The 57,671-nt window shown below is 73.8% G+C and carries 34 protein-coding genes and 2 pseudogenes (1 of these 36 running past the window's edge); 24 read left to right on the forward strand and 12 right to left on the reverse strand.

Features of this window, described 5'->3' with window-relative positions:
• From ACZ3KJ_RS33520 to ACZ3KJ_RS33565, 10 genes are all read left to right on the forward strand, one after another.
• Nucleotides 1–798, forward strand: a 798-nt coding sequence (locus ACZ3KJ_RS33520; protein WP_467532575.1) for a tryptophan 7-halogenase, incomplete at its 5' end; no start/stop codon positions are given.
• Between the two features lie 326 nt (nucleotides 799–1,124).
• A complete protein-coding gene (locus ACZ3KJ_RS33525; RefSeq protein ID WP_467532658.1) occupies nucleotides 1,125–2,303 on the forward strand; it encodes an isochorismate synthase in 1,179 nt (392 codons plus the stop codon).
• Nucleotides 2,304–2,583: 280 nt separating this feature from the next.
• Nucleotides 2,584–2,823 (forward strand): phosphopantetheine-binding protein, encoded by a 240-nt coding sequence (locus ACZ3KJ_RS33530; RefSeq protein WP_467532579.1) that lies wholly within the window; start codon nucleotides 2,584–2,586, stop codon nucleotides 2,821–2,823.
• Complete coding sequence (locus tag ACZ3KJ_RS33535; protein WP_467532581.1) at nucleotides 2,820–3,689, forward strand: siderophore-interacting protein; 870 nt, start codon at nucleotides 2,820–2,822, stop codon at nucleotides 3,687–3,689. The genes ACZ3KJ_RS33530 and ACZ3KJ_RS33535 overlap by 4 nt, the downstream gene beginning before the upstream one ends.
• A gap of 168 nt (nucleotides 3,690–3,857) precedes the next feature.
• Nucleotides 3,858–4,862, forward strand: a complete 1,005-nt coding sequence (locus ACZ3KJ_RS33540) for an ABC transporter substrate-binding protein (RefSeq protein WP_467532583.1) — start codon at nucleotides 3,858–3,860, stop codon at nucleotides 4,860–4,862.
• Nucleotides 4,863–4,879: 17 nt separating this feature from the next.
• On the forward strand, nucleotides 4,880–5,902 hold the full coding sequence (locus ACZ3KJ_RS33545; protein ID WP_467532660.1) for a FecCD family ABC transporter permease: 1,023 nt from the start codon (nucleotides 4,880–4,882) through the stop codon (nucleotides 5,900–5,902).
• A 110-nt stretch (nucleotides 5,903–6,012) separates the two neighbouring features.
• On the forward strand, nucleotides 6,013–6,942 hold the full coding sequence (locus tag ACZ3KJ_RS33550; protein WP_467532662.1) for a FecCD family ABC transporter permease: 930 nt from the start codon (nucleotides 6,013–6,015) through the stop codon (nucleotides 6,940–6,942).
• Nucleotides 6,939–7,724: an ABC transporter ATP-binding protein gene (locus ACZ3KJ_RS33555; protein WP_467532585.1), complete on the forward strand. Its 786-nt coding sequence runs from the start codon at nucleotides 6,939–6,941 to the stop codon at nucleotides 7,722–7,724. The genes ACZ3KJ_RS33550 and ACZ3KJ_RS33555 overlap by 4 nt, the downstream gene beginning before the upstream one ends.
• A 1-nt stretch (nucleotide 7,725) precedes the next feature.
• Nucleotides 7,726–18,036: an amino acid adenylation domain-containing protein gene (locus ACZ3KJ_RS33560; protein ID WP_467532586.1), complete on the forward strand. Its 10,311-nt coding sequence runs from the start codon at nucleotides 7,726–7,728 to the stop codon at nucleotides 18,034–18,036.
• Nucleotides 18,033–19,442, forward strand: a complete 1,410-nt coding sequence (locus tag ACZ3KJ_RS33565; protein WP_467532588.1) for a DHA2 family efflux MFS transporter permease subunit — start codon at nucleotides 18,033–18,035, stop codon at nucleotides 19,440–19,442. The genes ACZ3KJ_RS33560 and ACZ3KJ_RS33565 overlap by 4 nt, the downstream gene beginning before the upstream one ends.
• Nucleotides 19,443–19,467: 25 nt before the next feature.
• Here the strand turns inward: ACZ3KJ_RS33565 and ACZ3KJ_RS33570 are convergent, their stop codons facing one another.
• From ACZ3KJ_RS33570 to ACZ3KJ_RS33615, 10 genes and pseudogenes are all read right to left on the reverse strand, one after another.
• Nucleotides 19,468–20,142, reverse strand: coding sequence for a TetR/AcrR family transcriptional regulator (locus tag ACZ3KJ_RS33570; RefSeq protein ID WP_467532590.1), 675 nt, complete (start codon nucleotides 20,140–20,142; stop codon nucleotides 19,468–19,470).
• 76 nt (nucleotides 20,143–20,218) lie between these two features.
• The gene (locus tag ACZ3KJ_RS33575; RefSeq protein ID WP_467532592.1) at nucleotides 20,219–20,548 is read right to left on the reverse strand and encodes an alpha-amylase; all 330 of its coding nucleotides are present in this window, start codon (nucleotides 20,546–20,548) and stop codon (nucleotides 20,219–20,221) included.
• Nucleotides 20,549–21,005: 457 nt separating this feature from the next.
• Nucleotides 21,006–24,077, reverse strand: a pseudogene (locus tag ACZ3KJ_RS33580) (alpha-amylase family glycosyl hydrolase); the annotation flags it as partial.
• A gap of 192 nt (nucleotides 24,078–24,269) precedes the next feature.
• A pseudogene (locus tag ACZ3KJ_RS33585) lies at nucleotides 24,270–27,374 on the reverse strand (alpha-amylase family glycosyl hydrolase); the annotation flags it as partial.
• Nucleotides 27,375–27,523: 149 nt separating this feature from the next.
• The gene (locus ACZ3KJ_RS33590; RefSeq protein ID WP_467532594.1) at nucleotides 27,524–29,224 is read right to left on the reverse strand and encodes a carbohydrate-binding module family 20 domain-containing protein; all 1,701 of its coding nucleotides are present in this window, start codon (nucleotides 29,222–29,224) and stop codon (nucleotides 27,524–27,526) included.
• 422 nt (nucleotides 29,225–29,646) lie between these two features.
• A complete protein-coding gene (locus ACZ3KJ_RS33595) occupies nucleotides 29,647–30,696 on the reverse strand; it encodes a LacI family DNA-binding transcriptional regulator (protein ID WP_467532595.1) in 1,050 nt (349 codons plus the stop codon).
• The gene (locus ACZ3KJ_RS33600; protein WP_467532596.1) at nucleotides 30,693–32,378 is read right to left on the reverse strand and encodes a glycoside hydrolase family 13 protein; all 1,686 of its coding nucleotides are present in this window, start codon (nucleotides 32,376–32,378) and stop codon (nucleotides 30,693–30,695) included. Before ACZ3KJ_RS33600 ends, ACZ3KJ_RS33595 begins: the two co-directional genes overlap by 4 nt.
• A gap of 25 nt (nucleotides 32,379–32,403) precedes the next feature.
• Nucleotides 32,404–33,303 carry a sugar ABC transporter permease gene (locus ACZ3KJ_RS33605; protein WP_467532664.1) on the reverse strand — a complete coding sequence of 300 codons (900 nt, stop codon included), beginning with the start codon at nucleotides 33,301–33,303 and terminating at the stop codon, nucleotides 32,404–32,406.
• A complete protein-coding gene (locus ACZ3KJ_RS33610; protein WP_467532598.1) occupies nucleotides 33,297–34,307 on the reverse strand; it encodes a carbohydrate ABC transporter permease in 1,011 nt (336 codons plus the stop codon). The genes ACZ3KJ_RS33605 and ACZ3KJ_RS33610 overlap by 7 nt, the downstream gene beginning before the upstream one ends.
• A 23-nt stretch (nucleotides 34,308–34,330) precedes the next feature.
• Nucleotides 34,331–35,605, reverse strand: a complete 1,275-nt coding sequence (locus ACZ3KJ_RS33615; protein ID WP_467532600.1) for an extracellular solute-binding protein — start codon at nucleotides 35,603–35,605, stop codon at nucleotides 34,331–34,333.
• 420 nt (nucleotides 35,606–36,025) lie between these two features.
• Between ACZ3KJ_RS33615 and ACZ3KJ_RS33620 the strand changes: the two genes are divergently transcribed.
• Complete coding sequence (locus tag ACZ3KJ_RS33620) at nucleotides 36,026–37,114, forward strand: LacI family DNA-binding transcriptional regulator (RefSeq protein WP_467532601.1); 1,089 nt, start codon at nucleotides 36,026–36,028, stop codon at nucleotides 37,112–37,114.
• 328 nt (nucleotides 37,115–37,442) lie between these two features.
• Here ACZ3KJ_RS33620 and rfbB read toward each other — a convergent pair whose 3' ends face one another.
• Together rfbB and ACZ3KJ_RS33630 are read right to left on the reverse strand one after the other, a co-directional pair.
• On the reverse strand, nucleotides 37,443–38,420 hold the full coding sequence (rfbB, locus tag ACZ3KJ_RS33625) for a dTDP-glucose 4,6-dehydratase (protein WP_467532603.1): 978 nt from the start codon (nucleotides 38,418–38,420) through the stop codon (nucleotides 37,443–37,445).
• Nucleotides 38,417–39,481 (reverse strand): glucose-1-phosphate thymidylyltransferase, encoded by a 1,065-nt coding sequence (locus ACZ3KJ_RS33630; protein WP_467532604.1) that lies wholly within the window; start codon nucleotides 39,479–39,481, stop codon nucleotides 38,417–38,419. The genes rfbB and ACZ3KJ_RS33630 overlap by 4 nt, the downstream gene beginning before the upstream one ends.
• A gap of 265 nt (nucleotides 39,482–39,746) precedes the next feature.
• Between ACZ3KJ_RS33630 and ACZ3KJ_RS33635 the strand changes: the two genes are divergently transcribed.
• The 13 genes in view from ACZ3KJ_RS33635 to ACZ3KJ_RS33695 are tightly spaced (at most 11 nt apart) and all read left to right on the forward strand, a layout consistent with a single transcriptional unit that may run on beyond the window.
• Entirely contained in the window at nucleotides 39,747–41,039 is a 1,293-nt protein-coding gene (locus ACZ3KJ_RS33635) for an aspartate aminotransferase family protein (RefSeq protein WP_467532605.1), read from the forward strand.
• Nucleotides 41,036–42,103 (forward strand): ABC transporter ATP-binding protein, encoded by a 1,068-nt coding sequence (locus tag ACZ3KJ_RS33640; protein ID WP_467532607.1) that lies wholly within the window; start codon nucleotides 41,036–41,038, stop codon nucleotides 42,101–42,103. Before ACZ3KJ_RS33635 ends, ACZ3KJ_RS33640 begins: the two co-directional genes overlap by 4 nt.
• On the forward strand, nucleotides 42,100–42,909 hold the full coding sequence (locus ACZ3KJ_RS33645; RefSeq protein ID WP_467532609.1) for an ABC transporter permease: 810 nt from the start codon (nucleotides 42,100–42,102) through the stop codon (nucleotides 42,907–42,909). The genes ACZ3KJ_RS33640 and ACZ3KJ_RS33645 overlap by 4 nt, the downstream gene beginning before the upstream one ends.
• Nucleotides 42,906–43,784: an ABC transporter permease gene (locus ACZ3KJ_RS33650; protein WP_467532611.1), complete on the forward strand. Its 879-nt coding sequence runs from the start codon at nucleotides 42,906–42,908 to the stop codon at nucleotides 43,782–43,784. Before ACZ3KJ_RS33645 ends, ACZ3KJ_RS33650 begins: the two co-directional genes overlap by 4 nt.
• Before the next feature lie 7 nt (nucleotides 43,785–43,791).
• Complete coding sequence (locus ACZ3KJ_RS33655; RefSeq protein WP_467532612.1) at nucleotides 43,792–45,339, forward strand: hypothetical protein; 1,548 nt, start codon at nucleotides 43,792–43,794, stop codon at nucleotides 45,337–45,339.
• A gap of 2 nt (nucleotides 45,340–45,341) precedes the next feature.
• A complete protein-coding gene (locus ACZ3KJ_RS33660; protein ID WP_467532614.1) occupies nucleotides 45,342–47,441 on the forward strand; it encodes a glycogen/starch synthase in 2,100 nt (699 codons plus the stop codon).
• Nucleotides 47,434–48,603, forward strand: coding sequence for a sugar phosphate nucleotidyltransferase (locus ACZ3KJ_RS33665; RefSeq protein WP_467532616.1), 1,170 nt, complete (start codon nucleotides 47,434–47,436; stop codon nucleotides 48,601–48,603). The genes ACZ3KJ_RS33660 and ACZ3KJ_RS33665 overlap by 8 nt, the downstream gene beginning before the upstream one ends.
• On the forward strand, nucleotides 48,600–49,520 hold the full coding sequence (locus ACZ3KJ_RS33670; protein ID WP_467532618.1) for a carbohydrate kinase family protein: 921 nt from the start codon (nucleotides 48,600–48,602) through the stop codon (nucleotides 49,518–49,520). The genes ACZ3KJ_RS33665 and ACZ3KJ_RS33670 overlap by 4 nt, the downstream gene beginning before the upstream one ends.
• 11 nt (nucleotides 49,521–49,531) lie before the next feature.
• Nucleotides 49,532–53,026 (forward strand): Cof-type HAD-IIB family hydrolase, encoded by a 3,495-nt coding sequence (locus tag ACZ3KJ_RS33675; RefSeq protein WP_467532620.1) that lies wholly within the window; start codon nucleotides 49,532–49,534, stop codon nucleotides 53,024–53,026.
• A complete protein-coding gene (malQ, locus tag ACZ3KJ_RS33680; protein WP_467532621.1) occupies nucleotides 53,023–55,101 on the forward strand; it encodes a 4-alpha-glucanotransferase in 2,079 nt (692 codons plus the stop codon). The genes ACZ3KJ_RS33675 and malQ overlap by 4 nt, the downstream gene beginning before the upstream one ends.
• Nucleotides 55,102–55,109: 8 nt before the next feature.
• Nucleotides 55,110–56,285, forward strand: coding sequence for a sedoheptulose 7-phosphate cyclase (locus tag ACZ3KJ_RS33685; RefSeq protein ID WP_467532622.1), 1,176 nt, complete (start codon nucleotides 55,110–55,112; stop codon nucleotides 56,283–56,285).
• Nucleotides 56,282–56,716 (forward strand): cupin domain-containing protein, encoded by a 435-nt coding sequence (locus ACZ3KJ_RS33690; RefSeq protein ID WP_467532624.1) that lies wholly within the window; start codon nucleotides 56,282–56,284, stop codon nucleotides 56,714–56,716. The genes ACZ3KJ_RS33685 and ACZ3KJ_RS33690 overlap by 4 nt, the downstream gene beginning before the upstream one ends.
• Nucleotides 56,697–57,671, forward strand: the 5' portion of a protein-coding gene (locus ACZ3KJ_RS33695) for an ROK family protein (protein WP_467532626.1). It continues 102 nt past the right edge of the window; the window shows 975 of its 1,077 coding nt (coding positions 1–975); the start codon lies at nucleotides 56,697–56,699; its stop codon lies off the right edge, out of view. Before ACZ3KJ_RS33690 ends, ACZ3KJ_RS33695 begins: the two co-directional genes overlap by 20 nt.

A 57,671-nucleotide genomic window follows, 5' to 3' on the forward strand; every position in this document is an offset into this window, starting at 1 on the left:
TCGCGTGACCCCGAGGCCGCCATGGACCGGTTCATCGAGCGCGCCCCCATGATCAAGGACTATCTGGCGGACGCCCGGCGGGTCACCGAGGGGCCGTACGGCGAACTCCGCGTCCGCAAGGACTACTCGTACGCCATGGAGCGTTTCTGGCAGCCCGGCATGGTGCTGGTCGGCGACGCGGCCTGCTTCGTCGACCCCGTCTTCTCCACCGGCGTCCACCTCGCCACCTACGGCGGCCTCCTCGCCGCCCGCTCCCTCAACAGCGCGCTCGCCGGCCACCTCGACGAGGAGCGCGCCTTCGGGGAGTTCGAGCGCCGCTACCGCCGCGAGTACGGCGTCTTCTACGAGTTCCTCCTCGCCTTCTACGACATGCAGCACAACGAGGACTCCTACTTCTGGCAGGCCCGCAAGGTCTCCCGGGCCGAGGCCACCGACCTGCGCGCCTTCGTCGAACTGGTCGGCGGCGTCTCCGCGGTCAACTCCGGCGAGTCGGCGCTCCTGGACACGGAGGTGCTCAGGGAGCGCTTCGACGCCTCCTCGAAGGACCTCGCGGACGCGGTCGACCGGACCGGGCCCGCGCAGTCCGAGAGCGGCGAGCGGATGAGCGAACTGTTCGGCACGCAGGTGGTGACGGACGTGATGCAGGGCATGAACGAGATCCAGGCCCGCGCCTCCCTCGGCGGCGCGACGAGCCTGGAGCGCCCCCTGTTCCCCGACGGGCTGGTCACCTCCCCCGACGGCCTCGGCTGGGCGGTCCCGCCGGGCGCCGCCACCGGAAAGTCCGGGTCCGAGAACTGATGCACCATCAACTACACGTGCCACAAGAGAAGTTGTTCCCTCTTGCCGCCGGACAGCCACTTAGTTAGGTTAGCCTTACTTCGCTCGACCGAGAGGAGACCCATGCCTGCCGGGAACAAGGGTGCGGCGAGCGAAGCCGACGCCGCCGGTCGGTCACCCGTACGACGTCCGCCGGAGCGCGTCACCGGTGCCTCCCGCCTCTCCGACGCCTCGCCGTCCACGGTCCCCGACCACGGTCGGCACCTCACGACACAGGTCCTCTCGATCTGCGGCACGCCCCCGCGCGCCTGAGAAAGGGATTCGCCGACGTGTCCACATCCGCGCTCATGCGCCCCAGCCCCGTGCACCTGGCCGCCGACCTGCTGGCGGCCTATCTGACCGGCTCGTTCTACTTCTCCTCGGCGCGCGGCACGATGCTCGCCGACGGTGTGCGCGCCCGGATCCGCTCCGGGAGCGGCACACGGGCCCTGGCCGCGGCCGAGGCGCTGCACGCGGCCGCCGCGACGGGGCTTCCCGATCCCGTGGTCGTCGGGGCCGTCGGGTTCCGCCCGGAGGCGGAGGCCGGCCTGGTGGTGCCCGCCGTCGTGCGGCGCGCGGGCGCCCCCGCGGACCTGCGCGTCCCCGGCGTGGAGCCCGGCACGGGATGGCGGATCTCACCGCGCCCCGCACCCGCGGGCTACACCGATGCCGTCCGCCGGGCACTGGAGCTGATCGAGGCCGGTGACCTGCGCAAGGTCGTGCTGGCCCGCTGTCTGGAACTGACCTCCGCGTCCCCGGTCTGGGTGCCCTCGCTGCTGGCCCGGCTGGTGCGCGCGGACCCCGCCTCCTACGCCTTCGCCGTCGACGTCACCGCGCCGGGCGACCCCGCCCCGCGGACCCTGGTCGGCGCCAGTCCCGAGCTGCTGGTGTCCCGGCGCGGCGCGACCGTGATCGCCAACCCGCTGGCCGGGTCGGCCCCCCGGTCCGGCGACGACACCGTCGACCACGACCGGATCGCGCGCCTCCGCGCCTCGGCCAAGGACCTCGGCGAACACGCCCACACCGCCGCACGGGTGGCCGAGGTGCTCGGCGGCTTCTGCGTCGACCTGGAGGTACCGGACCGGCCCGAGGTGATCGGTACGCCGACGATGTGGCATCTGTCCACCCGGATCACCGGACGGCTGCGCGACCCGTCGGACCCGGCCTCCTCGGCCCTCGGCCTGGCCGAGGCACTGCACCCGACTCCCGCGGTCTGCGGCGTCCCCACGGCCGGGGCACTCACGGCCATCGCGGCCCTGGAGCCCCAGGACCGCGGCTACTACGCGGGGATGGCCGGCTGGACCGGCCTGGACGGCGACGGCGAGTGGGCCGTGACGATCCGCAGCGCCGAGGTGTGCGACCGGACGGTACGCCTGTTCGCCGGCGCCGGGATCGTCGCCGGTTCGGAGCCCCGGGCCGAACTGGACGAGACCTCCGCGAAGTTCCGCACCCTGTTGCGCGCCCTCGGTCTGGAGGACGTGGCGTGACCCCGTACCGCGCACCGGCGCCGCCGGCCACCCCGTACGCCGACCGCGTCGCCGCGGGCCCGGTGGAGTCCGGCCGTACGCCCGGCGGCCGGCCCGGGCCGCTCACCGGGAGGGGACGCCGGCCCTCCGATGCGACTCCGGCGGCCGGCCCGGCCGCCGGCCTCTCCCGTGCACGCCACGACCGGGCGCGCCGGTACGCCGCCCGCCACAGGGGCGTCACGACCACCGCATCCGACGCGCCGGCCGCACGGCAGGCGCCGACACCCACAGGAGCCGGCCGATGAACCAGTCCCTGTCCCCCGACCGCATCCGCGCGGACGTCGCGGAACTGCTCGGCTGCGAGCCGGCCGAGATAGAACCCGACGAGAACCTGCGCGACCTCGGCCTGGACTCGGTGCGGCTCATGACCCTGGTCGAGCGCTGGCGGGCCGGCGGAGCGGACACGCTGGAACTGCCCGACCTGGCCGAGCGGCCCGAACTGGCGCACTGGACGGCGCTGCTGACGGGTGAGAACCCGTGACGCGGACCGGCCACCGGCATCTGGACCGGATCGCGGAGGTCCGGGCGGGCCACCGCCCGGAGAAGGTGCGCTACCCGATCCGCGTCCGCGAGACGCGGGTCGTGCGCACCGCCGCGGTGGGCACCGGCCTGCTGCGGGTGACCCTGGGCGGGCCGGGCACCGAGGGGTTCGAGGCGCACTCGCCGATCGACCACGTCAGGCTGCTCTTCCCCGACCCGGACGGCTCGTTGCGCCTTCCGGAACCCGACGGCGACCTGCTGCGCTGGCCGCGCCCGGCACCCACGTCACGGGAGTACACCGTGCGCCGCTACGACCCGGTGGCGGGCGAGATCGACCTCGACATCGCGCCGCACGAGGGCGGACTGGCGTCGGACTGGGCGCGGGACGTCCGGCCGGGCACCGTGATCCATGTCGCGGGACCGCCCGGCGGGCTGATCGTCCCGCACGCCTACGACCGCTATCTGTTCGCCGGCGACATCACGGCGCTGCCCGCGATCGCGCGCTGGCTGGAGGAACTGCCCCGGAGCGCGAAGGGCTGGGCGTTCGTCGAGGTCGCCGACGCCGGCGAGGAGATCGCGCTGTCCGCGCCCGAAGGCGTCGAGGTCGTCTGGCTGCACCGCGGCGACCGTCCGGCGGGCACCGGCGGCGCGCTGGCGCGGGCCGTGACCGCCACGGCCGTGCCCGAGGGCGAGCGGCTGTACGTGTGGATCGCGGGCGAGGCGGGGCAGATCAAGCCGCTGCGGCGATGGATCCGCGAGGAGTTGCGGCTGGAGAAGGCCGACCACGAGATCACCGGCTACTGGAAGCGCGGCGTCGCCGACTTCGACGACGAGGACGAGCACCCCCATGAGCACCCCCACGAGTGACCACCCCCACGAGCACGCACACGAGTGACCACCCCCACGAGCACGCCCACGAGCACGAACACGAGTGAGCCCCCCACGCACACGAGCACCGCACCAGCACTGACGAACCGTCAAAAAGCTTGTCCCGTACGGCGAGTTCGTTCCGCACGTTCTCAGGAGGAGTTGCGCATGTTCGCACGCAGATCAGCGGGCCTGGTCGGTGCCCTGACCCTGGCACTGGCCCTCACCGCGTGCGGGTCGTCGTCGGACAGCGGTACGGCGGACACGTCCGGGAAGGGGAACGGGACCCGTGTGTTCACCGCGGACAACGGCAAGGTCACCATCCCCGCCGACCCGCAGCGCGTGGTGGCCACCGGCTACGCCGTGCCGACCCTGATCGAGGCCGGCGCCCCGCTCGTCGGGATCTCCTCGTGGCAGCGCGGGGAGGCCCTGATGAGCGACGAGGACCTGGCCACCTACAAGAAGCTGACCAAGGTCGCGGGCGAGCAGGCCGCCGAGACCAACTACGAGGCCATCGCCGAGGCCGAACCGGACCTCATCGTCCTCGGTGTGCCGACCCCGGTGCTCGGCGACATCGACATGGAGCGGCTGAAGTCCATCGCGCCGGTCGTGGCGGTCGGCCCGACCGTGCCGTCGCAGTGGCGCGAGGTGTCCCGCAAGCACGCCGACGCCGCCGGCGTGCTCGACGACTACGACAAGGTCAAGGCCGAGTACGAGGCCAAGGCGGCGGAGCTGAAGAAGAAGTACCAGGCGGTGCTGCCGCAGCTGAAGCTGGGGCACGTCGGCGCGTACGGCGACACCTCCAAGGGCACCTTCCAGCGCGAGTTCGGCGGCTCGTGGGGCACCAGCGTCGCCCAGGACATCGGCGCCGTGTACTACGGCGCGGTCAAGAAGGCCGGCCCCGGCTCCCAGTCGGTCAGCGAATACCCGTCCATCGAGGAGCTCTCGGACTCGCTCGGCGAGGCCGACGCCATCACCTACTCGGTCGACCCCGACGGCGGCGTCCCGGAGTCGGTGCAGTACGTCCTCGACTCGAAGCTGTGGAAGAACCTGCCCGCGGTCAAGAAGGGCATGGTCTTCCCGATCGCCTACACCGAGGCCGCGACCTACGGTGACGCCCTGAAGACCCTCGACGCGATCGACACGTCGTTCGCGCCTCTCCTGGACCGGTGACCGCTCCTCCTGGACCGGTGACCGCCGCGGTCCGCACCTCCGGAGGGGCGGGAACCGGGCGGGACCTGCCACGCGCCGGCCTGCTCCTCGGCGGGCTGGTGCTGCTGGCCGTCATCGCCGTGCTGAGCATCGGCATCGGCGCCCACCGGGTTCCGCCCACCGAGGTGGTGCGGGCCCTGCTCGACTACCGGGGGACGAACGACCACGTGATCGTACGGGACGTGCGGGCGCCGCGCGCGCTGCTGGCCATGGCGGTGGGCGCCGCGCTCGCGGTGGCGGGCGCGCTGATCCAGACGCTGGCCCGCAACCCGCTGGCCGAGCCCGGCATCCTCGGGGTCACCGCGGGGGCGGGGTTCGCCGTCACCGTCGGCTCGGCGCTCGGCCTGGCCGGCGGGCAGACGGGCCAGCTGGTCTGTGCCGTCGCCGGCTCGGTCCTCGCCGCGCTGCTGGTGACGGCGGTCGGGCGGCACTCGCCGCTGCGCCTGGTCCTCACCGGGGTGGCCCTGACCGCGGTGCTCAGCGGCATCGCGCTGGGCCTCAGGCTGATGCTCCCGGACGTCTTCGACGCGTACCGGTTCTGGTCGGTCGGGACGCTGGCCGGCCGCGAACAGGCACCGCTGGCGCTGCCGTCGGCCGCGATCGGGGTGTCCCTGCTCGGCGCGCTGCTGCTGAGCAGGCCGCTCAACGCGCTGGCGCTGGGCGAGAACGTGGCGCAGACCCTGGGCGCGGTCGTGGCCCGGACCCGGGCCGCGACCCTGGTGCTGATCACCGTGCTCAGCGGGGCCGCCACGGCGGTGGCCGGGCCGATCCTGTTCGTCGGGCTGATCGTGCCGCACCTGGTCCGCAGGCCGGCGGCCGGATCCGTGCCCTGGCTGATGCTCTACTCGATGGTGCTGGGCCCGGTCCTGCTGCTGGTCGCCGACATCGGATCACGCGTCCTGCTGCCCACCGGTGAGGTGCCGGTGGCCATCGTGACCGCGTTCCTCGGCGGCCCGATGCTGATCTGGGCCGTCCGCCGCCACGGGGCGGGGGCACTGTGACCGCGGCCGGGGTGCGGGCGGCGGCGGCCGGGCCGCGGGCGGCACGGGTCGCGGAGGTGCTGCGGGCGGCCCGCCGCACGGTGCTGGTCTGCGCGGTGCTGGTCGCCCTGATGCTGGGGCTGGGCCTGCTCGGGCTGTGCTACGGCGCGTCCTGGGCCTCCCCCGGTGAGGTGCTGGCCGTGCTCACCGGGTCGGAGCACTCCGTGGTGATCCTCGCATGGCGGCTGCCGCGGGTGGCGGCCGGACTGGTCTTCGGCGCCGCGCTCGGAGTGGCCGGAGCGCTCTTCCAGAACCTGACGCGCAACCCGCTCGGCAGCCCGGACGTGATCGGTCTCGACGCGGGCGCCTACACCGGGGCCCTGATCGCCATCACCGTGCTGTCGGGCACGCCCGCGCAGCTGGCCGGGGCCTCGGTGGCCGGCGGGCTGCTCGTCTCGGCCGTGGTCTACCTGCTCTCGTCCGACCGGGGCTTCTCGGGGCTGCGGCTGGTGGTGATCGGCATCGCGGTCAACGCGATGGTGACCGCGCTCAACTCGTGGATCGTGCTCCGCGCCGACCTGGAGGTCGCCATCGCCGCGGTGGGCTGGAGCGCCGGCTCCCTCAACGGCGTGGACTGGGCGGACCTGTGGCTTCCGTTCTGGGTGATCGGCGTGCTGCTGGCGCTGACGGCCGTGCGGAGCCGCGCCGTGCACCAGACGGCGCTCGGTGACGCGCTCGCGGTGACCACCGGGGTCGCGCTGGGCCGGCTGCGCCTGCTGATGGTGCTGGTCGGCGTCGGCTGCACGGCGACGGTGACCGCGGTGGCCGGGCCGATCGCGTTCATCGCGCTGGCCGCCCCGCAGATCGGCCGCAGGCTCGCGGGCGCGGCCGGGATCCCGCTGTTTCCGGCCGCGCTGACCGGGGCCGTCCTGCTCCAGGGCGCCGACCTGCTCGCCCAGGCGCTGCTGGCGCCGGTCGCGCTGCCGGTCGGCGTGGTGAGCACCGCGATCGGCGGCTGCTATCTGATCTGGCTGCTGACCAAGGAGGTGGGGCGGGCGTGACCGCACGTCTGACCGCGCGGGAGCTCACCCTGCGCTACGGCGACCGCGTGGTGTCCACCCGGCTGAGCCTGGACGTCCCCGACGGCGCGTTCACCGCCGTCGTGGGCCCCAACGCGTGCGGGAAGTCCACCCTGCTGCGCGCGTTCGTCCGGCTGCTGCGCCCCGACGCCGGGCACGTGGAGCTCGACGGGCGCGAGGTCGGCGGCTACCCGTCCAAGGCGCTGGCCCGGCAGCTCGGCTTCCTGCCGCAGGACCCGCTGTCCCCCGACGACATCAAGGTCCGGCAGCTGGTGGCCCGGGGCCGTTTCCCGCACCAGTCGCTGCTGGCGCTGTGGTCGGCCGGCGACGAGGAGGCCGTCGACGAGGCGATGGCCGCCGCGGGCGTCACCGACCTGGCGGGCAGGCCGGTCCAGGAGCTGTCCGGCGGGCAGCGGCAGCGGGTGTGGATCGCCATGGTGCTGGCCCAGCGGACGCCGTACCTGCTGCTCGACGAGCCGACGTCCTTCCTGGACATCACCCACCAGTACCAACTGCTCGCCCTGCTGGCCCGGTTGCGCGACCGGGGCCGCACCGTCATCGCCGTCCTGCACGACATCAACCAGGCCTGCCGCTTCGCCGACCACCTGGTCGCCATGCGGGGCGGCCGGGTGGTCGCCGAGGGCAACCCCGCGGACATCGTGGACGCGACGCTGATCAAGGACGTGTTCGACCTGCCGAGCGTCGTCGTCCCCGACCCGGTGACCGGTACCCCGATGGTCGTCCCCACGCTGCAAGGAGAGTGAGTTGAGCACCTCACGCGTCCCCTCGGACCGCCTGCTCCCGCTGACCGGCGCCCAGTGGGGGATCTGGAACGCGCAACGCCTGGAGCCGGACTCGCCCTATTACGTGGTCGGCGACGTGGTGGAGATATCGGGCGACGAGCCGATCGACACCGGGGCGCTGGCCGAGGCCGTCCGGGCGGTCCACGAGGAGGCCGAGAGCCTGCGGCTGCGGGTGTACGACACCCCGTCGGGGCCGCGCCAGGCGGTCGGCGAGGCGCCGGTCGGGCCGCCCCGGGTGGTCGACCTCGGCGGGGAGGCCGACCCCGCGGCCGCGGCGGCCGCGCTCGTCGAGGCCGAGCGGGTGCGGGCGGCCGCGACGTGCCGGGGGATGGTGGACCGGCCGCTGTACTCACCGGTCGTCATCCGGCTGTCGGACCACGAGGTCTGGTACACCCAGATGGGCCACCACCTGGTCATCGACGGCTACAGCGGCGCGATGCTGGCCCGCCGCACCGCCGCCCGCTACACGGCCCTGGTCCGCGGCACCGAGCCGCCGCGGCCCGCCTTCGGCACGATCGCCGGTCTCGTCGCCGCCGACCGGGCCTACCGGGACAGCGACCGGGCCGCCGAGGACCGCGCGTACTGGGTGGACCGGTTCACCCCGTTGCCCGACCTCGGCGACACCCGGACCAGCGCCGGGCCGCCCGGCCCCGCCCTGACCGCCCGTGCCGTGCTCACGCCCGGGGAGACGGCCCGGCTGCGCGCCTTCGCCGACCGGGAGGGTGTCACCTGGGGCGAGGCGCTGATCGCCTGCTACGCCGCGTTCCTCCACCGCGTGCTGGGGCGCACCGACGTGGTCTTCGCGCTGCCGCTGATGTGCCGCACCGAGTCGGTGGAGCTGCGCACCCCGGCCATGGCGGTCAACGTGCTGCCGCTGCGGGTGACCGTGCGCGGCGGGGACGGCCTGGCGGAGCTGACCCGGCGGGTCGCCGGCGTCCTGCGGGAGATGCGGGCGCACCAGCGCTACCGGGGCGAGGACCTGCCCCGCGACCTGGGCGTGCCCGGCGCGGGCGCGCTGCTGCACGGGCGCGGCATCAACCTCAAGGCGTTCGACCTGGCGATGGACTTCGCCGGGGCGAGGGGGACGATGCGCAACATCGCCGGCGGTCCGCCCGAGGACATGGGCCTGACCGTGCTGCCGACCCCCGACGGCGGGCTGCACCTCGGCTTCGAGGTCGACGCCCGCGGCAACGACCAGGCCGCGGTCGACGGCAAGCTGACCGGGCTGCGGGCGCTGCTGACCGGGCTGCTCGACGGTCTGCCCGTGGGCCGCGTTCCCCTGGCCGGCGACCGACCGCCGGCGCAGTGGACGCCCGAGGCCCTGCCGGGGGTGCCGCTCGCCGTGCCGGACGCGTTCGACGCCATGGTCGCCGCCCACCCGGGGCGCACGGCCCTGGTCTGCGGGCGGGACCGGCTGTCCACGGACGAGCTGGCGGACCGGGTGCACCGGCTGGCGCGGGCGCTGCGGGCCCGCGGGATCGGGCCCGACGACGTCGTGGCGCTGGCGCTGCCCCGCTCGGCCGGCCTGGTGACGGCCCTGCTGGCGGTGCTGGACGCGGGCGCCGCCTTCCTGCCCCTGGACACCACGCATCCGCCCGAGCGGCTGCGCGCTCTCGTCGACGACGTCCGCCCCGCGCTGGTGATCACGGCCGGCGCGTTCGACGGACGGGGCTGGGACGCCCCGCCCACCGGGACGGACGGCCTCCCCGGCACGGTCGATGAGCGGGAACCGACAGCACCGGCCGACGAGCAGCACAAGCCCGTCGGTGCGAGCGACCGACCGACGCGGGACACGCCGCCCACCGGGACGGACGGACCCTCCGGCACCGTCGACGGACGGGAACCGACCGCTTCGGCCCGCGAGGACAAGCCCGCAGGCACAACCGACCGGCCGGCACGGAACGCGCCGCCCACCGGGACGGACGAACAACCGCCCGGCGCGGTCGACGGACGGGAACCGACAGCACCGGCCGACGAGCAGCACAAGCCCGTCGGCACAGCCGGCCGGCTGGCGTGGGACGCGCTGCTCCGTGAGGCCGAAGGGCTGTCCGGCGCGCCGCTCGGGGCCGGTGAACTGGCCGCGCCCCGGCACCCCGACCACCTGGCCTACGTGATCCACACCTCCGGGTCGACCGGGCGCCCCAAGGGCGTGCTCGGCCGGGCCGGCGGTCTCGCGGCGCTGCTGCACCACCACCGCGCCGCGGTGGTCGCCCCGGCCGAGCGGGCCGCGGGCAGGCGGCTGCGCACCGCCCACACGTATTCCTTCGCGTTCGACTCCGCGTTCGACCATCTGGTGTGGCTGCTGTGCGGGCACGAACTCCACGTCTACGACGCCGAGACCGCCCGCGACGCCGACGCCCTGCTCGCCGCGTACGCCCGCGACGGCATCGACGTCGTCGACACCACCCCGTCGATGGCGGCGCCGCTGGTCGACGGCGGTCTGCTGGACCTGCGGCCGACGCTGCTCGTCCTCGGCGGCGAGGCCGTCCCGCCCGCGCTGTGGCGGCGGATCGCCGCGTCCGGGGTCACCGCCCGCAACCTGTACGGGCCGACCGAGGCGACCGTGGACAGCACCACGGCGCCGGTCACCGGTGACGAGCCGGCGATCGGCCACCCCCTCGCGGGCACCCGGGCCTACGTCCTCGACGGCGCCCTGCATCCGGTGCCGCGGGGCACGGTGGGCGAGCTCTACCTGGCGGGCCCGCAGCTGGCCCGCGGCTACCTGGGCAGGCCCGGCGCGAGCGCCGAGCGGTTCGTCGCCGACCCGTTCGGACCGCCCGGCACCCGGATGTACCGCACGGGCGATCTGGCCCGGTGGGTTCCCGGACGCGGCCTGGAGTACGCCGGCCGCGCCGACGACCAGGTCAAGATCCGCGGTCACCGGGTGGAGACCGGCGAGGTCGAGGCCGCGCTGGCCGCGGTGCCCGGGGTCACGGCGGCCGCCGCGGCCGTGCGGTCGTCCCGGCTGGTCGGGTACGTCGTGTCCGCCTCGGTCACCGGGGACGCGGTCCGCGCCCACCTGGCCGAGCGGCTGCCCGAGCACCTGGTGCCCGCGGCGGTGGTGGTGCTCGGCGCACTGCCGCTGACGCCCAACGGCAAGCTCGACCGCGCCGCGCTGCCAGCGCCCGCGGCGACCGCCGGCGGCCGGGAGCCGGGCACGGAGCGGGAGCGGCTGCTGTGCGCGGCGGTCGCCGAGGTGTTCGAGGTGGAGCGGGTCGGGGTGGACGACGACTTCTTCGCCCTCGGCGGGGACAGCATCACCGCGATCACCGTCAGCAGCAGGCTGCGCGCCAAGGGCCTCGAACTGCGGCCCCGGGATCTGCTGGAGCGCCGCAGCTTCGCCTCGCTGGCCGCCTCCGCCGGGCAGGTGGCGGACGCCGACGGGCCGGCCGACGACCCGACCGGGCCGGTGCCCGCGCCGCCGATCGTGCGCGGCCTGCTCGACGCGCACCCGGACGTCGACGTCGTCGCGGGCTACGCGCAGTGGACGGCCCTGCGGGTCGACGGCCTCGCCCACGACGACCTGGTGCGGGGTGTGCGGGCGGTGCTCGACCGGCACGACGCGCTGCGGCTGCGCGTCGGGGAGGAAGGCCTGGAGATCCTGCCCGAGGGCACGGTCGCGGCCGTCGTGGGCGAGGTGCGCGGGGAGGACCCCGAGGCGGTGGCCCGGCGGCTGGCGGGCGAGCTGGACCCGCGGTCGGGCGACCTGCTGCGGGCCGCCCTGGTCCGCACCGGAGACGGCGGGCCGGACCGACTGGTACTGGTGGTGCACCACCTCGCCGTGGACGGCGTGTCCTGGCGGATCCTGCTGCCCGACCTGCACACCGCCTGCACGGGCGGCGCCCTGCCGCGGACCGGGGCGTCCTGGCGGCGGCACGCCACGCTCCTCGCCGAGCAGGGGAGGTCCGGCGCGCGCCGGGACGAACTCGGCCACTGGCTCGCCGCGCTCGGCTCCGCGACCCGCCTGGGCGCCCGGCCGCTGGACCCGTCCCTGGACACGGTGTCCACCGCCCGCCGGTCGCTGACCGTGGCCTCGCCGGACGTCACCGAGGCCGTGCTGACCACGCTGCCCGCCGCCTACCGCGCCGGCGTCGACGAGGTGCTGCTGGCCGCGCTCGTGCTGACGCTGCGGGAGGGGGGCGCGGGCGGTGACGCGGTGACCGTCACGCTGGAGGGGCACGGCCGCGAACACCTCGATCTGTCCCGCACGGTCGGCTGGTTCACCAGCGAGTACCCGGTGCGCGTGCCGGCCGCCGGCGACGTGGGGGACGTCCTGCGCGCGGCCAAGGAGGCCAAGCGCGGCGTCCCCGGCGCCGGCATCGGCTACGGCGTGCTGCGCTGCCTGGACCCGGAGTCCGGTGCCGCACTGGCCGCCGTACCGCCGCCGGACGTGCTGCTGAACTACCTGGGCCGGTTCGCGCCGCTGTCGGGGACGGGGTGGCGGCTGCCGGAGCGGGACGCCTTCTCGGTGATCGAGCCCGGCGCCAAGGCGCTGGAGCAGGTGCTGGCCCTCAACTGCTTCGTCCACGAGGAGGGCGCGCCCCGGCTCGCCGTGGAGTGGACGGCCGCGACCGGGGTGCTCGGCCCCGACGCGCTGGCCGCCCTCCAGAAGTCCTGGGCGGCGGCCCTGGACGCGCTGGCCGAGCACGCGCTGCGCGCCCCCGGCGGGCTCACTCCGTCGGACCTTCCGCTGGTCGCCCTCGGCCAGGACGCCATCGACGCCCTGGAGCGGTCCGGCCGCATCGAGGACGTGTGGCCCGCCACGCCGCTCCAGGTCGGGCTGTCCTTCCACACCCTGGTCCGCGACGACCGGGACGCCGACGTCTACGTCGTCCAGGCCGTGACGACGCTGGAGGGCGATCTGGACCCCGGGCGGATGGCGGAGGCCGCGCGTGAGCTGCTGCGCCGCCACCCCTCGCTGCGGGTGTACCTGGCCCCGGCGGGGGACGAGGTGGTGCAGGTGGTGCCCGCCGAGGTGACGCTGGAGTGGCGGCGCGACGACCGGTTCGCCGAGGCCGTCCGCGCCGAACTCCGGCGCCCGTTCGACCCGTCCGGGCCGCCGCTGATCCGCTTCCTGCTGTCCCGTACCGGCCCGGCCGAGCACAAGCTGGTGATCACCAATCACCACGCGCTGCTCGACGGCTGGTCGATGCCGCTGGTCGGCCGGGCCCTGCTGGGCCTCTACGCCGAGCTGGGCGGCGGCCCGCCCGTGCCGGCCGCCACGGACGTGTCGGAGTACTTCCGGTGGCTGGCCGGCCGGGACCGGCAGGCGTCCCTGGCCGCGTGGCGCCGGGCGCTGGACGGCGTCGACGGTGCCACGCGGCTGGCGCCGGCGAGCGTCGGGACCGGTGTCGAGCGGCCCGGCCGGGTGGCGGTCGAACTGGGCCGGGAGTTCAGCGACCGGCTGCGCGCGTTCGCCCGCGAGCGGGGCGTCACCCTGACCACCGTGCTCCAGACCGCCTGGGGCCTGCTGCTGGGCCGGCTCACCGGGCGGCACGACGTGGTGTTCGGCTGCCCGGTGTCGGGCCGGCCCGCCGAGGTCGACGGCGTGGAGTCGATGATCGGCCAGCTCGGCACGACGATCCCGGTGCGCGTGCGGCACACCCAGGGCCAGACGGCCGTCGAGCTGTTGGCCCGGGTGCAGGCCGAGAGCGTCGCCCTGGCCGACCACCACTACGTCGGCCTGCCGGAGATCCAGCGGGCGGCGGGCGTCGGCGAGCTGTTCGACACCCTGCTGGTGATGGAGAACTTCCCGCTCTCCAGCCGGAACCGCGCTCCGGTCGGCCCCGGGCTCGACCTGGCCGGGGTCGACATCACCGACGCCACGCACTACGCGCTGACCGTGATCGTGATCCCCGGGGACTCGATCACGATCGGACTCGGCTACCAGCCGCGCGCCTTCACCGAGGCGGCCGTGCGCGACCACGGACGGTGGCTGCGGCACCTGCTGCGGGAGATCGTCGACGACCCGGAGCGGCCCGTGCTCGCGCTGCCGCTGCTCGACGGGGCCGAGCGGGAACGGATGCTGCGCACCGGCACCGAGGCCGTCCCCGCCAAGGAACGCGGGCCCTTGCTGGAGGAGTTCGCCGCCTGGGTGCGCCGCAAGCCCGACGCCGAGGCCCTCGTCTGCCGCGACCGCAGCCTCACCTACGCCGAACTGGACCGGGAGGCCAACCGCCTCGCCCACGCGCTGGTCCGGCGCGGGGTGCGGCCGCAGGACCCGGTCGCGGTGCTGCTCGGACGCGACATCGAGATGACGGTGGTGCTGTTCGGCGTGGCCAAGGCGGGCGCGGTGTACGTGCCGCTGGACCCGAGCCACCCCCGCGACCGGCTGGCGTACCTGCTCGACGACATCGCCCCGGCCGCCGCCGTGACGACCGGCGCCGAGCTGCCCGCCGCGCGGGAGATCCCGGTGCTGCGGCTGGACGACCCGGCCACGCTCGCCGGTCTGCCCGGAACCGACCCGGCCGAGGCCCGCGCCGCGCTCACCGAGGACGCCCTCGCCTACGTCATCTACACCTCCGGCACCACCGGACGGCCCAAGGGCGTCGGGGTGACCCACCGCGGCGTGCCCGACCTGATCGCCCTTCAGGAGGAGGTCGTGGGGGTCACCGAGCACGACCGCTACCTGCACTTCGCGTCGACCGGCTTCGACGTGGCGTTCTGGCAGACGATGGTGCCGCTGCTGTCCGGGGGCACCTCCGTGATCGCGCCCGAGGAGGTGCGGGTCCCCGGCGACGAACTGCTCGACTACATCGTCCGGCACCGGGTGACCGGGGTGAACCTGCTGCCGTCGTTCCTGGCGGCGATGCCCGACGACCGCACCGTCGATCCCGAGGTGTTCTTCGTGGTCGGCGCCGAACGCCTCGACCCGGAGCTGGCGCGGCGCTGGGGCGAGGGGCGGCGGGCGCTGTTCAACGCCTACGGTCCGACCGAGGTCACCATCAACTCCGTGACCTGGCGGTACGACCCGGACGACCCCGGCCCGCTGCCGATCGGCCGCCCCGACCCGAACGTCCGCGCCTACGTCCTGGACGGCGGCCTCCAGCCGGCCGGCACCGGGGTGACGGGCGAGCTGTACCTCGCCGGGCCGAGCCTGGCCCGCGGCTACGTCGGCCGTCCCGGCCTGACCGCCGCCGCGTTCGTCGCCGACCCCTTCGGTCCACCCGGCGAGCGGATGTACCGCACGGGCGACCTGGTGCGGTGGCGGCCGGACGGGCAGCTGGTGTTCCTCGGCCGCGCCGACCACCAGGTCAAGATCCGCGGCTTCCGCGTCGAGCTGGGCGAGATCGAGTCGGCCCTGACCCGCCATCCCGACGTGCGGGCGTGCGCGGTGGTCCTGCGGGAGGGCAGGCTCGTCGGCTACGTCATCCCGTCCGACGGCGCCGAGCCGGACACCGCGCGGCTGCGCGCCCACCTGGGCGCGCAACTGCCCGAGCACATGGTGCCGACCGCGCTGGTGGTGATCGACCGGCTGCCGCTGAGCCCCAGCGGGAAGCTCGACCCCGCCGCGCTGCCCGCCCCGGAGACCGCGACGGCCCGTCGGCGCGAACCGGCGACCCCGGCCGAGGCGGTGCTGCTCGGTGTGTTCCGGGACATCCTCGGCAGCGACGACATCGGCCCCGACGACGACTTCTTCACCATCGGCGGGGACAGCATCGTCTCCCTGCAAGTGGTGTCGCGAGCCCGTCGCCAGGGGCTCGGGCTGACCGCGCGGGACGTGTTCGAGGGGGAGACGGTAGCCGGGATCGCGGCCCGCGCCCGCGCCCTCGACGACACGGACGCCCCCGCGGTGGGGGACGCGCCGCTGACCCCGCTGATGCGGGACGTGCTGCGCCGGGCGGGCACCGCCGCGGACGGGTTCTGCCAGTGGGTGGAGGTGTGCGTGCCGCCCGGCGGCGACGAGGCCGGCTGGCGGGCCGTGCTCGACACCGTCCTGGCCCGCCATGACGTGCTGCGGGCCCACCTGGCCGGCGACGTGCTGCGCATCCCGCCGGCCGGCGCGGTGACCGGCGCCGACGTACTGACCCGCGTACCGGCCCCGCGCGACCCGCGCGCCCTCGTCGACGCGTGGACCGCCGAGGCGCGCGACGCGATGGACCCGCGCACCGGTCCGCTGCTGCGCGCGCTCTGGGTGGACGCCGGGCCCGACAGGCCGGGCCGGCTCGTCCTGCTCGCCCACCACCTCGTCGTCGACGGCGTGTCCTGGCGCGTCCTGCTGGACGACGTGCGGCACGCCCACGAGGGCGGCACACCGGCGCGCCACGGGCAGTCGTTCCTCGGCTGGGCGCGGTCGCTGCGCGACGCCGACCGGCGGGACGAGCTGCCGCACTGGCGGCGGATGACCCCCACACCGGCGCTGGCGGCCCGGCCGCTCGACCCCGCCCGGGACACCGCGGCCACCTCGGCGCACCACGAGATCCACCTCGACGCCGACACCACCCGCGCCCTGGTGACGACCCTGCCCGCCGCCCTGCGCACCACGCCGGACGCGGTGCTGCTCACGGCGCTCGCCCGGGCGGTCCGGGCCTGGCGCGGGACACCGCGGCTGCTGGTCGCGCTGGAGAGCCACGGCCGCCCGCCGCGGGTGGACCTGTCGCAGACCGTCGGCTGGTTCACCGCCGTCCACCCCCTGCTGCTCGACGCCGACGACGACCCGAAGGCGGTCGGGGAGCGGCTGCGCGCCCAGGGCGACGGCCTGGGCCACGGCATCCTCACCACGGCCGGTCTGCTGGACCCCGTGACGCCGGAGGTCGCCTGGAACTACCTCGGCCGCTTCCCCGGCGCCCCGGACGGCGACGTCCTCTGGCAGGCGCCGCCGGACGCGGATCCGCTCGGCTCCGGCGGCTCGGACGCGCTGCCCCTGCCGTACGCCCTGACGGTCGACGCCCTGGTGCGCGACGACCGGCTCGGGCTGCGGCTGACCTGGCCGGCCGCGCTGTTCCCGGCCGACGGGATCGAGGAGCTGGCCGGGCACCTGCGGACCGCGCTGCTGCGCACCGCCGCCGCGCCGGAGATCAGGCGGCTCGCCGGCGGCCGGCCGGCCGCGGAGGTGCAGCCGCTGACCCCGTTGCAGGAGGTGATGCTGCGGCACTCGCGCACCGAGCGTCCCGACCCGTACACCGTGCAGTCGGTGTTCTCCCTCGCCGGGCCGCTCGACCTCGACGCGCTGCGCGCCGCCGGCGCGGACCTGCTGGCCCGCCACCCGAACCTGGGCGCGGTGTTCCCCGCGGATCTCGCGGTGATCCCGGAGTCCCCCCGGCCGGACTTCCGGGTGTCCGACGGGCCGGCCGAGGAGGTGCTCGCCGCCGACCTGGCCGAGCCGTTCGACCTGGCCACCGGCCCGCTGGTCCGCCTGACCGTGATCCGCCACCACGCCGACCGTGCCGACCTGGTCCTGACCAGCCATCATGTGCTGTCCGACGGCTGGTCGGCGCCGCGCGTCCTCGCCGAGCTGTTCGCGCTGTACACGGCGCGGGTCCGGGACCGGGCACCGGAGCTGCCCGCCCCCGTGCCGTTCGCCGACTACCTGCGCTGGCGCGCCGATCACGAGCCCGACCTCACCGTCTGGGCGGCCGAGCTGGAGGGGCTGCCCGAGGGCGACCACCTGGTCGGCGGCGCGGACGTGGGCCCCGCGTGGCAGGAGCCCGCGGTCATCACGTTCGACGCGCCGCTGGTGGCCCGGCTCACCCGCCTCGCCGCCCGGCGCGGCCTGACCCGGAACACGCTGGTGCAGGGCGCGTGGGCGGTACTGCTCGCGAGGCGCTCCGGCCGGGCGGACGTGTGCTTCGGCGCCATGGTCGCCTGCCGTCCCCCGGAGCTGGCGGGCGTCGAGGAGATCATCGGGCTGCTGGCCAACACGGTGCCCGTGCGGGCCCGGCTGACGGGCACGCTCGCCGACACCCTCACCGCGCTCCAGGCCGGTCAGCGGGCCCTGGTCGAGCACCACCACGTGGCGCTGTCCGACCTGGAACGGCTGACCGGGCGGCGCCGGCTGTTCGACAGCCTCGTGGTGTTCGAGAACTATCCGGTCGACCCGGACCGGCTGCGCGAACCGGCCCCCGGTCTCAGGGTCGTCGGGACCCGCTTCCGCGAGGCCACCCACCATCCGGTGACGCTGACGGTCGTGCCGGACGGCGACGCCTGGACCGGGGTGCTCGCCCACCGGGCCGGGGTGGCTGCCGACGGGCTCGCCGAGGAGCTGCTCGACCTGCTGCGGACCCTGGGCGACCGCCTCGACGACGACGTCCTCACCCTCCTGGAGCGCCGATGAGCAAGGACACCGCGCCGCCCGCACCGGCCGAGCGGGTCGACGGACGGCTGCTGCGCACCGCGTTCGTCCTGGTGCTCGGCACGTTCATGGCCACCGTGGACGCCACGATCGTCAGTGTCGGCATCGACACCCTGGCGGGCGAGTTCGGCGCCTCCGTCGCCGGGATCCAGTGGGTCAGCACCGCCTATCTGCTGGCCGTCGTCACGGCCGTGCCCGCCTCGGGCTGGCTGGCCGACCGGTTCGGGGGGCGGCGGGTCTGGCTGGCCGCCGTGGGCGTGTTCCTGCTCGGTTCGGCGCTGTGCGCGCTGGCCTGGTCGGCGTCGAGCCTGATCGTCTTCCGGGTGGTCCAGGGCCTCGGCGGCGGGCTGCTGCCGCCGACCGGGCAGGCGCTGCTGGCCCGTATCGCCGGCCCGGCCCGCACCGGACGGGTGCTCAGCGTCGTCGCCGTCGTCCCCCTGCTGTCGCCGGTGCTCGGCCCGCTGGCCGGCGGGTCCCTCCTCGCCGTGGCGTCCTGGCAGTGGCTGTTCCTGGTCAACCTGCCGATCGGGGTGGCCGCGGTGCTGCTCGCCCGCCGCCATGTGCCGGTGGTGCCGGCGGCGCCGGGGCGGACGGCGTTCGACGTGCGGGGGGCCGCGCTGCTCTCCCCCGGCCTGGCCGTCCTGGTGTTCGGCCTGACCGAGGTCGCCGACGGCCGCGCCGTCACCGCCACGGTGGGTGTGTCGGCGGGCCTGGCGATGCTGGCCGGGTTCACCGTGCACGGGCTGCGGACGCGCGGCGTTCCGCTGATCGACCCCCGGCTCTTCGCCCGGCCGCCCTTCGGCGCCGCCGCCCTCGCCCTGCTCGTCCTGGGCGCGTCGGTGTTCGGCACGATGTTCCTCCTGCCGCTGTACTTCCAGACCGGCCGCGGTCTGTCGGCGTGGCAGGCGGGGCTGCTGCTGGCCCCGCAGGGGCTGGGCGCGGCGGCGGGCTCGGTGCTGGTCAACCGGACCGTCGACGCGGTCGCCCCGCGGACGCTGGTGGTCACCGGTATCGCGCTGGTCCTGGCCGGCACGGTCCCGTTCACCCAGCTCCACCACGGGGTGCCGGACGGCGCGACGGCCTCGGCGCTGGCGGTGCGCGGGTTCGGGATGGCCATGATCAGCGCCCCCGTGATGAACATCGTCTACAGCCGTATCGAGCCCGGACGCATCCCTCGCGCGTCCGCGGCGCTCAGTCTGCTCGGTACGGTCGGCGGCTCGGTCGGCACGGCGGGCCTCGCCGTGGTGCTCCAGGACCGGCTGGCCGCCCGGCACCAGGACGTCCCGGAGGCCTTCGCCGACACCTTCTGGTGGGTGGTCGGTCTGGGGCTGCTGGCCGCCGCCGGGGCCACGCGCCTGCCACGGACCCGTGCCGGCAAGCGGGCGTGACGCGGCCGGCGGCCGCCCCGGCCGTTCAGTCCGAGTTCGTGACCGGTGCGGTCCGCAGGAAGGACAGGGCCATGCCGCCGAGGTCCTCGATGAGGGTGGGCAGATCGCTGCCCTGGGCCGCCGCGGGCGCCACGTCGAGCGCCAGGGCTCGGGCGAGGGCGGCGTAGACGGTGGTGAAGATGGAGCCCACCGCGCGGACGGGATCGGGGTGCCGGATCTCGTCCCGCCGGCTGAGCAGCAGTTCCGTGAATCGGTCGCGCAGGTCCCTGTACCCGGACTTGCCCATGTCGGCGACCGCCGGGTCCACGGCGCCGCGCTGGAGGAACGCGCCGAGGACCCTCCCCTGGCGTTCCAGCAGGCCGGCGAACTCGGCGATCAGCGCCGGGAGCAGTTCGGCCAGCGTCAGCCCCGCCCAGCGCTCCGCGTCGGTGAGGGTGCGGTGCTCGGCCAGCATCCGCTCCTGGAACCTGCCCTGCGCGGCCCGCAGCAGGTCGTCCTTGCCGTCCACGCGGGTGTAGATGGAGCCGACGGACACCTTGGAGCGGCGGCTGACCTCGGTCAGCGCGAAGCCCGCGTAGCCCTTCTCCGCCAGCAGTCGCAGCGTCGTGTCGAGCACCAGATCGAACGAACGCTGGCTGCGCTCCTGTTTCGGAGCGCGGACGCCGGCTGCGGCTGCCGCGGGACGCTGTGAAGGGGACACGACCAGATCCTACGCCGGGAGGGCGGGGCGGCGGCCCGGCAGGTGCCGCCCCGCCCGGGACCGTCGTCGGTGACGGTCAGCCGTCCTCGGTGGTGGCGCACAGGACGGCGCCGAGCACGTGGGCGCCGTCGGTGCCGTAGCCGGGGAAGGTGATGAAGTCGCCCGGGTTCGCGACGCGGCACGGCACCTCCCGGCCGTCGCTGTAGGAGATGGTCAGGGTGTAGGTGCTGGAGCAGGTGTTGCTGACGAACGTGTAGCGCCAGTCCGCGCTGACCTCCAGGCAGGATGGGGCGCTGTCGTACGTCTCCGCCGCCGTGGGCGACACCGCGTGTGCTGCCGAGCCTCCCGTCAGCACCGACAGCGCCGCCGCCGCGACCACGATCGTTGAACGCGTAACCCGTCGCACGGGGTCCCTTCCCTTCAACTCGTGAAACCGACGACTCGACTCTAGGGGCGTTCACGAGTGACCCGGTCCGCTTCGAGCCACCTTTCGCAAGTTTCAGCAACTTCTTTCAACTACTTCTGCACACAGCACTCATGGGTATCCGCAGGTGCCGTGGTCGGTGGCGCCGCTCCGGTGCGCGGGCGGGCGCGGGGCGCGGGGACGCCCCGCGGAGGGTGCCGCGCCGGTGCGGTGCATCACGGCAGGGCAGGGCCCGGTTGCCGGCTCCGGAGCGCCCCGCCTGTGCGGACCGCCCGGATCGGCCGGAAGAAGCCGTCGCCCGCCGGGCGGGCGAGGCCGGACGGGCGCTCCGCGGGCGGCCGGGAGAACGGGCGGCGCCGGTCCCGTCCGGCGACTGCTCGACGGACGGGACCGGCGCCCCGGTTCAGGCCCTCTCAGGGGAGCCGCTTCAGAGCCGCACCTCCACGCCGGTCGCCGCGAGCAGTGCGCCGTTGGCGGCCCGCTGGGTGGCGACGACCTGGCCGCGCAGCGCCTCCGCCACCCGGTCGCGGTCGCGCGGGTCGACGGTGAAGGCCGGCAGGCCGCTCAGTTCGGGGTGGGCGGCCTTCTCCTCCGCGGTCAGCTCCGTCGGGCTCAGGCGCAGCCACCGGCCCTCGTGGGAGAGGGCCCCGTCCTCGATGGCGAGCGTGCCCTCGCCGTCGTAGACGAGCTGCTGGGTCGTCGCGCCGGTGGCCTTCACGTCCCACACCAGCGTGTCCGCGCCGATCCAGTGCGCCTGGGACGTGCCGAGGTCCAGGTCGGGAGCGGCGCCCACGGTGGGCAGCAGATAGCCGGTGTCGCCGCTGACGAGCCAGGCCTCCTTGCCGTAGGTGGCGAAGTCCAGGGAGCGGTCGCTCGCGATGTCCTTCTCGTCGCCCTTGTGGATGATGTAGCTCAGCGAGGTCGCGTTGTCCGCCAGGGGCACTTCGAAGGTCACGCCGAAGGCGTCCTCGGCGACCGGGAGCAGCGGTTTGGTCCAGTCGGTGGGGGTGGCGGCGCCGGTCCAGGCGTGCAGGCCCCAGCCGTCGTAGTCGCCGTCGGACCGGTGGTAGTGGATGACGGCCGTCTTCGCGTCCTGCGGCGGATAGGCGCCGTCGGGCGCGGTCTCCGCCTGGCCGTCCTGGCCCTGTTCGATCCAGACGGCGCCGGTGTCCGCCGGCGCGACGGTGCGCTCGGGGCCGTCGGCCACGCCGTCCTTCTCCACCGTGTACGTCATCTGCGTGGCGTCCTCGGCGAGCTTGACCCAGGCGAAGGCGCCGTAGGCGTCGCGGCCGACGAAGTCCGCCGTGGCCGTACCGGACTTCAGCTGCCAGCCGTCGTAGTCCCCGTCCGTCCTGCGGTAGTGGACCACGGCGTAGTCGCGGTCGACCGCGCTCGGGCGGGCCGGCTCGGGCGGTCGTCCGGCGCTGGTGGTGGCGAGGTCGCTCGCGGTGCGGCCGCGGCTGTCGACGACGACGGCCTTGTACCGCAGGGCCGTTCCCGCCGCGACGGTGTCGGGCAGGTGCTGGGTGATCCGGTAAGGGGCGTGGTCGGCCGAGCCGAGGGTCTGCCAGGCGCCGTCACCGACCTGCGCGGCGAACACCACCCGGTTCAGACCGCCGCCCGACACCTCGGCGGAGATCTCCACATCGCCCGTGGCACCCGCCGCCGGAGCCGTCAGCTCGACCTTCGGCGCCGTCTTGGGGGCGGCAAGCCGCTGCCCGGCCTTCAGCACCACCGCCGAGAGGCCCGGCACCGTCACGGTGATCCGCCGGCCGGCGTCGCTCCGCACCTTCGCCGACGTCCCGTAGACGCCCGTGAACGTCGTCCGCGCCGAGCCGGTCTCCAGCTCCACCGTCCGCGCCTCGGCCGAGTTGTTCACCGCCACGACGTACTCGATCCGCTCGTCCATGTCGGTCCGCGAGAAGGCGTACACGCCCTGCCCGCTGTCCGCGTACCGCTCCGTCTGCACACCGTCCCGCAGCGCCGGATGCTTCTTCGTCAACGCCGACAGCGCGGCGATGGAACGGTAGAGCGGGTGCTGCTGGTCGTACGCGTCCGAGGCGTGTGTGCGGTCCGTGCCGATCTGGTCGTCGTCCAGGTAGTCGGCGACCTGCGAGGCGAAGAGCGTCTGGCGTGCTCCCTTGTCGCCGCCGGGGCCGGTGAAGCCCTGCTCGTCACCGGCGTAGATCACCGGGTTGCCGCGGGACAGGAACAGCAGCTCGTGCGCGAACGTGGACCGCTTCAGCAGCTCCGCGTCGCTCGCGTCCGGGTTGTCCTGGGCGATGAAGGAGCCGATGCGGCCCATGTCGTGGTTGCCGAGGAAGGTCACCTGTTCATAGGCGTTGGCCTTGTCGGTGGTGTAGCGGTAGTCCTGCGCGAAGACGTCGGAGAGGGTGCCGGCCGGCTTGTCCTGCGAGGCGTAGCCGCGGATGGCGTTCTGGAGCGGGAAGTCGAGCGTGGCGTCGAGGCGGCCCTGGGTGACGTAGGGCGCGGTGACGGCCGGGTCGGAGGAGAGCGTCTCCCCGAAGACGAAGAAGTCCTCGCGGCCCCTCTTCGCGGCGTACGCGTCGACGGCCGTGGCCCACTGGGTCCAGAACTCCATGTTCACGTTACGGACCGTGTCGACGCGGAAGCCGTCCACGTCGAAGTCCTTCACCCACTTCTGGTAGATCCGCTCCATGCCCTCGACCACCTCGGGACGCTCGGTCCACAGGTCGTCCAGGCCGGTGTGGTCGCCGTACAGGCCGCTCTCGCCGACGAAGGTGGAGTCGCCCCGGTTGTGGTACATCGTGGGGTCGTTCAGCCACGCCGGGACCTTCGTCCCCTCCTCGCCCGCCAGGGTGACGGGCGTGTAGGGGAAGCCGTCCGCGTCGACCTCGCGCACCTCCTCGGTGTCGTCGAAGGGGCGCCCCTCGGTGTCGAGGTAGGGGTAGGCGCCCTTGGAGCGGTAGCCGAACTCCTGCTCCGCGTAGGTGACGGTGTCGGCGGTGTGGTTGGTGATGACGTCGAAGAAGACCTTCATCCCCTTGGCGTGCGCCGTGTCGATGAGGCGTGCCAGGTCGGCGTTGGTGCCGAAGTGCGGGTCGACCTGGGTGAAGTCGGTGATCCAGTAGCCGTGGTAGCCGGCGGATTCGCCGCCGCCCTGCACCGGCTTGTTCTTGAAGATGGGCGCCAGCCAGATCGCGGTGGTACCGAGCCCCTTGATGTAGTCCAGCCGGTCGATCACCCCCTTCAGGTCGCCGCCCTGGTAGAAGCCCTTGTCGGTGGGGTCGTAGCCGGTCTGCGTGCGGTCGCCGGTCAGACCGCCCTCGTCGTTGGCGCTCGACCCGTTGGCGAAACGGTCCGGCAGGAGGAAGTAGGCCTGTTCCCGGGTGAGGTCGTGCCGGGCCGGCTCGGCGGCCAGCCGGGCGTCCGACGGCGGGGCCTGCGGCCGGGAGCCCGCCGAGGCCGGCGGGGCGGCGTGCAGCGAACCGGCGAGCACCGCGGCGGCGACGGCCGCGGCGGTCGCCACGGCGGTGCGGCGGGCGGTGCGCCGCGCCGGGGTGCCGGGACCGTCCGCGCCACCGCGGGTGTCGCGGTGCTCCGGCTGCGGACCCGGGACGGCTCTTCGGCGCGTCGGGTCCTTCGGTGCTCCGGCGTCGTGCCGGTGCGTCGGGTCTCTGTCTGAACCAGTCACCGTGCTGGGTCCTTCCGGTCAGTTGTCGGCGATGCGGACGGCGGTGGCGCCGAGCAGGGCGCCGCTGTCCGCGCGCTGGGTGGCGATCAGTGCGCCGGCGTCGAGCGCCTGGGCGACCCGGTCGCGGTCGCGCGGGTCCACGTGGAACACGGAGGCGTCGGCGAACTGCGGATACGTCTCCTGCTGCTCCCGTGTCAGCTCGCCCGGTACCAGGCGCAGCCACCGGCCCTCGTCGGAGAGGGCGCCGTCGACGAGCGTGAGGCCGCCCTCGGGCGCGTAGACGAGCTGCTGGCTCGCGACACCCGTGCCCTCGCCCTCCCATACGACGGTGTCGTCGCCGATCCAGGTGGCGGCCGACCGGCCGAGGTCGAGGCCGAAGGCCCCGCCGATGGAGGGCGCCAGGTAGACGGGGTCACCGGCGACGCGCCACACCTCGCGCCCGTACAGGGAGAAGTCGAGGGCCTCGTCGGTGGCGATGTCCTTCTCCTCCTTCTTGTGGAGGATGTAGCTGAGCGAGGCGGCGCCGTCCTTCAGCGGGACCTCGAAGACGAGGCCGAAGGCGTCCCGGCGCACCGGCTGGATGGGGTCGTTCCACTCCGGCGGATCCGCCGAGCCGGTCCAGGTGTGCAACCCCCAGCCGTCGTAGTCGCCGTCGGGCCGGTGGTAGTGGAGGACGGCCTTCGTGGCGTCCTGGGGCGGGGCGGCGTCCTGGGGCCGGTCGGTGCGGACCGTGTCGCTGCCCTGCCGGGTCCACACCTCGGCGGCCACGGAGAAGTCGACGGTCATCTCGGTTCCGTCGGCGGTGCCGTCCTTCTCCACGGTGAAGCGGACGGGTCCGGTGCCGGGCGGGATCCAGGCGAAGGCGCCGTAGGCGTCGCGTCCGGCGAAGTCCGCCGTCGTGCCGTCGGCGGTCCTCAGCCGCAGCCCGTCGTAGTCGCCGTCGGCCCGCTGGTGATGGACGACACCGTAGGTGCGCTGCACGGTCGGTTTCCCGGGGACGGGGGCCTGTCCGGCACTGGTGGTGGCGAGGTCGCTCGCGGTGCGGCCGCGGCTGTCGACGACGACGGCCTTGTACCGCAGGGCCGTTCCCGCCGTCACCGTGTCGGGCAGGTGCTGGGTGATCCGGTAGGGCGCGTGGTCGGCCGAGCCGAGGGTCTGCCAGGCGCCGTCACCGACCTGCGCGGCGAACACCACCCGGTTCAGCCCGCCGCCCGACACCTCGGCGGAGATCTCCACATCGCCCGTGGCACCCGCCGCCGGAGCCGTCAGCGTCACCTCGGGCGCCACCGCCGGTGCCTTCAGACGGCGGTCGGCCTCGAGCACCACGGCCGACAGGCCCGGCACCGCCACCGTGATCCGCCGGCCGGCGTCGCTCCGCACCTTCGCCGACGTCCCGTAGATACCCGCGAACGTCGTCCGCGCCGAGCCGGTCTCCAGCTCCACCGTCCGCGCCTCGGCCGAGTTGTTCACCGCCACGACGTACTCGATCCGCTCCTCCGCGCCGGTCCGCGAGAAGGCGTACACGCCCTGCCCGCTGTCCGCGTACCGCTCCGTCTGCACACCGTCCCGCAGCGCCGGATGCTTCTTCGTCAGCTGCGAGAGCGCGGCGATGGAACGGTAGAGCGGGTGACTCCGGTCGTAGGCGTCCGAGGCGTGTGTGCGGTCCGTGCCGATCTGGTCGTCGTCCAGGTAGTTGGCGACCTGTGAGGCGAACAGTGTCTGGCGGCCGTCGACGTCTCCGCCGGCGCCGGTGAAGCCCTGCTCGTCGCCCGCGTAGATCACCGGGTTGCCCCGGGACAGGAACAGCAGCTCGTGCGCGAACGTGGACCGCTTCAGCAATTCCGCGTCGCTCGCGTCCGGATTGTCCTGCGCGATGAAGGTACCGATGCGGCCCATGTCGTGGCTGCCGAGGAAGGTCACCTCACCGTAGGCGTCGGCCTTGTCGGTGGTGTAGCGGTAGTCCTGTGCCAGGACGTGGGAGAGGTCGGTCGCCGGGGCGCCCCGGGAGGCGTAGTTGCGGAAGGCGGCCTGGAGCGGGAAGTCGAGGGTGCCGTCGAGCCGGCCCTGCACCAGGTACGGCGCCATCACCACCGGGTCGGCCGAGAACGCCTCGGCGAACACGAAGAAGTCGGGTCGTCCCTGCCGGGCCGCGTACGCGTCGAGCGCGGTGGCCCACTGGGTCCAGAACTCCATGTTCACGTTCTTGGCGGTGTCGACGCGGAAGCCGTCCACGCCGAAGTCCTTCACCCACGTCTCGTAGATCCGCTCCATGCCCTCGACCACTTCGGGGCGCTCGGTCCACAGGTCGTCGTTGCCCATGAAGTCGCCGTACAGGGCGCTCTCGCCGGCGAAGGTCGAGTCGCCCCGGTTGTGGTACATCGTGGGGTCGTTGAGCCAGTCGGGCACCATCCGGTCGTGCTCACCGGTGCGTACCCGCGGGGTGTAGGGGAAGCTGTCGGCGTCGACCTCGCGCATGCCGGTGCTGTCGTCGAAGGGGCGCCCCTCGGTGTCGAGGTAGGGGTAGGCGCCCTTGGAGCGGTAGCCGTACTCCTGTTCCGCGTAGTCGACGGTGTCGGCGGTGTGGTTGGTGATGACGTCGAAGAAGACCTTCATCCCCTTGGCGTGCGCCGTGTCGACGAGGCGTGCCAGGTCGGCGTTGGTGCCGAAGTGCGGGTCGACCTGGGTGAAGTCGGTGATCGCGTATCCGTGGTAGCTGGCGGTCTGCCGGCCGTTGACGGTCTGGACGGGCTTGTTCTTGAACACCGGTGCCATCCAGATGGCGGTGGTGCCCAGTCCCTTGATGTAGTCCAGCCGGTCGGTCACCCCCTTCAGGTCGCCGCCCTGGAAGTAGTCCTTGTCGGTGGGGTCGTAGCCGGTCCGGGTGCGGTCGCCGGTCAGGCCGCCCTCGTCGTTGGCGCTCGACCCGTTGGCGAAACGGTCCGGCAGGAGCAGGTAGAACTGTTCGCGGGAGGACGCCGGGCGGGCCGGGGTGCGGGCCAGCACCGCGTCGGACGGGGGATCGGCGACGGCCGCGGCGGCGGCCGGGGGCGCGGTGGCCGGCAGGGACGTCAGCGCCGGGGCGATCAGGGCGAGGGCCAGTAATCTGGCGGTCCTGCGCCGGGGCGGGGACAGGGTCACGGGGTGTTGCTCCTCAACGGTCGCACGTGGGCGCCGCCCGCGGGGCGCGGGCGGCGTGGGTGGTGCTGTGGTCGTCCGGCGCGCCGCCGTGAGGGCGGCGCGCCGGGCGGTCGTGGGGGGCAAGACCGTGAAGGGGGACCGGCTCAGCTGCGCCAGGTGTCACTCAACGTGATCTTGCCGCTGGACGGGACGGTGGCGGTGCGGTTGCTGCCGCTCTCCCAGGTGACGTTGCCGGAGGCGTCCTTGCGGATGTACTTGTACTCGAAGGACGTTCCGGCGGTGAGTTCGACGTCGAGCTTCCAGACGGGGTAGCTCGTCGGGTCGAGCTTGAGGGCGTTGGAGGTGTTCCAGTTGCCGAGCGCGCTCTGGTTGCCGGTGACGTAGATGTTCTCGCCGTAGACCGTGGTGGCGGTGACGTTGAACGACGCGCCGGTGCTGACGACGGGCTCCTCGCTCTCGCCGTCGCCGCACGAGGTCGCCCCAGTGTGCAGGGCGAGCGCGGTGTTGGAGCCGAGCGTGGCGGTGAACTGGCCGGAGCCGTTCACGGTGACGGGCTGGTTGCTCTGGACGTCGCAGTAGGTGCCCGCGGGCAGCGAGGTCTGGAAGGTGCCGGTCAGCGACGACGACTCGTGGTTGATCACCACGTAGGCGTTGCTGCCGCGGCCGAACGCGATGGCGTTGTTGCCGTTGTCCCACCAGTTGGTGACCGCGGCGTCGCCGGCGGTGTTGCGCCACCCGACCATGCTCGCGATCTCGGTCCAGGCGTGCTGGCACTTCCAGCCCTCGGTGTAACAGGCGTTCACCTGGCCGTTGTTGGGCGGTCCGGCGTCGTGGTCGGAGAACTCGTAGCCCGAGTGGACGTCCGGGGAGCCGTAGGGCCAGGCCAGCATGAAGACGTTCGCCAGGGTGAAGTTGGCGCCGTCCTTGTAGGTGAGGGTGGTGCCGCTGCGCTCGGTGTCGTGGTTGGTGACGAACACGGAGGAGGTGGCGCTGGGCAGGTAGCCCCAGGCCTCGCCGAAGTTCTTCAGGTACGAGAGCTTCTCGCTGTTGAAGACCCGCTTGAGGTCGCGGCCGTAGGTGAACTCCTGGACGTCACCGGTGCCCGTGTACTGGCTGGGCTGCACGGCCTCGCCGGAGGCTCCGATGGTCTCCTGCTTCCAGTAGACGCTGGAGTTGGTGAGCCGGCTCTTGATGTTGCTCAGGTCGGCCGGGTCGATGTGCTTGGCCGCGTCGATGCGGAAGCCGTCGACGCCCAGCGAGAGCAGGTCGTTCATGTAGCCGGCGATCGTCTTGCGGACGTACTCCTCGCCGGTGTCGAGGTCGGGCAGGCCGCCCAGCTCGCAGTGCTGGACGTTCCAGGCGTCCGCGTAGTTGCTGATCGAGGCCGTGCAGTCGTCCATGTCGGCCGCGGAGTAGGTGCCCGGGTAGTCGTACTTGCTGAACGTGGAGCCGCCGGAACCCGTTCCGGAGCTGTTCGCCATGTGGTTGATTACCGTGTCCACGACAACCTTGACGCCGGCGGCGTGGCAGGTGCTCACCATGGACGAGAAGGCGGTCCGGTCGCCCAGCCTGGTGTCGATCTTGTAGCTGACGGGCTGGTACGCGGTCCACCACGGGGTGCCCTGGATCCGCTCCTGCGGCGGTGACACCTGGACGTACCCGTAGCCGGCGGGCCCGAGGGTGTCCGTGCACGCCTGGGCGACCGAGCTGAACTTCCATTCGAACATCACGGCCGTGACGTCCTTGTCGCCGGGAGGCGCCGCCTGAGCGGTACCCGGCACCGTGACGGCCACAGCGGCTCCCGCGACAAGGGCGAGTGCAGCGGCCACGGTTCTCCTGGCCATGGTTCCTCCTGATCCACGAACGTGGGGGGGTGCGGATGAGAGGCCTCACGCAGCAACGCGCCGTGCCTGGGGGCCTGTTGACGGTTCTTGCTGAAACACGGCAGAACTTCTTGCGGTCGTGACCGTACGAGTCTCCTCACCGTTGGTCAACAGGTGGCGCAAGAGCTGGTTCATCTTGTTCGAGAAGCCCGAGGTCAGGCGGTCGCCCGGTGGTTGCCTGGCTGAAAACTCTTTCGCAACCGTTGCAACGGTGTTACGTTCAACCGCACTTCCGGTCCGGTGTGCCGGAGGGACGGGACGTACGTCCGACGCCCTCACGCGCCCGGCCCTCCGGACCGGTTGCAGGACCGAGGCCCCGCGGCCCACTGCCGCCCCGCTGCCCCGACCAGGGCCGGCCGCGGGGCCTCCCCCACCCGGCCGCCTCACGCGTTCCACCGCGCGGTCGAGCCCCGCACCACCAGCTCCGGCTGGAACACGAACTCCGTCCGCTGCACGGGGTTTCCGTCGATCTCCTCCAGCAGCGCGTCCACCGCGGCCGTCGCCATGGCCTGGACGGGCTGGCGCACCGTGGTCAGCGGCGGATCGGTGAAGGGGATGAGGGGCGAGTCGTCGAACCCGATCACCGAGACGTCACCGGGTACCTCCCGCCCGCGCTCGCGCGCCGCGCGGATCACCCCCAGCGCCATGAGATCGCTGCCGCAGACGATGCCGGTGCACCCCTGGTCCAGCAGCGCGCCACCCGCCGCGTGGCCGCCCTCCACGGTGAACAGGGTCCGTCTGATGCTCCGTCCGACCGCCTCCCGGGGCACGCCCAGCTCGCTGCGCACCGCCACCGCGAACGCCTCGGCCTTGCGCCACGACGGCACGAACCGGGTGGGGCCGATGGCGAGACCCACCCGCTCGTGCCCCAGGTCGGTGAGGTGCCGTACGGCCATGCGGATCGCCGACCGGTCGTCCGAGGAGACGCACGACGCCCTGATCTGCTCGTTGAAGCCGTTGACCAGCACGAACGGCATACCGCGGCTGGCGAGCTTGTGGTACCGGGTGGGGTCGGCGGTGAGGTCGGCGTGCAGCCCGGACAGGAAGACGATGCCGGTGACGTCCCGCTCCAGCAACTGCTCCACCAGCTCGTCCTCGGTGGCTCCGCCGGGCATCTGGGTGCACAGCACGGGCGTGTACCCGTGCCCGGCCAGCACCTGCTCGATGACCTGCGCGAAGGCCGGGAAGATGGGGTTGGTGAGCTCCGGGATGACGAGGCCGACCAGGCCCGCGCTGCGCTGGCTGAGCCGGACGGGCCGCTCGTAGCCGAGGACGTCGAGGGCGGCCAGCACCCGGCGCCGGGTGCCGGCCGCCACCCCCGGCTTGCCGTTGAGCACCCGGCTGACGGTGGCCTCGCTGACCTGCGCCTGGGAGGCGATGTCCAGGAGCCGCGGGACGCCTCGGTCGACGCCCCGCGGCAGGGAGAGCGTCACACCACAGCCCACCAGACAGTGCAGTCCGCCGGCAGCTCGACCTCGTCGGCGGCGTCCCCGCAGGCGTCGCTGCTCAGCAGGATCCGGCCCGGCGACGGCAGCCGGACGGGCGCGTCCGTGGTGTTCACGGTGCAGACCAGGTCGGATCGGTACGGCTCGCTCCCGGGCCGGCGCGAGACCCGGCGGAAGACCAGGACGCCCTCGGGCGCGTCCAGCCACTCCACCCGGTCGCCGGCCCCCAGCGCGGCATGGTCCCGGCGCAGCGCCAGCGCGCTGCGGTACAGCTCCAGGGTGGAGTCGGGGTCGCCGGACTGCGCCTCGACGGACAGGTCCGCCCAGCTCGCCGGCTGGGGCAGCCAGGCCGGTCCGCCGGCGGGCCCGAAGCCGTACGGCGGCTCGGTCCCGGACCAGGGGATGGGCACCCGGCAGCCGTCGCGCAGCCCGTCCTGGCCGTTGTCCCGGAAGAACGACGGGTCCTGGCGCACCTCGTCGGGCAGGTCGGTCACCTCGGGCAGACCGAGTTCCTCGCCCTGGTAGACGTAGGCGGAGCCGGGCAGCGCCAGCATCAGCAGGGTGGCCGCGCGGGCCCGGCGCAGTCCGCGCCCGGGATCGCCGTCGGCGAGGCGGGTGGCGTGCCGTACGACGTCGTGGTTGGACAGGACCCAGGTGCTCGGCGCCCCGATGGGGCGCATCGCGTCGAGGGACTCGTCGATGGTGGCCCGCAGCGCGCCGGCGTCCCAGCCCGTGCCCAGGTAGTGGAAGTTGAAGGCCTGGTGCAGTTCGTCGGCGCGCAGGTAGAACGCGGTGCGCTCGGCGCTGGGCGTCCACGCCTCGGCGACGCCGATGCGCTGGCCCGGGTACTCGTCGAGGATCTCGCGCCAGGAGCGGTAGATCGCGTGCACGCCGTCCTGGTCGAAGAACGGCAGGGCCTGGTTGCCCAGCAGCTTCAGCTGCTCGCGGTGGCCGAGGTCGGGCAGCCCGGCGGCCTTCACCAGGCCGTGGGCGACGTCGATGCGGAAGCCGTCGACGCCCATGTCCAGCCAGAACCGCAGCACGGAGCGGAACTCGTCCCGGACGGCCGGGCTGTCCCAGTTGAAGTCGGGCTGCTCGGGGGCGAACAGATGCAGGTACCACTCCCCCGGCGTGCCGTCCGGGTCGGTGGTCCTGGTCCAGGCGGGTCCGCCGAAGACGGACTCCCAGTCGTTGGGGGGCAGTTCGCCGTTCTCGCCCTTGCCGGGACGGAAGTGGAACCGCTCCCGCAGCGGCGAGCCGGGGCCCTCGCGCAGCGCCCGGCGGAACCAGTCGTGCTGGTGGGAGCAGTGGTTGGGGACCACGTCGATGATGACGCGCAGGCCCAGCTCGTGGGCGTCGCGGATCACGGCGTCGGCGTCGAGCAGGGTGCCGAACATGGGGTCGACGGCCCGGTAGTCGGCGACGTCGTAGCCGCCGTCGGCCTGCGGGGAGACGTAGAAGGGGCTGAGCCAGACGGCGTCGACGCCGAGTTCCCTCAGGTACGGCAACCGGGTCCGCACCCCCTCCAGGTCGCCCTCGCCGTCGCCGTTGCTGTCGGCGAAACTGCGCGGGTAGACCTGGTAGATGACGGCGTCCCGCCACCATTCCGGGCGGTCGGGGCCGCCGGCGCCTTCGACGCCGGGGACGGGTTCGGTCAGGTACTGGGTCATGTCTTCTCTTCCTGCGAGAGGACGGTCAGGACTTGGTGGCGCCCGCGGTGAGCCCCGAGACGAGGTGCCGCTGGACGAGGCCGAAGACGATCGCGGCGGGAACCGCGATGATCACGGCGGCGGCGGTCAGGGATCCCCAGTCGCTCGTGTACTGGTTGACGAAGGTCTGGAGACCGCCGGCGAGCGTGAGGTTCTCCTCCCCGGTCATGAACGCGGAGGCGTAGGCCACCTCGGCCCAGCCGGTGATGAAGGTGTAGAACGCGGTGACCGCCAGGCCCGGCTTGGCCAGCGGGAGCACCAGCCGCCAGAACGTGCCGAACGGGGTGAGCCCGTCGACCCGGCCGGCCTCGTCGATCTCCACCGGGATGCCGTCGAAGTAGCCCTTCATCATCCAGGCGCAGAACGGCACCGCGACGGTGAGGTAGGTGACGACCAGGCCCAGCGGCTGGTTGAGCAGCCCCAGGCCGGCCAGCAGGTTGTACAGCGGGACGATCAGGACCGCGACCGGGAACATCTGGGTGAGCAGCAGCATCCACATCAGCGGGCGCATGCCGGGGAAGCGGAAGCGGCTGACCGCGTAGCCGGTGGTGGCGGAGATGAAGACGCCGACCAGGGTGGTCAGGCCGACGACGAGCAGGGAGTTCTGGAGCCAGGCGAGGAAGTCGGTGTCCTGCACGACGTGGCGGTAGTTGCCCAGCGTGAAGTCCTTGACCAGCGAGGTGTCGAACGCGTCGGACTTCGGCTTGAACGAGGTCACCACCAGCCACAGCGGTGGGAACACCGCGACGACGGCGGCCACCAGCAGTCCCGCGTGCAGTCCCGCCGAGGCGATCAGGGGGCGTTCGCCGCGCCCGCGGCCCCCGCGCCGCGGGGCGGTGGTGGCTGCGGCACCGGCGGGTGAGGTCGGGGTCGTGTCGGTCACCAGACGTCTCCCTGCTTGCGGAGCGCGCGGCGGTAGCCCGCCGCGAAGAGGGCGAGGAGGAGCAGGATCAGCACGCCCCAGGCGGCGGATCCGGCGTAGTCGCGCGGGCTGATGACGAAGGACAGCCGGTAGGCGTAGGTCACGAGGATCTCCGTGGCGTCGCCCGGGCCGCCCCGGGTCAGCAGGAAGATCACCGGGAACATGTTGAACGTCCAGATGGCGCTGAGCAGGACGACCGTGCTGGAGACCGAGCGCAGTCCGGGCAGGGTGATGTGCCGGAACCGCTGCCAGGGGCCGGCCCCGTCCATCTCGGCCGCCTCGTACAGGTCGGCGGGGATCGCCTGGAGTCCGCCGAGGAGGGCGATGAGCATGAACGGGACGCCGAGCCAGACGTTGACGGCGATGACGGAGACCTTCGCCCAGGTCGGGTCGTTGAGCCAGGAGACCTGCTCGAAGCCGGCGCCGGTGAGCAGCGTGTTGAACAGCCCGCTGCGTTCGTTGAACAGCAGCCGCCAGGTGAAGACGGACACGAACGCCGGGACGGCCCAGGGCAGGATCAGCGCGGTGCGGTAGACGCCGCGGCCGGCGAGCTTGCGGTTGAGCATGACGGCCAGGACCAGGCCCAGTCCGAAGGAGAGCGCCACACAGGTGACCGTCCACACGACGGTCCAGGTGAGCCGGTCCCAGAAGACGTCGTCGGTGAGGATCGACGTGTAGTTGTCGAGTCCGACGTGCTCGTACGTGGCCGGGATGTGGTTGACGCCGATGGTGCGCTCGACGTTGGCCTCGTTGGCGTCGGTGAAGGAGAGGTAGAGGCCGCGGGCGAGGGGGTAGCCGATGATGACGCCGATCACGATCACCACGGGGGCGACCATGCTCCAGGCGTACCAGTGGGTGGCCAGGGCGCGGCGCAGCCGGCCCGGGTGCGTGCCGGTGCTGCGGCGGCGACCGCCGGGAGCCGGGGCTCCCGTGGTCTCCACCGTCGACCGGGTGGTGTCGACAGCCATGGGTGGGTCAGCCTTCCCGGGGCCTACTGGTAGTCCTTGAGGAGCTTGCGGTAGGCCTCGCCGTTCTCCTCGGCGGCCTGCTGCGGAGTGGTCTTGCCGGCCAGGACGTTCGCCATCTGGACGCGGATCGACTCGAACAGGGCGTTGCCCTGGGCGATCCAGGGGCGCTCGACGGCCTTGTCGACGGCGGGCTTGAAGAACGTCACCATCTCGTTGCCCGCGACGGACGGGACCTCGTACACGGAGGCGCGCGTGGGCAGCAGGCTGAGCTTCTCGGTGGTCTGCTGCTGCACCTTGGCCGAGCTCATGTACTTCACGAAGGCGTAGGAGGCGTCCAGGTTCTTCGAGCCGGCGTACACCGACAGGTTCCAGCCGCCCTGCGGGGAGCCGGCCTTGACGCTGCCGGCCGGGACGGGGGCGACGCCGAGGTTGGCCGGGTCCTCGAACTTCTGGCCGCTCTTGACGTCCTCGATGGCCCAGGGGCCGTTGATCATCATGGCGACCTTGCCCGACTTGAAGGCGTTCTGCATGTTGTTCCAGCCGTCGGCCGCGTCCGTGATGGCCGCCTTGCTGTCGACGAGGTCCTTCATGGCCTGGTAGGCCTTGACGCCGGGCTCGTCGTCGATGGTGATCTTCTTGGCCTCCTCGTCGACCAGGTCGCCGCCCTCGCCGTAGAGGTAGGGCAGGAACCAGTACGGGTCGTCGCCGCGCAGGTAGAGGCCGGTGGCGCCGGTCTCCTTCTCGATCTTGGTGGCCGCGGTCTTCAACTCGGTGAGGGAGGTGGGCACTTCGACGCCGGCGTCCTTGAGCAACTGCTTGTTGTAGAAGAGCGCCAGGGTGTCGATCACCTGGGGCACCGCGTAGGTCTTGCCCTCGTACTCGGTGCTGGCCGCCGCCTGCGGGAGGTAGTCCTCCTCGTCGTCGAGCGCGGCCGTGCCGTCGAGCGGGGCGAGGTAGCCGATGCTGGCGAAGTCCGCGACCCAGGCGACCTCGGTGCGCATCACGTCGGGGGCGCCGGAGTTGCCGCCGGCCGCGTTCTTGAACTTGGCGTTGGCCTCGCCGAAGGGCACGTTGACGTACTTGACGTCGACCTTGGGGTGTTCCTTCTCGAAGGCTTCGGCGAGCGCCTGGTAGGTCGCCTTCTCGGCCTCGTTGGAGGTGTCCCAGAAGGTGACGGTGCCCGAGAGCTCCTGCCCGGAGCCGCCGCCCTTGGTGCTGTCGTCGCTGTCCCCGCCACAGGCCGTCGCCGTCAGGGCGACGGCTGCGATCAGCGCGGTGGCCACAATGCCACGCCGCATGTGAACTCCTTCGACTGGGTCCCGGAAGAGGGCGGGGGCGCACGTCGCCTCCCGCTGGCCGCTGCCTCGCGGCGCCGGGTAGCCAGGAACGTAACAGGGTTGAAAAGTTCCCGAAAGGTCTTGCGGCAAGTTACAGCAAGTGGATTCCGGCCAATTTTCCCTGTGCTGGAAGGGAGTTGGCCGAACACCGGCACACGCCGGACCAGCCGGGACCGCTCCGGCCAAGGGCGGGACCTCCTGAATCACCCCTTCCGTCCGCTATCAGTACGCACAGGTTCTGTAAGTGTTTTCTGCAAGTACCGAGAGGGAGGTGTGAAGCGACGCGGGGGCGACGCGGTGGGCAACGCGTGGGCGACGCGGTGGGCAACGCGTGGGCGACGCGGTGGGCAACGCGGTGGCCAACAGGTACAGTCCACTGCCATGACCGCGCGACTCGCCGACATCGCAGCCCGGGCGGGGGTCAGCAAGGCCACAGTCAGCCGCGTGATCAACGGTGCGCGTGGCGTCGCCTCGGACACCCGCGCGTCCGTCCTCGCCGCGCTCGACGTCCTCGGCTACGAACGGCCGCCCCGACTGCGGCCGCGCGCGGACCTGGTGGGGCTCGTCACCCCCGAGCTGGACAACCCGTTCTTCCCCGCGCTGGCCCAGGTCATCGGGCAGGCGCTGACCCGCCTCGGGCGGACCCCGGTCCTGGCGGCCCAGAGCCCGGGAGGGTCGACGGAGGACGAGCTCACCGACATGCTGGTGGCCCGGGGAGCGGCCGGGATCATCTTCGTCTCCGGCATGCACGCGGACACCACCGCCGACACCGCCCGCTACGACCGGCTGCACGAGGAGAAGGTGCCCTTCGTCCTCATCAACGGCTTCTCCCCCGCCATCCGGGCGCCGTTCGTCTCTCCCGACGACCGCTTCGCCATGGCCCTGGCGGTGACCCATCTGACGGCGCTCGGGCACACCCGGATCGGACTGGCGCTCGGGCCCGAGCGGTTCGTGCCGGTGCAGCGCAAGATCGAGGGCTTCCGCAGCGCCGTACGGGAGCAGCTGGGGCTGCCGGCCGAGGCGGCCACCGAGCTGGTCCGGCACTCCCTGTTCACCCTGGAGGGCGGCCAGGCCGCGGCGTCGGCGCTGCTCGACCAGGGGTGCACGGCCGTCGTGTGCGCCAGCGACATGATGGCGCTCGGCGCCGTCCGCAGCGCACGGCAGCGCGGGCTGAGCGTACCCGGGGACGTCTCGGTGATCGGGTTCGACGACTCGCCCCTCATCGCGTTCACCGATCCGCCGCTGACGACGATCCGGCAGCCGGTGCAGTCGATGGGGCAGATCGCCGTCGAGGCGCTGATGGAGGAGATGGCGGGGAACCACTCCCCGCACACCGAGTTCGTCATCATGCCCGAGCTGGTGGTCCGGGGGTCGACCGCGTCCGCGCCGCACGGGCGGCGTCCGGCCGCGCGGAACGGCCGGCCACGCCGGACGGACGGCCCCGCGGGACTGACGGCCGCACGGGACTGACGGCCGCACGGGACTGACGGCCGCACGGGACTGACAGCCGCGCCGGACTGACGGCCGCGCCGGATTGACAGCCCCGCCGGACTGACGGCCCAACGGGACGGACGGCCGCCGACCGCCCGCCGTGACCGAACACCGTGACTGAACGCCGCGACCGGACACCGGGGCCGCACGCCAGGGCCGGACTCAGGGGCCAGGCACCTGGGCCAGGCACCGGAGCCGGACGCCACGGCGGTCCGCGCGCGGTCGGTCGTACCGGCCCGCGACCCGGCCCGCCACCTGGCCCGCGACCCGGCCCGCGGCCCGGCCCGCGACCGGTACGGCCGGTGCTCTACCCCGCCGCGAGCAGGGAGCGCCACCAGTCGGGGTGGCGCTTGTACCACTCGGCGGTCGCGGCCAGGTCGGCGGCGAAATCGCTGCGCGGGTGGTAGCCCAGCTCGGTGGTGATCTTGGTGTGGTCCACCGCGTAGCGCCGGTCGTGCCCCTTGCGGTCCTCGACGGTGACGATCCGCTCGGGGCCCGCGCCGCACAGCGCGAGCAGACGGTGGGTCAGGTCAAGGTTGGTGAGCGAGGTGCCGCCGCCGATGTTGTAGATCTCGCCCGGCCGGCCCGACAGCCGGACCAGTTCGAGCGCTCGGACGTGGTCGTCGACGTACAGCCAGTCGCGGATCTGGAGGCCGTCGCCGTAGAGCGGGACGGTGCCGCCCTCCAGGAGGGCGGTGAGGAAACGCGGGACGAGTTTCTCGGGGTGCTGGTACGGGCCGAAGTTGTTGGAGCAGCGGGTGACCCGGACGTCGAGGCCGTGGGTGTGGTGATGGGCGAGGGCGATGAGGTCGGCGGCGGCCTTGGAGGCCGCGTAGGGCGACGACGGGCGCAGCAGGTCGGTCTCCTTCGCCGCGCCGGTCGGCAGCGATCCGTACACCTCGTCGGTGGAGACCTGCACGAAGGTGCGCACTCCGTGCCGCAGGGCGGCGTCCAGCAGGACCTGGGTGCCGACCACGTTGGTCCGGGTGAAGTCGCCGCCGTCCGCGATGGAGCGGTCGACGTGCGACTCCGCCGCGAAGTGGACGACCTGGTCGTGCCCGGCCATCAGCGCCGCCACCAGCGACGCGTCGCACACGTCGCCCTGGACGAAGGTCAGGTCGGGGTGGGCGGACACCGGATCGAGGCGGGCCACGCTGCCCGCGTAGGTGAGCTTGTCCAGGACGGTCACGGCCGTGCCGCCGGGGCCGTCCGGGCCGAGCAGGGAGCGGACGTAGGCGGATCCGATGAAGCCGGCTCCGCCGGTGACGAGGATGCGTGAGCTCATGAGGTGAGATGCACCTTGCTGTGGTCGCCGATCACGAGACGGTGGGCTTGCGGGGGACGGGGGGCCTGACCCACCACGGCACCGCGGCCGATGAGGGAGGCCTCGATGCGGACGGCCCCCTCCACCTGGGCGCCGCGCAGCAGGACAGAGTACTCGATGGCGCTGTCCTCGACCCGGCAGTCCTCCCCGATGGAGGTGTACGGCCCCACGCTGGAGTTGCTGATGACGGCGCCGGCGCCGATGACGACCGGGCCCACCACGCGCGAGCCGCGCACGACGGCGCCCTCGGCGACGCGGACCCGGCCGACCAGGGTGCTGGCCGGGTCGACCTTGCCCTCGACAGCGCCCTCCAGCCCGTCGAGCACCTCGCGGTTGGCCTCCAGCATGTCCTCGACGCTGCCGGTGTCCCGCCAGGGCCGGGTGGTGACGATGGCGCGCACCGGCAGGCCCTGCTCGATCATCCACTGGATGGCGTGGGTGATCTCGAGTTCGCCGCGCGCGGAGGGGCGGATGGCGCGCACCGCCTCGTGCACGGCCGGGCTGAACGCGTAGACGCCGATGAGGGCGAGGTCGCTGCGGGGGGTGTCGGGTTTCTCCTCCAGGCGCAGCACCCGGCCGTCGGTGTCCACTTCGGCGACGCCGAAGGTGGATGGGTCGGCGACGGGGGTGACCAGCAGCCGGGCCTCGGCGGGCCCGGCGGTGCCGCGCACCAGCTCGGTGACGCCCTGGGGGAGGTAGTTGTCGCCCAGGTAGAGCAGGAAGTCGTCGTCGCCCAGGAAGTCGCGGGCGATCAGGACCGCGTGCGCCAGTCCCAGGGGCTTCGGCTGGGCGAGGTAGGTGATCCGCAGGCCGAAGGCGCTGCCGTCACCGGTCAGTTCGCGGATCGAGGGGCCGTGGTCGCCGACGACGACGCCGACGTCCCGGATGCCGGCCGCCGCCAGGGACTCCAGGGCGTAGAACAGCACGGGCTTGTTGGCGATCGGAAGCAGCTGCTTCGCGCCGGAGTAGGTGAACGGCCTGAGCCGACTACCGGTGCCCCCCGCCAGGACCAGCGCCTTCACCTCGGCCTCCAGGGTAACGAGGCCGTCTGAAGGTGTTGTGCTCTCACGGATCCCTCCTCGGGCAAGAGGCGTGGTGCGGCCGGAAGGCCACCACGACTCAAGCAGAGCCGAGCAAGCGGCCGCAAGGGTCAACTGAAAGTTTCAGCAACTGCTTGCGATCTCTGTGCCAGGGTGTTTGACTCACTTCTCGCACCGCCAACGGCGTTGTCCTGCAACGCATTTCGCGGATTTCGCAAGGCAGTCCGTCCACCCACTGGGGGCCGCAGTGACAGGTTTCCGGCAAGCCCGGCAACTGGAGAGAGAGGCCCGGCATCTCGCGCCCGGCGCCTCCGAGGAGGCCGAGCACGGGCGCCGGGTGTTCGCCGAGGGCAAGGGGCCCGTCCTGACCGACCTCGACGGCAACCAGTACCTCGACTTCGCCGCCGGCACCCTGACCCAGTCCCTGGGCCACGGCCACCCCGAGGTCGTCGAGGCGCTCACGGCACAGGCGCACCGGCTGTGGAACGTGCACGACAGCGCGACACCGGACCGCGCCGACCTGCTCGACCTGCTCGCCCGGCTGCTCCCCGACCACCTCGACACCTACGCGTTCTTCTCCACCGGCGCGGAGGTCGTGGAGGCGGCCCTGCGGGTCGTGCAGTCGACGGCCGCGCCGGGCCGCAACCGGATCGGCGCGCTGCGCCACGGCTTCCACGGCAAGACCATGGGCGCCCGGATGCTGGTGCACTGGGACGTCGGCCACCAGGCGTTCAGCGGCAACAGCGTGCTCGGCTACGCGCCCTACTGCTACCGCTGCCCGCTGGAACTGGAGTACCCCTCCTGCGACGTGCGCTGCGCCTCGCTGGTGCGCCGGCACATCGCCACCAAACCCAACGTCTCCGCGCTGGTCTTCGAGCCCGTGCTCGGCGCCGCGGGAGTGATCGTGCCGCCCCCGGGCTACTGGGAACGGATCGGCGAGGCCTGCCGCGACAACGGGGTGCTCCTGGTCGCCGACGAGGTGCTCACCGGCGGCGGGCGCACGGGCGCCTTCCTCGCCAGTGAGCGGATCGGCGTCGAACCGGACCTGGCGATGCTGGCCAAGGGCACCGCCAACGGGTTCCCGTTCGCCGTGCTGGCCGGCCGCTCCGCGCTGCTGCGCAGGCCGGAGGCCGCCACCCCGGGGGCGTACGCGTCGACGTTCGCGAGCAACCCGCTCGGGATCGCCGCCGCCCGCGCCACCCTGGAGGTCATCGAACGCGACCGGCTGATCGAGCGCGTGGACACCCTCGGCGCGCTGCTGGAGGACCGGCTCGCACGGCTGCACCGCCGGTTCGACCAGCTCGGCCAGGTCCGCGGGCTGGGGCTGCTGTGGGGGCTGGAGTTCGTCACCGACCGCGACAGCCGGACCCCCGCGCCCGACATCGCCCGCGCCGTCTACACCACCGCCCTCGACCTGGGGCTCAGGGTCGCGCTGGGCGGGCACGTGCTGCGCCTGGCGCCGCCCTTCACCGTCGACGAGGCCCTCCTGGAGCAGGGCGTGGCGCTGCTCGGCGAGGCCATCGAGCGGGTGGTCGCGTGATCGTCGCCGACCACCTCGTCAAGGAGTTCCGGCTGGCCGAGCGCAAACCCGGCCTGCTCGGCAGCGTCTCCACCCTGTTCACCCGCCGGCACCGCGTCGTCCGCGCCGTCGACGACGTCTCCTTCGAGATCCCGGCCGGCACCAAGACCGCCTACATCGGCGCGAACGGGGCCGGCAAGTCGACCACCATCAAGATGCTCACCGGCATCATGACCCCGACCTCGGGCCGCTGTCTGGTCGGCGGCCTGGAGCCCTACCGCAACCGGCAGCTCAACGCCCGCCGCATCGGCGTGGTGTTCGGCCAGCGCAGCCAGCTGTGGTGGGACCTGTCGGTCCCGGACTCCTTCCGCATCCTGCAACGCATCTACGACATCCCCGAACCGGTCCACCGCCGCAACCTCGCCCTGTTCAGCGAACTCCTCGACATCGACGCGCTCGGCACCACCCCCGTGCGGCAGCTCAGCCTCGGCCAGCGCATGCGGGCCGAGATCGCGGCGAGCCTGCTGCACGACCCCGAGGTGCTGTTCTGGGACGAGCCGACCATCGGCCTGGACATGGTCCTCAAGGACGCGGTGCGCGAGCTGGTCAACCGCGCCCACCGGGAACTGGGCACCACCGTGGTGCTCACCAGCCACGACATCGCCGACATCGCCGCGATCTGCGACAGCGCCCTGGTCGTCGACCACGGCCGGGTGGTCCACCAGGGCTCCCTGCACGACCTGTTACGCACCTCCGGTCACCGCTCGGTCGTCTTCGACCACCGTGACGGCACCTCGGTGCCGGCGGCGCTGCACACCATCGAGGCGGGACTGCCCGGGGTGCGCGCCGTACCCGGCGACGACGGCCGGATCCGCGTGGAGTACCCGACCGGCGACTACACCTCCCGGCAGGTGCTCACCTTCCTGCTGGACCGCTTCGACCTCGCCGACTGGTACGCCCCCGAACCGGACCTGGAGGACGTGCTGCGGCAGATCTACGGCCGCTCCCGCGCCTCCCGGCCCGCGAGCGGCACTGCGGCGAGCGGCAAGACAGACGACGGCGCGGTACGGAACGGCACCGCGTGAGGAGCCGCCTGCGCGCCTACGCGCCCTTCGCCACCAGCGGACTCCAGTCGCTGCTCCAGTACCGCTCCATGTTCGCCATGACCGCGATGACCGCCGCGGCGGGCGCCGCCGTCACCGTCTTCCTGTGGCGGGCCGTGTACGCCGGGAACCCCGGTACCGGGCCCGGCGGCTTCGACCAGCGGAGCATCACCACGTACCTGCTGGTGGCCCAGCTCCTCCAGGTGCTGCACACCAACCGGGTGGACGACGAGGTCGCCGCCGAGGTCTACCGGGGTGACGTGGCGGTGATGCTGGTGCGGCCCGTCAGCTACCCGGTGATGCGGTTCTTCGCCTGTCTGCCGGTGGTGGGGGCCAACGCCGTCCTGGTCGGCGTACCGGTGCTGGGGCTGTTCGCGCTGCTGGTGCCGCTCACCGCTCCCCGGCCGCTGGACCTGCTGCTGTTCCTGGTCTCCACCGCCCTGTCGGTGCTCCTGGCGTTCTGCGTGAACCTGCTGACCGGCATGACCGGCTTCATCACCACCAACACCTGGGGTGTGCGGATGGTCAAGCAGAGCGTGGTGGGCTTCTTCGCGGGCCAGCTGGTGCCCCTGGCGCTGATGCCCGGACCGCTGGAGACGCTCGCGCGGGCCCTGCCGTTCAGCGGCATGGTGGACGGCCCGCTCACCCTGCTGCTGGGCCGCTACGACGGCTGGACGGCCGCCGCCGGGGTGCTGGCCGGGCAGCTGGCCTGGGTGACCGTGCTGACCCTGCTGTGCGCGGCGCTGTGGCGGGCCGCCCTCGGCCGGCTGGAGGTGCTCGGCGGATGACACCCACCCAGCGCCCGACACCCACCGGGCACGGAACCACCGCCCCGGGGACGGGGACGGCACCCGCGGCACGGGCGGTCCGCACCCTGGTCCGTTACGTACGGCTCTCGTTCTTCCTCGGCGGGGTCGGACTGCACCGGCTGACCGCGTACCGCATGGACTTCCTGCTGGGCGCCGGGGCGTTCCTGGTCCGGGTCGGCCTCCAGACCGCCGTCGTCGGACTGGTCTTCCGCCAGGTGCCGGCCGTGGGCGGCTGGTCGTACCACGAGGTGCTGTTCCTGCTCGGCTTCTCGCTGCTGCCGCGCGGACTGGACCACCTGTTCACCGACCAGCTGTGGGAGCTGGGCCGCAAGCTCGTCCAGCGCGGGGAGTTCTACCGGTACCTGATCCGGCCGGTGAACCCGCTGTTCTCCCTGCTGTCGGAGCGGTTCTTCCATCCCGACGGGCTCGGGGAGCTGATCGTCGGGGCGGTCCTGGTGGGCTACGCCGGATCCGAGCTCGGTCTGTCACCGACCCCGGAGCAGTGGCTGCTGGCACCGCTGCTGGTGCTGTGCGGCGCCGTCATCCACACCTCGGTGAAGCTGTTCTTCGCCTCGCTGTCCTTCTGGACCGTGACGAGCCTGCCGTCGATGTACGCGGCGAGCCAGGTCTCGGAGTTCGCCGCCTATCCGCTCGACATCTACCACTCCTCGCTGCGCGCACTGCTGACCTGGGTGCTGCCGTTCGCCTTCACCGCGTACGTGCCGAGCACCTATCTGCTGCACGGCGAGACCGGGCTGCTCGGCTGGCTGCCCGTGGTGACCGCCGGCGCGGCGGCCCTCGCCCTCGCCGTGTGGCGGCGCGGCGTCAACACCTACGAGACGACGGGGAGCTGACTCGCCCATGACGGACAACGACGCCCTGGGGGCCCTGCTGCGCGCGGCCCCGTGGATGAGCGAGGACGGCCGGCGGGCCGACCGCTTCGCGTGCACCGACCAGGTGGCGCTCGACGAGCACACCCGCCTGCTGGTGGTGACCGCCGTCGGCGGCCCGGCGTCGGGACAGCGGTACTTCGTACCGGTCCGGGCCGGGGCGTCCGCCGCGGCGGACCCGACAGATGCGGCGGGTACGGCGGACCCGGCAGGTACGGCTGGCACGGCAGGTACGGCGGGCGCGGGCGGACCGGAGGAGGCGCACGGCGCCCTGGAGTTCGACCGGGCCGCCTGGCGGGCGGTCGGGGCCGGAGCGGAGCTGCGGACCGCCCGGGGCGGCAGCGTCCGCTTCCGCGGCGCGGGCCCGGCGGCCGGCCCGCTGCGCCGGCTCCCCTTCGAGCGCGGCTGGTCCTCCAACGCCCTGTCGCTCCTGGAGACCGGGGGCACGGCGTACGTGCACAAGACCTACCGGCGGCTGGACGAGCCGGTCCGCGAACCGGAGCTGCTGCGGCTGATGAACGGCACCGGCCGCACCCCCGACTGGGCCGGCGACTACGTCTACGTCGACCCCGCCGACGGCACCCGGCACCCGCTCGGCGTGTTCTACCGCTACGCCCCGGGCGACGGCGTCGACACCCCGCTCCGGGAGAACATGCGCTCCCTGTGGCCGAAGGTGGCCGAAGGCGCTGCCGGCAGCGACGTCGAGCGGACGGTCCGCGACCATCTGCGGCCGCTGGCGGGCAACCTGCGCGACGCCGGACGGTTCCTGACCGGGTTCCACCGCGACCTGGCCGCCCGGCTCGGCGGCGGCACCCCGCGGCCGTACCCGGTGCTCGACGCGCTGGCCCGCGCCGAGGCCCGGCTGACCGGCCTGGAGCAGGTGGACATCGCGCTCCCGCCCGGCGTCCGCGCCGCCGCCTTCGAGGCGCTGCGGGCCGAGTGCGCCGCGCTGCGCGCCGGATTCGAGAGCCGTCCCACCGCCTTCCCGTCCGCTCCCGCCCACGGTGACCTGCACCTGTCCCACCTGCTGTGCCGGCCGCGCGACGACGGCGGCTGGTCGATGCAGGTGATCGACATGTCGACCCCGGCGCTCGGCCCGGACGAACCGGGATGGGCGGCGCAGTCCCCGGTGCAGGACCTGGTCGCGGTCGAACGGGCCCTGGAGTACTTCGCCGCCGACGAGGCCGCCTTCGAGAGCGCCGGACGGCTCGGCATCGACTCCCTGGAGGCCATGACGGGCGCGCTGGACGGTGCCGCCGACTGGCCGGACGGGCCGCGCGCCGTGCTGCGGCGGGTCTTCCACGCCGCCGACGTGTGGCGGGCCCAGGTGCTGCGGCTGCTGCTCGGCCCCACCTCCTCCGACCCGCTGCGCCGCCTGCTGTACCTGGCGCGGCTGCTGCACGAGCTCGCCTACAACGGCGACCACGCCCGCCCCTACCACGCCGCGATCGACCTGCGCCACGCGCTGATGACCGCCGCGCACGCCCCGGCCCCGACCCCCACCTCAGCGAGGACGTGAACGTGACCGTGCCCGAACCCCGCATGCACATCGTCGAGACGTACTTCGAATGCTGCGGTTTCGACCACACCTTCCTCCAGGGCGGCACCTCGGTGTACCTGTGGAACCTCTCCCGGGCGTTCGCCGCCCGCGGTCACCGGGTCTCCATCGTCACCCCGGCCCACGGCCGGCTGGACGACCTGCGGAGCCGGTACGAGGTCGAGGACCTGGACCACTCCGACACCTACACCCTGCCGCTGGTGCTCGACCCCGACGTGTGGCGCGACTTCCCCGCCGAGACGGAGCTGGAGCTCACCACCACCGCGCACCGCATCCGGCTCGACGGCGTCGACCTGTACTTCCTGTCCAACGACTACCTGAACCGGCTCCCGGACACCTTCTACCCGCCGTACTCGGCCAAGGGGCGGGACCTGGTCTTCTTCAAGCCGCTCGTCTTCCAGGTCGACAGCGTGCGCTTCCTGCGCAGCTGGTTCGGCGACGAGAAGACCCTGGTACACGCCCACGAGCCGTACTACCACTACCTGCTGCCGGCGGCGCTGCGCGACGACCCGCTCAAGCCGGTGGTCAGCACGGTGCAGAGCAACATGCCGATCACCAAGAAGGTCTACGGCCCGAAGGTGCGCCGGCTGCTGGAGCTGCTGGGCGCCGAGCTGCCCCTGCCGCTGGACCCGCCGCCCGCCGGGGAGCGGCCGGACGTGGTCCGCCAGTACCAGCAGCTGACCCATCTGCACTACGACTACCCGCCCGACCACGTGGCCCTGTACCGGCTGATCCTCGACCACGCCGACCTGGTCGACTTCCTCTCCCCCGGCCAGCTGGACTTCTACGCCTCCTTCCGCGACACGCCGTTCGAGGCCCTCTTCCGGGAGCTGCCCATCGCCGGCGCGGTGCGCGACAACGCGCACAAGATGTTCGTCGGCGGCTGCGCGATCTCCGACCGGTGGCTGGCCTGGGACCCGGCGGAGGTGGACCGCGAGGAGGTGCTGTCCGGCCTCGGGCTGGACCCGGCGCTGCCCACGTTCTTCCACAACGCGCGCTACGCCCTGCACCACAAGGGCCAGCTGGAGCTGGTGCGCGCGGTGGACCGGGTGCTCGGCGAGGGCCTCGCCACCAACTTCGTGCTGCGCTGCATCTCCGGCGCCCCGCTCGACGACCCGTACTTCCGGGAGGTGGCCGACCGGCACAAGGGACGCCTGTACCTGGAGTCGGAACGGGTCGACGAGCGGCGGGTGTTCGAGTACGCCGCGGCCAGCGACTTCTGCCTGTTCCCGTCCAAGTTCGAGATGGACACCTTCCTCATCGCCCAGGGCGAGGCGATGGTCTGCGGGGCCGTCCCGATCGCCACCGCCCAGCAGGGCATGGCCCACTTCGGGCACGCCCTGACCGGGCCGGACGCCACCGGGTTCGCGGTGAACCGCTCGTTCGCCGAGGACGACACCCTGCTCACCGACGCCCTGGCCGACCGGATCCACGAGGCGGTCACCCTGTGGGCCGAGCGGCCGGAGCGGTACCGCGAGCTGGCCGAGCGCGCCGCCGCGGTCGCCCGGCGGTTCACCTGGGAGCACTGCGCGGACCTGCACCTCGCCGCGTTCCGCCGGCTCTGGGAGGGCGAACCGGCCGTCCTCCCCGCCGAACGGGCCCTGCGGCACGGCTGGTTCGACCTGCTGGCGGACGACGAGCTCACCGAGGAGGCCCTGCTGCTCCACGGCGACCTCACGGCGTACGAGCGTCTCGCGCCGGTCGACGCGGAGGTCGCGCGGCGGTTCTTCGACGCCGCCTGGGAGCGGGCGGACTTCGCGGCCTGCGAGCGGATCGCGGACCGCTTCCCCGAGGCGGTGCCGGAGGACCTGCGGCGCGCCCTGCGCGAGCGCCACCGTGTCGGCGACGGCGTGCTGACCTACCGGCTGCCGCACGCGGAACGGGTGGAGCTGGTCACCCCGGCCGCCCGGAACGGCGCGGCGCCCCGCGCCCTGCCCACCGTACGGCGGCTGGAGCGCACCGCGCCGGGCGTGTTCGAGGGGCCCGCGCCCGAGCCGGACGCGCGGCTGCTGCTGACGCTGAACACCGGCCGCGTCACCTGGGACGAGGTGCGGCATGGCTGAGCGGAACCCGGTGCGCGCCGTCCTCCTCGCGGGCGGCGAGGGCCGGCGGATGGGCCCGCTGGGCACCGGCCGGCTGAAGCCGCTGGTGCCGTACGGCGGGGCCTGCCGGCTGATCGACTTCAGCCTGGCGGGCGCGCGGTCCTCCGGCCTGGGCGAGGTGCTCCTGCTGTCCCAGTACGAGGAGCGCCGGCTCATGGACGACCTGCACCGGGTGTGGAACCGGGGTGCGGACTTCCGGGTGCACTTCGGGCCGTACGACCGGGCCTACCGGGACGCGGGCGACGCGCTGCCCCGGGAGCTGCCCGAGCGCACCTGGCCGGCCGAGCGGGGCACCGCGGACGCGCTGATCCGCAAGGCCGAGTACGTCTTCGGCGGCGGCCCCGAGCAGGTGCTGGTGCTGCACGCCGACCACGTCTACCGCTTCGACCACGGGCCGCTGATCGCCGCCCACCGGGCGTCGGGGGCCGCGCTGACCGTGGCGTACCAGCGGATCGAGCGGCGCTGGGTGCATCTGTTCGGGATGGTCCGCTTCGACGCGGCGGGCCGGCTCACCGAGTTCACGGAGAAGCCCGCGGAGCCGACGAGCGACCTGGTGTTCGCCGCGTTCTGCGTCTTCGACGCGGCCGTCCTGCGCCGTTACCTGGAGAAGCTCGACGGCACCGACTGGCAGCACGACATCAGCCGGGACGTCATCCCGGCGATGCTCGCGGCCGGGGAGCACATCCGCGGCTACGAGGTGGCCGGCCACTGGGAGGACATCGGCACCGTCGAGCGCTACCACCGGGCGCACCTGAGGCTGGCCGCCGACGGTCCGCGCTCCGGTCTGCCGGTCGAGCGGATGCCCTGGACGGTCCGGCCGGACGTGGCCCGCGGCTGGGTGGCCGATGCCCCGGGGGTGACGTCGTCGTTGGTCCCGGCGGACCTCGTCAACGAAGGCCGGGTGGAGCACAGCGTGCTCTTCCCCGGTGTCCGCGTCGGGGCGGGCGCACGGGTCCGGCGCAGCGTGCTGCTGCCCGGGGTCACCGTCCCGCCGGGCAGCGACATCGACTCGGCGGTGGTCCTGGAGAACGGACACGTCCAGCAGGTCGCGCACGCCGCGGCCGCCCCGGACACCACAGCGGTCGGGGACACCGCCGCAGTCACGGAAGGAACCCGCACATGAGCCTGCCCCCCTACGACGTCCTGGTGGTCGGCGGCGCCGGCGTGGACACCGTCGTACGCGTCGAGACGCTGGAGGTCCCGCCGGGGGACTCGCTGCACGTCCCGCCCGTGTACGACTACGTCGCGCACACCGGCAACGGCGTGGCGCTCGGCTGGCACGCCCTCGGACTCAGGACCAAGTTCATCGACTTCCTCGGCGACGACCCGCAGGGCCACGCGGTGCTCGCCGCCTACGCCGAGCGCGGCCTGGACTTCAGCCACCTGGTGTCGCCGCACGGCACCCCGCGCGGCATCAACCTGGTCGACGCGCAGGGCCGCCGGTTCTCCTTCTACGACTCCCGGCACCCGGAGGACCTGCGGCTGCCCCGCTCGTTCTACCTGCCGCACCTGGAGCGGGCCCGCCATGTGCACCTGTCGATCGTCGGCCACAACCGCGACATGTACGAGGACGTCCACCGTCTCGGCGTGACCAGCTCCACCGATCTGCACGACTGGGACGGGGCCAACCCCCACCACCTCACCTACGCCCTCGCCTCCGACTACGTGTTCCTCAGCGCGGCCGCCCTGCACGGCCGGCTCGACGAGGTGCTGCACCGGATCGTCGACGAGGGCCGGGCCCGGCTCGTGGTGGCCACCGACGGCGCGGCGGGCTGCCATCTGCTGGAGCGCGGCGCGGACGAGCCCCGGCACTTCCCCGCGGTGCGGCCGGAGCGGCCGGTGGTCGACACCAACGGCGCGGGCGACGCGTTCGTCACCGCCTTCCTGCACGCCCTGCTGGAGGGGCGGTCCCTGGACGACTGCGTGCTGGCCGGTTCCGTCGCCGGCGCCTTCGTCTGCGGGAGCGCCGGCACCCACACCGAGTTCATCGATCTGCCCGGTCTGCGCGCGGCCAGCGCCCGCGCCGTCCGGGCCGGATGAGGAGCCCTCAGGTGCACATCATCGCCTTCTCCTTCGAGTGCGGCGGGTTCGACAACCGGCTGATGCGCGGTGGTCTCTCGCCCCTCGTGTGGAACCTCTCCCGCGAGTACGCCGCCCGGGGCCACCGGGTGTCGCTGGTGACCCCGGCGCACGGCCGGCTGGACGCGCTGCGCGAACGCTTCGGCCTTCAGGAGCTGGACTACCGGGTCACCGACACGGTGCCGCTGGTGCTGGATCCCAAGACCTGGCCGGAGCAGCCGCCCACGGTCGACCTGCGGCTCACCACCACCGCCCACCTCCTGCGGCTGGACGGTGTGGACGTCTACTTCCTCTCCAACGCCCACCTGGACCTGCTGCCGGACCGGCTGTATCCGCCGCCCGGCACCGAGGGCCGGGACCTGGCCTTCTTCAAGTCGCTGGTGTTCCAGGTGGACGGACTGCGCTTCGTGCGGCGCCATCTGGGCGACGCGTCCGGCGAGCCGGCCGTGGTGCACGGCTTCGAGCCGTACTACCACTACCTGCTGCCCGCCGTCCTCGCCGGCGACCCCCGGTACCGGACGGTGAGCACGGTCGCCGCCAACGCCCCCGTCACGCAGAAGGTCTACCGCCCCCAGGTGGAGCGCCTGCTGGAGCTGTTCGGCGCGGACGCCGGCGGCCTGGACGCCCTGGACGGGCCGCCGCCCGCCGAGGACTCCCCCGAGGCCACCGTGGCGCGGGCGCTGGCCGGGACCCGGATGCACGTCGAGCACGGGCCGGACCACGTGGGCCTGTTCCCGCTGGTCGCCGCGTACGCGGACCTCGTCGACTACGTCTCCCCGGGCCAGTTGCGCTACTACAGCACCTTCGAGGGCACGCCCGTGGAGCCGCTGTTCGCGCCGCTGCCGGTGGCGCGGCTGCTGCGCGAGCGGTCGCACAAGCTGCTGGCGGGCGGCTGCGCCGTCTCCGACAGCTGGCTGGAGCGCGACCCCCGGGCGGTGGACCGGGACGCGGTGCTGCGCGGGTTCGGCCTCGATCCGTCGCGGCCCGTCTTCTACCACGCGGCCCGCTACGCGGTGCACCACAAGGGGCAGTTGGAGCTGATGCGGGCCGTGGAGGACGTCCTCGCCGGCGACCCGGACGTCAGCTTCCTCATCCGCTGCTCGACGGGGGGCGGGGCGGACGACTCGGCGACCGTGGCGAACGCCGCGTTCCAGGCGGTCGCCGACCGGCATCCGGGGCAGGTGCGGCTGGACTGGCGGCTGGCCGACGAGGACACCCTGTTCGAGGAGGCGGCCTGCGCCGACTTCTGCGTCTTCCCGTCCAAGTACGAACTGGACGGCTTCCTGATCGCCCAGGCCGAGGCCATGGCGTGCGGGGCGGTGCCGATCGCGACGGCGCAGCGGGTGACCGGCCACTTCGGCCACGACCGGCCGGTGGACGACCCCGACGCCACGGGTTTCTCCGTGCGCGGCTCGTTCCGGGACGACGACGCGGGCCTGGCGGTGGCGCTCGCGGAGCGAATACGGGAGGCCGTGGCGGTGTACCGCACGGCACCCGAGACCTACGCCCGGCTGTCGGCGAACTCCCGGCGCACCGGCCGCTCGTTCACCTGGGCGCGCAGCGCCGGGACACGGCTGGCGGCCTACGGACGGCTCCTGCGCGACGAGGCGGGCCCGCTGCCCGTCGGGGAACTGCTGGAACTCGGCTGGCTGGACCGGCTCCCCGAGTCTGCCTGGACCGACCACCGCGACCGTGTCGAGCGGGTCGCCCTGGAACGCGGTGACGCCACCGCCTACGCCCGGGTGCTGGGCGTCGAGGTCACCGCGCTCGGCGACGACGCCCTGGGCCGGCTCTTCGAGGCCGCCCACCGGCGCGCGGACTTCGCCCGGTGCGCCGAGATCGCCCGGCTGTCCGGCCGCCCCGAGCTGACGGACCGGCTGACCGCACGCTGCCGGCTGACCCGCGCCGCGGACGGCACCTGGCACGTGCGGTACGTCCATCCCGGGGCCGACCACGTCGACGTGGCGGTGGACGCGGGGGCGCCGGCGGCCGGGCCGGGCGGCGCACGGGGCACGGCGGTGCCTGACACCGGGGACCGGCCCGGCGGGACGGATGTCACGGACGCCTCGAAAGCCTCGGACGCCTCCGGCGCCGGACCGCACCGGCCGCCGAACCCTTCCGCGCCAGGGCAGACGCCCGCCCCGGCGGCCGGCGCGGTGCCCCTGGACGTGCCGGTTCCCGTCGGCGGGGAAGCCGCCGTACCGGCGACCGCCTCCGTGGGCACCCGGCCGCCGCAGCCGCACGGCGGCGCCACCGGCCCGCGGGCGGACGCCCCGCTGGGCGCCGCGCCGGCCTCGGGGACCGGGCCCGGTCCGACGCCCGCCGGCCGAACGCCCACGAGCGCCGCGGCAGGCGCGCGGACCGAGGGCGAGCCGGCAGGCGTGCGGACCGGTGGCGAGCCCACAGCCGCGCAGTCCGGGGGCGGTCCGGCGGCCGTCCCCTCCGGGCCGGGCCCCGTCCGGGAGTCCGCCACCGAGGCCCTCGCCTCCGACGAGCCGGTGCCCGCCGACGGCGGGGCCGCCCTGATGCCCCTCGTGCCCGACGGCGCCGGAGGCTTCACCGGCGTCCTCGACGGACCGCCCGTGGGGCGCCACCTCGTCGCCCAGGTGACGCTGCGGACGGGCCGGGTCGCCTGGGACGCCGTCCCCGTCCCCGCGCCGCCCTACCGGGTCGTCGCCACCGACCTGGACGGGACCCTGCTGCGCAGTGATCTGACGGTCTCCGCGCGCACCCGCCGCGCGCTGGCCCTCGTCCACGCGTCGGGCGCCCACCACCTGGTGGTCACCGGGCGTCCCGCGGTCGCCTGCAAGCAGCTGCTCGACAGCATCGGCTACCGGGGACTGGCCGTGTGCGGGCAGGGCGCGCAGCTCTACGACGCCGGCGCCGACCGGCTGCTGTCCTCGCAGCCCCTGGACCTGGACCTGGCCCGCGAGGTCGTCGCCCGGGTCGAGGGGGCGCTGGGCCGGGTGGAGCTGGGCATCGTCACCTCGCCGCCGGAGAGCAGGTTCAAGGTCACCCCCGGGTTCGGCGAACGCGTCCGGCACGGCTGGGACCTGACCACCGATCCGGCCCTGCTGTGGAACACGCCGATCGACAAGCTGATCCTGCACCACCCCGAGGTGGACGAGGACCGGCTGGCCGCCACCGCACGGGAGGTGATGGGGGACGCGGTCACCGTCGTGCACTCGGTGAAGGGCATGGTGGAGATCCTCCCGGCCGGCACGGACAAGGGCACCGGTGTCGCCCGCGCCGCCCGGATGCTGGGCTTCACCGGCGCGGACGCCATCGCCTTCGGCGACATGCCCAACGACATCCCGCTGCTGGCCTGGGCGGGGCACGGGGTCGCCATGGCCGGCGGCCACCCGGAACTGCGGGCGATGGCCGACGAGATCGCGCCCGCCCATGACGAGGACGGCGTCGCCGCGGTCCTGGAACGCCTGTTCAGCGCACCGGAGGTCCGCCCATGACGTCGTACGCCCCGCCGGGTCCCGCGCCGGACGGCGCGCTGCGGGAACTGGCCCGCCGCAACGGCATCGCCACCGACTACACCACCGACCGGGGACGGCGGATCACCGTCCCGTCGGACACCCTGGTCGCCGTGCTGGCCGCGTGCGGGATCGACGCGGCCGACGAGCGCGCGGCCCGGGACGTCCTGGCCGGCGGGCCCGGCCCGGCCGCGGGCCGCCTGCTGCCGCCCTGCACCGTGGTGCGCGCCGGTTCGCCCGCGGGGGTGCCGCTGCCGCCCGGGGCGCGGGCGCACGTCGCCCTGGAGGACGGCGGCCGGGCCGAGGTGTCCGCCGCGCTGCCGCCGGGCCGTCACGTCCTGCGCGTGCGCACCGGGACGCGGGAGGAGTCGGCCCCGCTGCTGGCGGTGCCCGACCGCATCCCGGTGCCCGAGCGGCGCGACTGGGGCTTCCTCGTCCAGCTCCACTCCGTCCTGTCGCGCCATTCCTGGGGCATGGGGGACCTCGGCGACCTGGCCGAGCTCGCCGCCTGGTCGGGCCGTGCGCTGGGCGCCGGTTTCGTCCAGCTCGGCCCGCTGCACGCGATGGAGCCGGGCGCCCTGCCGGACCCGTCGCCGTACCGGCCGAGCTCCCGGCGGTTCACCGACCCGATGCACGTACGGGTGGAGGCGGTGCCGGAGTACCGGGGGCTGAGCGGCCCGGCCCGGGGGCTGGCGGACTCCTGCGCCGCCCGGGCGCGGGAGCTCAACGACCGGGTGCTGCGCGGGGAGACGCTCATCGACCGGGAGACGGTGCGCGCGCTGAAGCACCAGGCGCTGCGCCTGGTGCACGCGGTGCCGCTCGCCCCGGCGCGCCGGGCGGCGTTCGAGGCCTTCACCGCGCGCGAGGGACAGGACCTCACCGACTTCGCCACCTGGTGCGCGCTGGCCGAGGTGCACGGCGGGGCCTGGCGTTCCTGGCCGGCCGCGCTGCGCGACCCGCGGTCGGCGGCGGTGGCCGCGGCGCGCGAGGAACTCGCGGACGCCGTCGGGTTCCACCGCTGGCTGGCCTGGATCACCGACGAGCAGCTCGCCGCGGCGCAGCGCACGGCCAGGGAGGCGGGCATGGGCATCGGCCTGGTCCACGACCTGGCCGTCGGGGTGGCCCCGGAGGGCGCCGACGCGTGGGCGCTCCAGCACTGTCTCGCGGACGGGATGAGCGTGGGCGCGCCGCCCGACGACTTCAACCCGCACGGCCAGGACTGGGGCCAGCCGCCCTGGCGGCCCGACGCGCTGGCGGCGGAGGGGTACCGGCCGCTGGCCGCGCTGCTGCGGGCCGGCATGCGGCACTCGGGGGCCCTGCGGGTCGACCACGTCATGGGCCTGTTCCGGCTGTGGTGGGTGCCGGAGGGCCGGCCGCCGTCGGAGGGGACCTACGTCCGCTACGACGCGGAGGCGATGCTCGGGGTGCTGCTGCTGGAGGCGCACCGGGCCGGGGTCCAGGTGATCGGCGAGGACCTCGGCACGGTCGAGGCCGGGGTCCGCGAGGAACTGGCGGCGCGCGGGGTGCTCGGCACGTCCGTGCAGCGCTTCGAGTACCTGGGCGGCTCCGAGGGCCGGCACGGCCCGCTGCCCGCCGCGGAGTGGCGGACGAACTGCCTGGCCACGCTCACCACGCACGACCTGCCGACGACCGCCGCGTGGCTGAGCGGCGAACACGTCGACCTGCGGTCGCGGCTGGGGCTGCTGACCCGCCCGGAGACGGAGGAGAAGGAGGAGGCCGCCGCCGAACGGGACGGCTGGCTCGCCGAGCTGCGCCGGGAGGGCCTGCTGCCCGACCCGGACGGGGAGGTCGTGGCCCTGCACCGCTTCCTGGCCCGCACCCCGTCGCGGCTGCTGGGGGTGTGGCTGCCGGACGCGACGGGGGACCGCCGTCCGCAGAACCTGCCCGGCACGGCGACGGTGCACCCCAACTGGCGGCTTCCCGTGGCCGACCCGGACGGCCGTCCGGTGCCGCTCGACGATCTGCCCGGCCACCCCCGGGTGCAGGCCATCGCCCGTGTGTTCACCGCGGATGAACCGCGCCGACCGACCAATTGAGGAGAGAGATGTCAGGCCAGGCCCTTGCCCGGGTTGAGGGGGTGCTCGAGGACGCCGGAGGCTTCGACCTGCTGGCACCGGAGGGCACGCGGTACCGCGTGGACGTCACGGAGTCGGTGTTCGACCCCGGCAACCCCCTCCTCGCCGAGTACGTCGCGGGGCGCCGTGTGGTGGCCTTCGTCGGCCCCACGGTGCACCGGCTCTACGGCGACCGGCTGCGCGCGTACCTCGACGCCCGGCTGACGCCGGGCAGTTGGAGCGTGCAGGTGATCGAGACCGGTGAACGGAACAAGACCCTCGCGTCCGTGGAACAGGTGTGTGCCGTCGCCAAGGCGACCGGCCTCGACCGCCACGGGGTGATGCTCGCGGTGGGCGGCGGCATCGTCGCGGACGTCGTGGGCTTCGCGGCCTCCATGTACGCCCGCGGCATCCGCTACATCAAGGTCAACACCACCCTGGTGGGGCAGGTGGACGTGGGGGTCGGGGTGAAGACCGGCGTCAACGCCCTGCACTCCAAGAACATGTTCGGCGCCTACCACCCGGCGCACGCCTCGATCAACGACCCCGCCCTGCTGGCCACGCTGCCGCCCCGGGAGATCCGCTGCGGTCTGGCGGAGATCGTGAAGATGGCGGTGATCCTCGACGGCGACCTGTTCCGGACGCTGGAGCGGCACCCGGACGCGTTCCTCGGCGCCGTGGACGGCGAGGTGGAGACGTACGTCCTGCGCACCTCCATGCGGCTGATGATGGAGGAGCTGTGCCCGAACCTGCGGGAGCACGAACTGGCCCGGCTGGTCGACTTCGGCCACACCTTCAGCCCGGTGATCGAGACGGCGGGCGGGCACCGTCTGGAGCACGGTGAGGCGGTCGCCGTCGACATCGCGCTGTCCGCGCACATCGCCCGGCTGCTGGGGCTCGCCGACGCGCGGACCTGCGAGCGGATCGTGACGCTGCTGCGCCGTATCGGCCTGCCGGTGTTCGACGCGGCCACCTGCACCGAGGAGCTGATGACGCAGGCGTTGCAGGCGTCCTGGCAGCGCCGGGGCCGCAAGCTGCACCTCGTCGTCCCGACGGGCGTCGGCAAGGCGACGTTCGTGTCGGAGCTGGAGGACCTGCCCGCCGGCGTGCTGCGCGAGGCCCTGCGGGCCCTCGCGGCCGAGGGAGCCGGGGGAGGTGCGCGATGACCGCGCGGGACGCGACGACCGGCGGCGTGGCGGCCGGCGATGTGGCGGCCGGCGGCTGCGCGCCGCCGGACGTGGCGAACCTCAACGACCTGCTCACCGGCAAGGAGCACGACCACGGCGGGCTCGGCACGATCCTCGCGCACCGGGTGTTCTCCCGGGCCGAGGGAGGCGAGGGCGCGGAGTTCGTCGACCTGGCCGTGCTGCCGCCGGGCACGTCGATCGGGCGGCACCGGCACGGCGCGGACCGTGAGACGTACATCGTGCTCAGCGGCAGCGGGCTGATGTACCGGGACGGCGCGGAGTTCCGCGTCACCACCGGCGACGTCGTGGTGAACCGCCCGCACGGCGAGCACGGGCTGGTCAACGACTCGGCCGCCGAGCTGTGGCTCCTGGTCTTCGAGGAGGAACTCCGTGACGGTTCCGGGGTCTGACCGGCTCACCCCCGTCCGGGCGGCGGACGCGCCCGCCGACGGCGCGTTCACCGTGCTGGACGTCGGCGGCACCACGCTGCGCACCGGGACGTACGACCCGGTGACGGCGGTGCTGTCCGGGGTGCGCCGGGTGCCGGTCGAGGGCGTGGCCCGGCATCCGGGCGATCCGGTGGCCGTGCTCCAGGAGCGGGTGGTGGACCAGATCGTCCACGAGGTCGCACGGCACACGGACGGCGCGGCGCCCCGCGCCGTCGGGGTCGCCTTCGCGGGGCCGATCTCGGCGGGCGGTCTGGTGCTGGCGGCGCCCACGGTCTGGGGGCGGCGCGGTGCCCCCCTGCCGCTGGGGCAGTTGCTGTCGCGGCGGATCGGCGCCCCGGTGGTGGTCGTCAACGACCTCACCGCGGCAGCCTGGCGGTACGCGGCGACCGAGGCGGAGCCGTTCTGTCTGCTCACGGTCAGCTCCGGGATCGGCAACAAGGTGTTCCGGGGCGGTGACGTGCTGCTCGACGCCGACGGTCACGGGGGCGAGCTCGGCCACTGGGTGTGCGACCCGTCGCCGGACGCGCCGCTGTGCGACTGCGGCGGGCGCGGCCATCTGGGCGGCATCGCCTCCGGGCGCGGGGTGCTCGCCGCGGCCCGCCGCGCGGTGGCCGCGGATCCGGCGGGCTTCGCGCGGTCCCGGCTCGCCGAGCTGTGCGGGGGCCGCGCGGACGCGCTGGACAATCCGGCGATCGCGGCGGCGGTCCGGGAGGGCGACCCGTTCGCGACCGGGGTGCTGCGCGGCACGCTCACCTATCTGGCGCAGGCGATCGGGGCGGTGTTCACGTCGATAGGGATCTGCCGGTACGTCGTCATGGGCGGCTTCGCCCTGGCGGTCGGCGAGCGCTACCGCGAGCTGCTGGTCGGGGAACTGGTGCGCCTCGGGTGCTTCGGCCTGGACGCGGACGCGGTGGAC

The organism is Streptomyces sp. NPDC003248 (assembly GCF_055563235.1).

Excerpts from the sequence above, each read along its gene's own strand:
- ACZ3KJ_RS33525 (WP_467532658.1), top strand. The coding sequence starts at position 1,125 with ATGCGCCCCAGCCCCGTGCACCTGGCCGCCGACCTGCTGGCGGCCTAT.
- ACZ3KJ_RS33530 (WP_467532579.1), top strand. The coding sequence starts at position 2,584 with ATGAACCAGTCCCTGTCCCCCGACCGCATCCGCGCGGACGTCGCGGAA.
- ACZ3KJ_RS33540 (WP_467532583.1), top strand. The coding sequence starts at position 3,858 with ATGTTCGCACGCAGATCAGCGGGCCTGGTCGGTGCCCTGACCCTGGCA.
- ACZ3KJ_RS33550 (WP_467532662.1), top strand. The coding sequence starts at position 6,013 with ATGCTGGGGCTGGGCCTGCTCGGGCTGTGCTACGGCGCGTCCTGGGCC.
- ACZ3KJ_RS33565 (WP_467532588.1), top strand. The coding sequence starts at position 18,033 with ATGAGCAAGGACACCGCGCCGCCCGCACCGGCCGAGCGGGTCGACGGA.
- ACZ3KJ_RS33590 (WP_467532594.1), bottom strand. The coding sequence starts at position 29,224 with ATGGCCAGGAGAACCGTGGCCGCTGCACTCGCCCTTGTCGCGGGAGCC.
- ACZ3KJ_RS33600 (WP_467532596.1), bottom strand. The coding sequence starts at position 32,378 with ATGACCCAGTACCTGACCGAACCCGTCCCCGGCGTCGAAGGCGCCGGC.
- ACZ3KJ_RS33610 (WP_467532598.1), bottom strand. The coding sequence starts at position 34,307 with ATGGCTGTCGACACCACCCGGTCGACGGTGGAGACCACGGGAGCCCCG.
- ACZ3KJ_RS33615 (WP_467532600.1), bottom strand. The coding sequence starts at position 35,605 with ATGCGGCGTGGCATTGTGGCCACCGCGCTGATCGCAGCCGTCGCCCTG.
- ACZ3KJ_RS33620 (WP_467532601.1), top strand. The coding sequence starts at position 36,026 with ATGACCGCGCGACTCGCCGACATCGCAGCCCGGGCGGGGGTCAGCAAG.
- rfbB (WP_467532603.1), bottom strand. The coding sequence starts at position 38,420 with ATGAGCTCACGCATCCTCGTCACCGGCGGAGCCGGCTTCATCGGATCC.
- ACZ3KJ_RS33650 (WP_467532611.1), top strand. The coding sequence starts at position 42,906 with ATGACACCCACCCAGCGCCCGACACCCACCGGGCACGGAACCACCGCC.
- ACZ3KJ_RS33655 (WP_467532612.1), top strand. The coding sequence starts at position 43,792 with ATGACGGACAACGACGCCCTGGGGGCCCTGCTGCGCGCGGCCCCGTGG.
- ACZ3KJ_RS33665 (WP_467532616.1), top strand. The coding sequence starts at position 47,434 with ATGGCTGAGCGGAACCCGGTGCGCGCCGTCCTCCTCGCGGGCGGCGAG.
- ACZ3KJ_RS33670 (WP_467532618.1), top strand. The coding sequence starts at position 48,600 with ATGAGCCTGCCCCCCTACGACGTCCTGGTGGTCGGCGGCGCCGGCGTG.
- malQ (WP_467532621.1), top strand. The coding sequence starts at position 53,023 with ATGACGTCGTACGCCCCGCCGGGTCCCGCGCCGGACGGCGCGCTGCGG.
- ACZ3KJ_RS33685 (WP_467532622.1), top strand. The coding sequence starts at position 55,110 with ATGTCAGGCCAGGCCCTTGCCCGGGTTGAGGGGGTGCTCGAGGACGCC.
- ACZ3KJ_RS33690 (WP_467532624.1), top strand. The coding sequence starts at position 56,282 with ATGACCGCGCGGGACGCGACGACCGGCGGCGTGGCGGCCGGCGATGTG.